This window comes from Micromonospora sp. NPDC005172, assembly GCF_040608555.1.
Lineage (GTDB): Bacteria > Actinomycetota > Actinomycetes > Mycobacteriales > Micromonosporaceae > Micromonospora.
Genome location: NZ_JBEXIL010000001.1, coordinates 246,978 through 304,508 on the forward strand (window position 1 = coordinate 246,978; position 57,531 = coordinate 304,508).

51 protein-coding genes (2 of these 51 running past the window's edge) are annotated in these 57,531 nt (G+C 70.6%); 20 read left to right on the plus strand and 31 right to left on the minus strand.

Translation table 11 applies throughout. The annotated features are described in order from the left end of the window. The 3 genes in view from ABZV06_RS00860 to ABZV06_RS00870 are tightly spaced (at most 3 nt apart) and all read right to left on the minus strand, a layout consistent with a single transcriptional unit that may run on beyond the window. Positions 1-330 carry the beginning of a class I SAM-dependent methyltransferase gene (locus ABZV06_RS00860; protein WP_355617510.1) on the minus strand. The gene continues 438 nt to the left of window position 1, outside the view, so the window shows 330 of its 768 coding nt (coding positions 1-330); it begins with the start codon at positions 328-330; its stop codon lies beyond the left edge, outside the window. A 3-nt stretch (positions 331-333) separates the two neighbouring features. After that, complete coding sequence (locus ABZV06_RS00865; protein WP_355236041.1) at positions 334-591, minus strand: ferredoxin; 258 nt, start codon at positions 589-591, stop codon at positions 334-336. Beyond that, positions 588-1,808: a cytochrome P450 gene (locus tag ABZV06_RS00870; RefSeq protein ID WP_355236038.1), complete on the minus strand. Its 1,221-nt coding sequence runs from the start codon at positions 1,806-1,808 to the stop codon at positions 588-590. Before ABZV06_RS00870 ends, ABZV06_RS00865 begins: the two co-directional genes overlap by 4 nt. A 132-nt stretch (positions 1,809-1,940) precedes the next feature. On the opposite strand from ABZV06_RS00870, the gene soxR reads away from it, so the two are divergent. Beyond that, positions 1,941-2,387, plus strand: coding sequence for a redox-sensitive transcriptional activator SoxR (gene soxR / locus ABZV06_RS00875; protein ID WP_355236350.1), 447 nt, complete (start codon positions 1,941-1,943; stop codon positions 2,385-2,387). Positions 2,388-2,417: 30 nt separating this feature from the next. On the opposite strand, the gene ABZV06_RS00880 is transcribed toward soxR, so the two are convergent. The 14 genes from ABZV06_RS00880 to ABZV06_RS00945 all read right to left on the minus strand — a co-directional run bounded on the left by ABZV06_RS00880 (position 2,418) and on the right by ABZV06_RS00945 (position 17,563). Beyond that, entirely contained in the window at positions 2,418-3,068 is a 651-nt protein-coding gene (locus ABZV06_RS00880; protein WP_355617513.1) for an antibiotic biosynthesis monooxygenase, read from the minus strand. Positions 3,069-3,079: 11 nt separating this feature from the next. Next, on the minus strand, positions 3,080-3,946 hold the full coding sequence (locus tag ABZV06_RS00885; RefSeq protein ID WP_355236032.1) for an NAD(P)H-binding protein: 867 nt from the start codon (positions 3,944-3,946) through the stop codon (positions 3,080-3,082). Then, positions 3,943-4,182, minus strand: a complete 240-nt coding sequence (locus tag ABZV06_RS00890; RefSeq protein WP_355617516.1) for an acyl-CoA carboxylase subunit epsilon — start codon at positions 4,180-4,182, stop codon at positions 3,943-3,945. Before ABZV06_RS00890 ends, ABZV06_RS00885 begins: the two co-directional genes overlap by 4 nt. Next, the gene (locus ABZV06_RS00895; protein ID WP_355236026.1) at positions 4,179-5,744 is read right to left on the minus strand and encodes an acyl-CoA carboxylase subunit beta; all 1,566 of its coding nucleotides are present in this window, start codon (positions 5,742-5,744) and stop codon (positions 4,179-4,181) included. Before ABZV06_RS00895 ends, ABZV06_RS00890 begins: the two co-directional genes overlap by 4 nt. Before the next feature lie 4 nt (positions 5,745-5,748). Then, complete coding sequence (locus ABZV06_RS00900) at positions 5,749-6,963, minus strand: MFS transporter (protein WP_355617519.1); 1,215 nt, start codon at positions 6,961-6,963, stop codon at positions 5,749-5,751. A 34-nt stretch (positions 6,964-6,997) separates the two neighbouring features. Then, positions 6,998-9,253 (minus strand): SDR family oxidoreductase, encoded by a 2,256-nt coding sequence (locus ABZV06_RS00905; protein WP_355617521.1) that lies wholly within the window; start codon positions 9,251-9,253, stop codon positions 6,998-7,000. A 2-nt stretch (positions 9,254-9,255) separates the two neighbouring features. Next, entirely contained in the window at positions 9,256-10,191 is a 936-nt protein-coding gene (locus tag ABZV06_RS00910; RefSeq protein WP_355236017.1) for an aromatase/cyclase, read from the minus strand. 15 nt (positions 10,192-10,206) lie between these two features. Further along, positions 10,207-10,989 (minus strand): 3-oxoacyl-ACP reductase FabG, encoded by a 783-nt coding sequence (gene fabG, locus ABZV06_RS00915; protein ID WP_355617524.1) that lies wholly within the window; start codon positions 10,987-10,989, stop codon positions 10,207-10,209. A 26-nt stretch (positions 10,990-11,015) separates the two neighbouring features. After that, complete coding sequence (locus ABZV06_RS00920) at positions 11,016-11,264, minus strand: acyl carrier protein (RefSeq protein WP_355236348.1); 249 nt, start codon at positions 11,262-11,264, stop codon at positions 11,016-11,018. A gap of 54 nt (positions 11,265-11,318) precedes the next feature. Next, positions 11,319-12,536 (minus strand): ketosynthase chain-length factor, encoded by a 1,218-nt coding sequence (locus ABZV06_RS00925; RefSeq protein WP_355236011.1) that lies wholly within the window; start codon positions 12,534-12,536, stop codon positions 11,319-11,321. Then, positions 12,533-13,804, minus strand: coding sequence for a beta-ketoacyl-[acyl-carrier-protein] synthase family protein (locus ABZV06_RS00930; RefSeq protein ID WP_355617527.1), 1,272 nt, complete (start codon positions 13,802-13,804; stop codon positions 12,533-12,535). The genes ABZV06_RS00925 and ABZV06_RS00930 overlap by 4 nt, the downstream gene beginning before the upstream one ends. After that, positions 13,801-14,130, minus strand: a complete 330-nt coding sequence (locus tag ABZV06_RS00935) for a TcmI family type II polyketide cyclase (RefSeq protein ID WP_355617530.1) — start codon at positions 14,128-14,130, stop codon at positions 13,801-13,803. The genes ABZV06_RS00930 and ABZV06_RS00935 overlap by 4 nt, the downstream gene beginning before the upstream one ends. A gap of 47 nt (positions 14,131-14,177) precedes the next feature. Beyond that, on the minus strand, positions 14,178-15,641 hold the full coding sequence (locus ABZV06_RS00940) for an FAD-dependent monooxygenase (protein ID WP_355617533.1): 1,464 nt from the start codon (positions 15,639-15,641) through the stop codon (positions 14,178-14,180). A gap of 158 nt (positions 15,642-15,799) precedes the next feature. Then, entirely contained in the window at positions 15,800-17,563 is a 1,764-nt protein-coding gene (locus tag ABZV06_RS00945; protein ID WP_355617658.1) for a biotin carboxylase N-terminal domain-containing protein, read from the minus strand. A 253-nt stretch (positions 17,564-17,816) separates the two neighbouring features. Here ABZV06_RS00945 and ABZV06_RS00950 point away from each other — a divergent pair, with 253 nt between their 5' ends. Then, positions 17,817-18,491, plus strand: coding sequence for a response regulator transcription factor (locus tag ABZV06_RS00950; protein ID WP_355235999.1), 675 nt, complete (start codon positions 17,817-17,819; stop codon positions 18,489-18,491). Between the two features lie 53 nt (positions 18,492-18,544). Here the strand turns inward: ABZV06_RS00950 and ABZV06_RS00955 are convergent, their stop codons facing one another. Further along, positions 18,545-19,858, minus strand: a complete 1,314-nt coding sequence (locus tag ABZV06_RS00955; protein ID WP_355235996.1) for a M48 family metallopeptidase — start codon at positions 19,856-19,858, stop codon at positions 18,545-18,547. Between the two features lie 74 nt (positions 19,859-19,932). Between ABZV06_RS00955 and ABZV06_RS00960 the strand changes: the two genes are divergently transcribed. Continuing rightward, positions 19,933-20,142, plus strand: a complete 210-nt coding sequence (locus ABZV06_RS00960) for a hypothetical protein (protein WP_355235993.1) — start codon at positions 19,933-19,935, stop codon at positions 20,140-20,142. A gap of 116 nt (positions 20,143-20,258) precedes the next feature. Continuing rightward, positions 20,259-20,501 (plus strand): potassium transporter TrkA, encoded by a 243-nt coding sequence (locus ABZV06_RS00965; protein WP_355617536.1) that lies wholly within the window; start codon positions 20,259-20,261, stop codon positions 20,499-20,501. A 51-nt stretch (positions 20,502-20,552) separates the two neighbouring features. Here ABZV06_RS00965 and ABZV06_RS00970 read toward each other — a convergent pair whose 3' ends face one another. The 3 genes from ABZV06_RS00970 to ABZV06_RS00980 all read right to left on the minus strand — a co-directional run bounded on the left by ABZV06_RS00970 (position 20,553) and on the right by ABZV06_RS00980 (position 22,673). Next, positions 20,553-20,882 (minus strand): TraR/DksA C4-type zinc finger protein, encoded by a 330-nt coding sequence (locus tag ABZV06_RS00970; protein WP_355235988.1) that lies wholly within the window; start codon positions 20,880-20,882, stop codon positions 20,553-20,555. 337 nt (positions 20,883-21,219) lie between these two features. Then, on the minus strand, positions 21,220-21,447 hold the full coding sequence (locus tag ABZV06_RS00975) for a ferredoxin (RefSeq protein WP_355235985.1): 228 nt from the start codon (positions 21,445-21,447) through the stop codon (positions 21,220-21,222). Continuing rightward, positions 21,444-22,673 carry a cytochrome P450 gene (locus ABZV06_RS00980; protein WP_355235982.1) on the minus strand — a complete coding sequence of 410 codons (1,230 nt, stop codon included), beginning with the start codon at positions 22,671-22,673 and terminating at the stop codon, positions 21,444-21,446. Before ABZV06_RS00980 ends, ABZV06_RS00975 begins: the two co-directional genes overlap by 4 nt. 242 nt (positions 22,674-22,915) lie before the next feature. Here ABZV06_RS00980 and ABZV06_RS00985 point away from each other — a divergent pair, with 242 nt between their 5' ends. Continuing rightward, the gene (locus ABZV06_RS00985; protein ID WP_355617539.1) at positions 22,916-31,249 is read left to right on the plus strand and encodes a hypothetical protein; all 8,334 of its coding nucleotides are present in this window, start codon (positions 22,916-22,918) and stop codon (positions 31,247-31,249) included. A 233-nt stretch (positions 31,250-31,482) separates the two neighbouring features. On the opposite strand, the gene ABZV06_RS00990 is transcribed toward ABZV06_RS00985, so the two are convergent. The 5 genes from ABZV06_RS00990 to ABZV06_RS01010 all read right to left on the minus strand — a co-directional run bounded on the left by ABZV06_RS00990 (position 31,483) and on the right by ABZV06_RS01010 (position 36,151). Then, entirely contained in the window at positions 31,483-32,601 is a 1,119-nt protein-coding gene (locus tag ABZV06_RS00990) for a transporter substrate-binding domain-containing protein (RefSeq protein WP_355235976.1), read from the minus strand. A gap of 307 nt (positions 32,602-32,908) precedes the next feature. Beyond that, positions 32,909-33,787: a PhzF family phenazine biosynthesis isomerase gene (locus tag ABZV06_RS00995; RefSeq protein ID WP_355617542.1), complete on the minus strand. Its 879-nt coding sequence runs from the start codon at positions 33,785-33,787 to the stop codon at positions 32,909-32,911. Between the two features lie 121 nt (positions 33,788-33,908). Next, complete coding sequence (locus tag ABZV06_RS01000; protein ID WP_355235970.1) at positions 33,909-34,730, minus strand: alpha/beta hydrolase; 822 nt, start codon at positions 34,728-34,730, stop codon at positions 33,909-33,911. A 19-nt stretch (positions 34,731-34,749) separates the two neighbouring features. Continuing rightward, positions 34,750-35,319 (minus strand): DJ-1/PfpI family protein, encoded by a 570-nt coding sequence (locus ABZV06_RS01005; RefSeq protein WP_355235967.1) that lies wholly within the window; start codon positions 35,317-35,319, stop codon positions 34,750-34,752. An 88-nt stretch (positions 35,320-35,407) separates the two neighbouring features. After that, positions 35,408-36,151 carry a GntR family transcriptional regulator gene (locus ABZV06_RS01010; RefSeq protein ID WP_355235964.1) on the minus strand — a complete coding sequence of 248 codons (744 nt, stop codon included), beginning with the start codon at positions 36,149-36,151 and terminating at the stop codon, positions 35,408-35,410. Positions 36,152-36,488: 337 nt separating this feature from the next. Here ABZV06_RS01010 and ABZV06_RS01015 point away from each other — a divergent pair, with 337 nt between their 5' ends. From ABZV06_RS01015 to ABZV06_RS01045, 7 genes are all read left to right on the plus strand, one after another. Then, entirely contained in the window at positions 36,489-37,844 is a 1,356-nt protein-coding gene (locus ABZV06_RS01015) for an extracellular solute-binding protein (protein WP_355617545.1), read from the plus strand. Between the two features lie 101 nt (positions 37,845-37,945). Then, positions 37,946-38,791, plus strand: a complete 846-nt coding sequence (locus tag ABZV06_RS01020) for a sugar ABC transporter permease (RefSeq protein ID WP_355235958.1) — start codon at positions 37,946-37,948, stop codon at positions 38,789-38,791. Next, on the plus strand, positions 38,791-39,702 hold the full coding sequence (locus ABZV06_RS01025; protein WP_355235955.1) for a carbohydrate ABC transporter permease: 912 nt from the start codon (positions 38,791-38,793) through the stop codon (positions 39,700-39,702). The genes ABZV06_RS01020 and ABZV06_RS01025 overlap by 1 nt, the downstream gene beginning before the upstream one ends. Then, positions 39,702-40,769 carry an ATP-binding cassette domain-containing protein gene (locus ABZV06_RS01030; RefSeq protein WP_355235952.1) on the plus strand — a complete coding sequence of 356 codons (1,068 nt, stop codon included), beginning with the start codon at positions 39,702-39,704 and terminating at the stop codon, positions 40,767-40,769. The genes ABZV06_RS01025 and ABZV06_RS01030 overlap by 1 nt, the downstream gene beginning before the upstream one ends. Then, entirely contained in the window at positions 40,769-41,845 is a 1,077-nt protein-coding gene (locus ABZV06_RS01035) for an ABC transporter ATP-binding protein (RefSeq protein WP_355617548.1), read from the plus strand. The genes ABZV06_RS01030 and ABZV06_RS01035 overlap by 1 nt, the downstream gene beginning before the upstream one ends. A 37-nt stretch (positions 41,846-41,882) precedes the next feature. Further along, complete coding sequence (locus ABZV06_RS01040; protein ID WP_355617551.1) at positions 41,883-43,343, plus strand: NAD-dependent succinate-semialdehyde dehydrogenase; 1,461 nt, start codon at positions 41,883-41,885, stop codon at positions 43,341-43,343. A 63-nt stretch (positions 43,344-43,406) separates the two neighbouring features. After that, on the plus strand, positions 43,407-44,624 hold the full coding sequence (locus ABZV06_RS01045; protein WP_355617554.1) for an iron-containing alcohol dehydrogenase: 1,218 nt from the start codon (positions 43,407-43,409) through the stop codon (positions 44,622-44,624). Between the two features lie 83 nt (positions 44,625-44,707). On the opposite strand, the gene ABZV06_RS01050 is transcribed toward ABZV06_RS01045, so the two are convergent. Continuing rightward, on the minus strand, positions 44,708-45,253 hold the full coding sequence (locus ABZV06_RS01050; protein WP_355617556.1) for a nuclear transport factor 2 family protein: 546 nt from the start codon (positions 45,251-45,253) through the stop codon (positions 44,708-44,710). Here ABZV06_RS01050 and ABZV06_RS01055 point away from each other — a divergent pair. Both ABZV06_RS01055 and ABZV06_RS01060 read left to right on the plus strand, forming a co-directional pair. Further along, on the plus strand, positions 45,242-46,462 hold the full coding sequence (locus ABZV06_RS01055) for an MFS transporter (protein WP_355617559.1): 1,221 nt from the start codon (positions 45,242-45,244) through the stop codon (positions 46,460-46,462). The two genes, ABZV06_RS01050 and ABZV06_RS01055, sit on opposite strands and share 12 nt — an antisense overlap. 381 nt (positions 46,463-46,843) lie before the next feature. After that, positions 46,844-49,951, plus strand: coding sequence for a hypothetical protein (locus ABZV06_RS01060; protein ID WP_355617561.1), 3,108 nt, complete (start codon positions 46,844-46,846; stop codon positions 49,949-49,951). A 29-nt stretch (positions 49,952-49,980) separates the two neighbouring features. Here ABZV06_RS01060 and ABZV06_RS01065 read toward each other — a convergent pair whose 3' ends face one another. Together ABZV06_RS01065 and ABZV06_RS01070 are read right to left on the minus strand one after the other, a co-directional pair. Then, entirely contained in the window at positions 49,981-50,433 is a 453-nt protein-coding gene (locus tag ABZV06_RS01065; RefSeq protein ID WP_355235932.1) for a hypothetical protein, read from the minus strand. Then, positions 50,430-50,831 carry a DUF6069 family protein gene (locus ABZV06_RS01070; protein WP_355617564.1) on the minus strand — a complete coding sequence of 134 codons (402 nt, stop codon included), beginning with the start codon at positions 50,829-50,831 and terminating at the stop codon, positions 50,430-50,432. The genes ABZV06_RS01065 and ABZV06_RS01070 overlap by 4 nt, the downstream gene beginning before the upstream one ends. 131 nt (positions 50,832-50,962) lie before the next feature. Between ABZV06_RS01070 and ABZV06_RS01075 the strand changes: the two genes are divergently transcribed. Together ABZV06_RS01075 and ABZV06_RS01080 are read left to right on the plus strand one after the other, a co-directional pair. Continuing rightward, a complete protein-coding gene (locus ABZV06_RS01075; RefSeq protein ID WP_355617567.1) occupies positions 50,963-52,123 on the plus strand; it encodes a histidine kinase in 1,161 nt (386 codons plus the stop codon). After that, a complete protein-coding gene (locus tag ABZV06_RS01080) occupies positions 52,111-52,776 on the plus strand; it encodes a response regulator transcription factor (RefSeq protein ID WP_355617570.1) in 666 nt (221 codons plus the stop codon). Before ABZV06_RS01075 ends, ABZV06_RS01080 begins: the two co-directional genes overlap by 13 nt. Here ABZV06_RS01080 and ABZV06_RS01085 read toward each other — a convergent pair. Next, entirely contained in the window at positions 52,755-53,009 is a 255-nt protein-coding gene (locus ABZV06_RS01085) for a hypothetical protein (RefSeq protein ID WP_355617573.1), read from the minus strand. The genes ABZV06_RS01080 and ABZV06_RS01085 overlap by 22 nt on opposite strands. A gap of 890 nt (positions 53,010-53,899) precedes the next feature. On the opposite strand from ABZV06_RS01085, the gene ABZV06_RS01090 reads away from it, so the two are divergent. The 4 genes from ABZV06_RS01090 (at position 53,900) to ABZV06_RS01105 (ending at position 56,667) form a co-directional block, all read left to right on the plus strand. Beyond that, positions 53,900-54,343, plus strand: coding sequence for an ABC transporter permease (locus tag ABZV06_RS01090; protein ID WP_355617576.1), 444 nt, complete (start codon positions 53,900-53,902; stop codon positions 54,341-54,343). A 115-nt stretch (positions 54,344-54,458) separates the two neighbouring features. Continuing rightward, positions 54,459-55,166 carry an SDR family oxidoreductase gene (locus tag ABZV06_RS01095; RefSeq protein WP_355235916.1) on the plus strand — a complete coding sequence of 236 codons (708 nt, stop codon included), beginning with the start codon at positions 54,459-54,461 and terminating at the stop codon, positions 55,164-55,166. A gap of 200 nt (positions 55,167-55,366) precedes the next feature. Further along, a complete protein-coding gene (locus ABZV06_RS01100; RefSeq protein WP_355235913.1) occupies positions 55,367-55,921 on the plus strand; it encodes a DM13 domain-containing protein in 555 nt (184 codons plus the stop codon). A gap of 374 nt (positions 55,922-56,295) precedes the next feature. Next, complete coding sequence (locus tag ABZV06_RS01105; protein ID WP_355617578.1) at positions 56,296-56,667, plus strand: OsmC family protein; 372 nt, start codon at positions 56,296-56,298, stop codon at positions 56,665-56,667. Between the two features lie 107 nt (positions 56,668-56,774). Here ABZV06_RS01105 and ABZV06_RS01110 read toward each other — a convergent pair whose 3' ends face one another. After that, positions 56,775-57,531, minus strand: the 3' portion of a protein-coding gene (locus ABZV06_RS01110) for a hypothetical protein (RefSeq protein ID WP_355617580.1). 620 nt of this gene lie beyond the right edge of the window; the window shows 757 of its 1,377 coding nt (coding positions 621-1,377); its start codon lies beyond the right edge, outside the window; its stop codon occupies positions 56,775-56,777.

Sequence of the window (57,531 nt, forward strand, 5' to 3'; positions counted from 1 at the left end):
GACCGAGAACACCCCGCGGGCCAGGATGAAGTCGAACGATCCGGGCGCGAACTGCTCGGTCTCGATGTCGCCCTGCCGCACCGTCACCCCGACGCGCACGTCGTCGAGGCCATCGGTGTTGACGTCGACGGCGAGCACCGATCCCTGCGGAACCCGCGCGGCGAGCCATTTCGTCATCGAGCCGGCGCCGGCGCCGATGTCGAGGCAGCGGGCGCCGGGCCCGAGCGGCAACCGGCCGATCAACTCGGTCGTCAGGGGGTCGTAGTTACGCTCCCACAACGCCGCGAGGATGGCCTCGGCCTCCTGCGCCGTCGGTTGGGTCAACGTCATGGCTCACCTCTCCGGTCGGCCCGATCCGCCGGTGGCTGGCCCGACGGTGAGCTCGACGGCTCCCATCGGGCAGCAGTCCGCGACAGAACGGGCGGTTTCGAGTTCTTCCGGGCCGGTCAACCGGGCCTCGACGGCCACGGCATGACCGGCCGCAGTCAGCCGGAACAGCGCCGGCGACATCGCCTGGCACAGCCCGGTGCCGCGGCACAGCCGCGGGTTCACGTGCACGGTGGCTTCGGTCTCCCGGTCGCCGGAGATCACCGTTGCGTGCCCGTCGTCCGTACCGGCAGCGTGACCAGGCGGCGCATCGCCCAGTTCTCGATGTAGCGCAGGTCCTGCCGGGCAACGGCGAGGTCCAGCTGGGGGAACCGGCGGAACAGCGCCGGGATGGCGATCCGTCCCTCCAGCCGGGCCAGCGCCGCACCGAGGCAGTTGTGCAGGCCGTGGCCGAGCCCGACGTGGCGCAGCCGGGTCCGGGTCAGATCGAGACGGTCCGGCTCGTCGAACTGGCGTGGGTCGCGGTTGGCCGACAGGAGGGCGGCGATCACCGGAGCGCCGGCCGGCAGCACCGTGCCCGCGAACGTGAGCTCCTCGGTCGTGACCCGGAACAGCGCCGTGCTGAGCGCGCCCTCGTACCGGAGCAGTTCCTCGACCGCCGATTCCTCGATGCCGGGCCGCTCGACCAGCAGGTCGCGCTGGTCCGGGTGGTCGAGCAGGGCGAGTGCCGCGTTGCCGACGAAGGCCCGGATGGTGTCGCTGCCGGCCAGGATCATGGCCGCGACGGTGGCGACGAGTTCCTCCTCGGAGAGCTGGTCCCCGTCCTCGCGCGCCTGCAGCAGCGCCGTGGTCAGGTCGTCGTCCGGCCGCCGGCGCTTCTCGGCGACCAGGTCGGCGGCGTAGTCACAGATCCGGGCGAAGCCCTCGGCGACCTGGGCCATCTGCGCGTCGTCGGACGGGAACGCCTGGGCGAGCGCCTGCACGAGTTGCTCGTGGCGGTCGATGCGCAGGCCCAGGATCTCGCCCATCACGGCGGACGAGACCGGCCCGGCGTAGTGCTCCATCACGTCGAACGAGCCGCGCGCCTCGCAACGGTCGAGCGCCGCCGCCACAGCCTTCTCGACAACGGTCTGCCACTGGGCGATCCGACTCGGCGTGAACGCGCTCATCACCAACCGCCGCAGGCGGGTGTGTGCCGGCGGGTCGACCACCGTGACCGCCTTCTCGAGCACACTGCCGGCCCCGCTGACCAGGCCCGCCGCCTGGAACTCCGGGTTGCCCCAGGTGCCGCCCTCGGAGCTGAACCGCTGGTCGGCCAGGAGCGTCCGCACGTCGTCGAAGCGGGTCACGATCCAGGTACGCACGCCGCCGACCGGGAACGCGAATTCGTGCACCGGCGAGGTGTCGCGCAGCCATCCGAGCGTCGGATAGGGGTCTTGGAAATACGTCGCACTGAACAGCGGAGCAGGCAAGGTATCCATTGTTTACGTCCCTCCGGAACCATTCGGACCGAGTCTGGTTGTCGACTCCGGCACCAGCAACGGCACCCGTGCCAGAGCCACGTCAAGAAATGCAAAGAATCGACAGGGCATACGCTGGCGGGCATGACGCAGATGTCCCCCATCGCCAAGGAGCTGACGGTCGGCGAGCTGGCCCGGCGCAGTGGCGTCTCCACCTCGGCCCTGCGCTTCTACGAACGCGAGGGGCTGATCCGCAGCCGTCGCACCCCGGGCAATCAGCGTCGCTACTCGCGCGACACGCTGCGCCGGGTGGCGTTCATCCGGGTGTCCCAGCGGGTCGGCATCCCGCTCACCGAGATCGCCGAGGCGCTGAGCATCCTGCCGACGGACCGGGCGCCCAGTCAGGAGCAGTGGGTGCAGTTGTCGGAGGAGTGGCGGACCGACCTCGACCGGCGCATCGCCCAGCTACTCAAACTGCGCGACGAGTTGATCGACTGCATCGGCTGCGGCTGCCTGACCCTGGAGAGGTGCGTCCTGGTCAACCCGTACGACGTGCTGGGCCGGCAGGGTGCCGGCCCGCGCCGCCTGCAGATCGAGTGAGGCGCTCCTCTACCGGTGGAGCCCTCGCGGTCACCGTTGCGGGCTGATGTGGTGCCCCACCACCTCGTGCTCCACGGTGCACACGAAGTACTGCGGGGGTGCCAGCTCCAGCCGCGCGACCTCGGCCTGACCAGCACTGATGCGCGGATCGGCCATCCACGCCTCGTACGCGCTGCGCCCGGTCCACGCCGGATAGTTGACGAACGTCCGGCCGTCGGCGCTGAGGCAGACGTCGGCGGCGATGAACCCGGGATGATCGCGCTTCCACTGCCCGGAACGGTGCAGCAGGCCGAGCACCGCCGCCGCCGGTTCGGGGCCGGCGAAGTGTCGGATCGCGACCGCCGCCACCCGTGGGGGCTGGCCGACGGCTGGACCCTGGATTCCGCCGGCCGCGATGCCGGTCACGGTGACGGCCGTACGCACCGCCGCATGCCGGTACGGGGGGCCCGGCTCTCCGACCGCGGCGTGATCGGGACACCAGAGGCGGTAGTTCCGCTCACTGGTCCACCGGGTGTGGTGCACCAACGTCGAGCCGTCGAGGGTCAGATGCACCCGGGAGAGCAGGAATCCGGGGGTGGTCCGCGCGCGGGCGTCCACGACGGCGGCCAGCGCGGCAACGACCTCCCCGGCGTCCGCCGGCTCGGCGAGGCGGAAGATGTCGAAGGCGGCGAAGTGTCCCATGTCCGCCCCGCTCAGCGGAACGCCGCAGCGTGCTCGTGCGCCCACTGGCGGAACGTCCGGGCGGGCTGCCCGGTCACCTCCGCCACCACGGTGGACCCGACCTCCGACTCCTTGGTCAGCATCGCGAAGTAGTCGAGGGCGCCGTCGGCGTACGACGGGGGCCAGCCGGTCGCCACCATCTGCCGCCGGGCCTCCTCGGCGTGTACGTCCTGCCACTGGAGCGGGCGACCGACGACCTCACCGATGATCTCGACCTGCTCGCGTTGGGTCAGCACCTCCGGGCCGGACACCAGATATCTACGGTGCTCGTGCCCGTCGTCGAGCAGCGCCCGTACCCCGACCGCAGCCAGGTCGGCCTCGTGCACGGAGGTGCGGGCGGCGTCCCCGTACGGGAAGCGGACCACCCGCCCGTCGCCGCGGATCTGCGCCGCGAAGCCCAGGGCGTTGGCCATGAAGCCGGTCGTGCGCAGAAAGGTCCAGGTCAGCGTGCTCTGCTCGAGGAGGTGCTCCAGGTAGGCGTGGCAGTTGTTGTCGACCGGCTCCAGTCCGATGTGGACGCCGACCGAGGAGACCACCACGACCCGGTCGACCTGCTGCTCCATCTTCTTCAGCACCGCCGGGGCGGTGGCGGTGCTGAGCGAGAAGAACGGCCACATCCAGAAGACGCCGTCCACCCCGTCCAGGGCCGCGTCGAGGCTGTCCGGGTCCGCCAGGTCGCCGGTGCACAGCTGCACGCCAGCGGGGAGGCGATCCACGTTCGGGTCGTCGGCGAGCACCAGCGCCCGCACCCGGGCGCCGGCCGCCAGCAACTGACTGACGGCGTGTGGGCCGACGTTGCCGGTCGCCCCCGTCACCAGCACGGTCCGTTGATCGTTCATCGCAGTTCTCCTTCTCGGTCCGAGGCCCGTGCGGCGGTGCGCCAGCTCCGCGGGCAGTACTGTTCCGCGATCAGCCCGTGCCGGTGCCAGCCCGCGGTCCGGTCACGGGACGCCGGGGCGGGAGCCGGGGAGGCGACGCGACGCGTCAGCAGGACCGCGACCACGGCGGCCAGTTCCTGCGGGCTCGGCTGTCCCCGCTCGACACGGACGTGGGTGGGGGTGCTTCCGGTGCTCATTGCGGCGGGTTGCCGTGCTTGCGCGACGGCCGGTCGCGGTGCTTGTCGCGCAGCATGGCCAACGCGCGGACGACGGTCTGCCGGGTCTGGCGCGGGTCGATCACGTCGTCGACCAGCCCGCGCTCGGCCGCGTAGTAGGGGTGCATGAGCTGGGTCCGGTACTCCTTGACCCTCTGCTGTCGTACCGCCTCCGGGTCGTCGGCGGCCTGGATCTCGCGCCGGAAGATAACGTTGGCCGCCCCCTCGGCGCCCATCACCGCGATCTCGTTGCCGGGCCAGGCGAAGGCGAGGTCAGCGCCGAGCGAGCGTGAGTCCATGACGATGTAGGCACCGCCGTACGCCTTGCGCAGCACGATCGAGATGCGCGGCACGGTGGCGTTGCAGTACGCGTACAGCAGCTTCGCCCCGTGCCGGATGATGCCGTCGTGCTCCTGGTCCACACCGGGCAGGAAGCCGGGCACGTCGACAAGAGTCACCAGCGGGATGTTGAACGCGTCGCAGAACTGCACGAACCGCGCCGCCTTCTCACTGGCATGGATGTCGAGCACGCCGGCGAGCACGGCCGGCTGGTTGGCGACGACGCCGGCGACCTCGCCGCCGAACCGCGTCAGCGCACACACGACGTTGCCGGCGAAGTCGGGATGCACCTCGAAGTACTCGCCGTCGTCGGCGATCTCCTCGATCACGGACCGGATGTCGTAACCGCGGCTGGGATCCTCGGGCACCAGGTCGAGCAGGCCGTCGTTGGGACGATCCCCGGGATCGTCGCAGGGCACCGCCGGTGCGAGCACGCGATTGTTGGACGGCAGCAGCGACAACAGATACCGGGTGTCCGCCAGGCAGGCGCGCTCGTCGTCGTACGCCAGGTGAGCGACCCCTGACGACCCGGCGTGCACGTCGGCGCCGCCGAGGCCGTCGTGGGTGATGACCTCGCCGGTGACCGCCTGCACGACGTCGGGGCCGGTGATGAACATCTGCGCGGTGCCGCGCACCATGAGCACGAAGTCGGTGAGCGCCGGCGAGTAGGCCGCCCCGCCCGCGCACGGCCCCAGCATGACGCTGAGCTGCGGGATGACGCCCGAAGCCCGGGTGTTGCGCTCGAAGATGCCGCCGTACCCAGCCAGCGCCGCGACCCCTTCCTGGATGCGGGCGCCGGCGCCGTCGTTGAGCGACACCAACGGGGCGCCAGCCGCCAGGGCCATGTCCATGATCTTGTGGATCTTGGTTGCGTGCGCCTCGCCGAGGGCACCGCCGAAGATGCGGAAGTCGTGGGCGTAGACGAAGACCGTGCGTCCGTGCACGGTGCCCCAGCCGGTCACCACACCGTCGGTGTACGGGCGTTTGTCCTCCAGACCGAAGCCGGTGGCCCGGTGCCGGCGCAGCGCCTCCACCTCGTGGAACGACCCCGGGTCGAGCAGCAGGTCGATACGTTCGTACGCGGTCAGCTTGCCCTTGGCGTGCTGGCGTTCGGTGGCCGCCGGGTCGGGGCCACGGCGGATCTCGTCCTTCATCCGGGAGAGCTCGTCCGCGCCCGGACGAACCGGATCGGTGGCGGTTGTCATACGGCTAACTCCTGTGCTCGGTACGGATGGGGGTGGGCAGGGAGTATCCGGCGGCCCTGGCCGGTCGCAGCAGGCCCGTGACGGCAACCGCCACACCGAGCGCGCCGAGGGCGATCACGAGCCACAGCGCCTGCGGGGCGGACCAGCTCAGCAGGACGGCCACCGCCAACGGCACCACCACCGCGGCCGCCTGCACCGCGGTCTGGTACCGGCTCGTGGCCGCGGCGCGCTGCTCGGGCGGCACGGCGGTGGCCGTCTGCACGTTGAGGGCGGTGAAGCTCAGGGCGAACCCGATGCCCACGAGCAGCAGCGGGAGCAGCACCGCGGACGCGTCGACGGGCCCCGGCCGCAGGACCCGCCCGAACACCAGATAACCCAGACAGACGGTGACTGCCCCGGCCAGGATCGGCCAGCGGACACCGAACCGGCTGACCACCCGGCCCGAGAACGGTGCGGCCAGCGCGAGTGGCACGCTGACGGGCAGGAGCGCCACTGCCGTCCGCAGCGGCGACCAGCCCGCACTGCTCTGTAGCCACACCGTGGCCAGTAGCAGCAGACCCAGGTACGAGCCGTTGAGCGTGGCCGCCCCGGCCATCGCGCGCAGCAGCCCTGGCGCGGCGGCGACCGCACCCGCGCCGAGGCGTACCGGTGGGGGCGCGGCGACGTCCGGAAGGACGGCCAGCCCGAGCAGGAACAGCAGGAGCGCCGCCGGCGCCGGAGCGATGAGCGTCCAGCGCCAGTCCGCCGCGCCCACGGCCCCGGCCAACAGCAGCCCACCGGTGAAGCCGGTAGCGGCCACGATCGTGTAGACCGAGATCGCCCGGTCGCGCTCCCGGCCCGGCGGGAAGGCCGTGGCGATGATGGTGAGCCCTGCCGGTGCGGTCAGCGCCGCGCAGCACCCCTTGACCACGCGGGTGGCCACGATGAGCGGGAAGTCGGCGGACAGGCCACCGAGCACCGAGGCGGCGGCGAACAGCAACAGCGCGCCGAGGTACACCCGCCGTCGGCCGAACCGGTGCACGGCCCGGCCACCGAGCGGCAACAGCGCGGCGAAGCCGAGCGCGAACCCGGTGACCAGGGCCTGCACCTGCGTCACCGCCAGGTTCAGGGAGCGGCCGGCCGAGGGCAGCACCACGACCATCATCGACACCTCGAGAGAGTCGATGAGCATGGTGCCGGCCAGCACCAGCAGAAGAGCCCAGCGGGCAGCGGTTCGCATCGGAAGCTCCCGGAACGGAGGGCGGCGGGGCGGCTCAGCCGAGCAGCGTGCCCCCGGTCGCGTCGAGGAAGGCACCGGTCACCCAGCGGCCGTCCGGGGACGCCAGGAAGGCCACCACATCGGCCACGTCCTCCGGCTCGCCGACCCGTCGGAACGCCGACAGCTGCGCCATCTGCTCCACCGCCTCGGGGATGTCGAAAACCGGGTTGCCGTTGCGGGTGATGCCCGGCGCGACGCTGTTCACGGTGATGCCACGTGGTGCCAGGTGCTTCGCGAAGTGCAGGCTGAGCTGCTCGACCGCGCCCTTGGTCATCGCGTACGCGATCTCCGAGGGGTTGGCGACCCGGGTCAGCCCGGAGGAGATGTTGACGATGCGGCCACCGGCGGCGAGGTTGCGCAGGGCGCGCTGGATGAGGAAGAACGGCGCCTTGGCGTTGACCGCGAACAGCCTGTCGAACTGCTCGGACGTGGTCTCCTCGGGCGCCACCCCGCCCATCTGGCCGGCGTTGTTGACCAGGATGTCGAGTCGGGTGTCGCCGGTGCGCTCCTTGAGGCCTTCTTCCAGGGCGAGGAACAGCTCGTGGACGTCGCCGCTGACCCCGAGTTCGGCGCGGACAGCGAAAGCGCGACCGCCGTCCTTCTCGATGGTCGCGACGACCTCCTCGGCGGCGTCGGCGCGGGCGGTGTAGTGCACCGCGACGAGGGCCCCCTCGGCGGCCAGGCGCACCGCGATCGCGCGGCCGATACCCCGACTCGCACCGGTGACCAGGGCTGTCTTGCCAGCCAGTCGATCCATTGTGGTTCCTTTCGGGAGGTGATCGGGCGCGGACGGCCCGAACCAGCGTTCGAGGGCCTCGGTCAGCCCGGCGGTGCCGTCGGGTGCGGTCCAGGCAACGTGGCCGTCGGGCCGCACGAGCACCGGGTCCGGCAGACCAGGGGCCGCCTCGGTGGGGACCGCCTGGACGCGGTCCCGCCACCCGTGGACGGCCCGGACCAGACGGGTCTGTCGGTCGTCGTCGGACGCGGGGATCAGCAGCAGCCCTCGGCCGTCGCGCAGCAGTCGGGCCGAGGTGGTCGGGCCGGATGCGGTCCGCAGGGCGACGGGGGCCAGCCGGCCACCGAGCAGCGGTTGGTCATCCCTGTCAGCGCCGTAGCGCACGTCCAATCCGGAGATCGTGGCGGCCAGGTGCCGTCGGACCGGCTCGTAGGCAGCCAGCTCGGCGAGTACCTCCCGCACGGGCTCCACCTCGGGACCGCCGAGCAGCAGCGCCGCCTGCGCCTCGATGCCGGTGAGAACCCGGGCGGCGACCGCGTGCCGCTCGTCGTGGTAGGTCTCCAGCAGTCGCTCCGGGGCCCGGCCCCGCACCACCGCGGCCAGTTTCCAACCGAGGTTGACAGCGTCGTGCAGGCCCAGGTTCAACGCCTGTCCGCCGATCGGCATCTGCTGGTGGGCCGCGTCCCCGGCGAGCAGCACCCGGCCCCGCCGGTATCGGGCTGCCAACCGGCAGGCGTCACCGAAGGCGTTCACCCACAACGGCGTGCCACCGCTGATGTCCTCGCCGGTCACCGCCTGCCAGTCGGCACAGACCTCGGCGAAGTCGGGCGCGTCCCGCCGGCCGGTGTCCCGCCGGTCGAAGACGTGCACCATCACCCGGGTCACCCCGTCGCGGGAACGCGCCGCGATCGCCAGCCCGGCCGGGAGACGCTGGAACCGGCGGTTCGGGATGTCGATGCCGGCCACGTCGGCCCGGATCATCTCCCGCGCGGTGCCGTGACCAGGGAAGTCGATCCCGGCCAGGCGGCGGACGGTGCTGTCCTCACCGTCGCAGCCGACGACGTAACGGGCGCGCACGGTCGCGGTGCCGGCGGGACCGGTGACGACGGCCTCCACCGTGCCGGCCCGCTCGGTCAACCCGACGAGCTCGCGGCTCCGCGCGACGTGCGCGCCGAGGTCACCGGCCCACTCCCCGAGAATCGCCTCGGTCCGGGTCTGCGGCACCTTCCACTGCCCGGGGTACGGCGTGTCCAGGTCCAGGCTCAGCGGGATGCCACTGAGGTGGCCCATCACGTCGTTGGGCAACGTGCCGAAGCGGGCCAGCAGGCCCCGGTTGTCCAGCAGCTCCATCGTGCGGGCGTGCAGGGTCGAGGCCCGGGATTCGCTGGTCGGCGCGGGCAGCCGGTCGACGACCGCCACCTCGACGCCGGCGAGCCGCAGTTCCCCGGCCAGCATGAGCCCGACCGGGCCGGCGCCGACGACGAGCACCTCGCACTCCCGTCCGGGGGTGGCCATGGTCAGCGCTTCTTCTCGGCGTAATCCTTGGCGTGCCCCAGGGTCGCCCGGCTGTTCGCGCTCAGCGCCTCGCGGACGTACGTCCGGGCGTCGTCGACTGTCGCGTCCTCGCCCAGCACCCGGGCGATGGCGGCCGGGTTGAGGACGACCGTGTGCTGCGAGGTGGCGGTCACGCCCTGGTCGTCGTCGGTGAACGTCCACACGCCCGTGTGGAGGGTCATCAGCGCGGGCAGAGTCACCTGCTTGTAGGCGATCCGGTGGTACGGCAGCGTCACCCGGTACGACTTGGTGGTGTGCGTGGAGCCGTCCCGCGCCCGCGTGTCCATCTCGAGCACCTGCAGCCCGGGAGTGTCCTCGGTGAGCGTGACCCGGGCGACGTGCGGCAACCGCTGCTCCCACAACCCGGCCTCGTTGATGAAGTCGTAGACGTCCTTGGCCGAGCCGTCGACGCGGACCGTGTCCTCGAACGAGAACGACAGTCCGGCGTCGGCGACCGTCGCCTCGACGCTGGCCCGTAGCGCGGCCAGTTCGGAGCGCGAGTTGCGGTCCACGGCCTCGTCGATCCAGCGCAGCGAGTCCGGCTCGTCGTCGACCGCGCGGTAGTCGTGCAGCAGTCGGATGCGGCAGCGGGTGGTGGTCAGCGGCTCGATCTTCCAGGTGCCGCCCATGGCGGCCACCGGCGGCGCCGAGATTTCCTGGCGGAATCCGATCGTCAGCCGTTCGGGGTCCAGGGTCCGGCGCGAGGTCCAGGTCTTGGCGGTGTTGTTGGCGGTCGCCCAGATCCTGATCCGCTCCGCACCGTCGCCGGCCTCCACCTGCTCGGCGTAGATGGTCGGCGGGAAGAGCCGCGGCCAGTTCCCGACCTGGGCGATCAGGTCGTAGACGGTGGACGCCGGGGCCTCGGCGACGATCTCGTGCTCTACCTGACGGGTGGTCATGTCGTCCTCCGTGGCTCAGAAGTTGCCCAGGCCGCCGCAGACGTTCAGGGCCTGGGAGGTGATCGAGGAGGCGGTGTCCGAGACCAGGTATCCGACCAGCCCGGCGACCTCCTCGGGGGTGGAGTAGCGCCCGAGCGGGATCTTCGCCTCGAACCTGCTGAGGATCGCGTCCTCGGTGGTGTCGTACGCGGCCGCGTAGCCCTGGCGCACCCGTTGGGCCATCGGGGTCTCCACGTAGCCCGGGCAGACCGCGTTGACCGTGATGCCGGTAGGCGCCAGCTCGTTTCCCAGCGCCTTGGTGAACCCGACCACCCCGTGCTTGGACGCCGAGTACGGGGCGCCGAGCACCACGCCCTGCTTACCGGCGGTGGAGGCGATGTTGATGATGCGGCCCCACGACCGGTCGCGCAGACCCCCGGTGGTGAGGACCTCCCGGGTCATCCGGAAGACGCTGGTGAGGTTCGTCTCCACGACGTCCTTCCACAGCTCGTCGGTGATGTCGGCGGTGACACCGCCACCGCTGCGCCCGGCGTTGTTGACGAGCACGTCGACCGGGCCGAAGTGGGCGACCGCGGCCCGCACGAACGCCCCTACCGACTCCCCGGAGCGCACGTCCAGCGCGCTGCCGCCGACGGTGTGACCCTGCTCGGTCAGCTGCTTGACCGTGGTGGCGACGTTCTCCGCGTTGCGGGCGCCGAGGTAGACCCGGTGGCCCTGCGCGGCCAGGCTACGGGCGATCGCGAGGCCGATACCGCTTGTCGCGCCCGAGACGAGCACGACGCGCTGCTGCTGCGACATGGTGGTTCCTTTCGCGGGCGGGTGGGTCAGGCGAGCTGGGCGTTGACGACGTCGAGCAGCGCCCGTGGGGTCTCGGCCTCGACCACCACGGCGTCGTCGAGGGCGACGTGGTACTCGCGCTCGATGCGCCCGGCCGTCTCGAGCAGGGCGAGCGAGTCGTAGCCGAGCTCGATGAAGGTGTGGTCGAGGATCTCCGCGTCGAGGTCGGTGCCCTCGTCGGCGCCGGCCGCCTCGCGCAGGATGCGCCGCAGGTCGTCCAGATTGATCTGCAAGATGTCCTCCGTCGTGCGGGAGCTGGCCCGGCGGGCCGGCTCTGAGCGGGAAGAAGATCAGGAAGCGACGGCCCGGACGACCATCGCGGCGTTGAAGCCGCCGTGGCCGCGGGCGAGCACCAGGGCGGCACGCACCAGCGCCGGACGCGGTTCCCCGATGACCAGATCGAGCCGGTACTCCGTGGCCGGCGTGACGTTGATCGTGGGCGGAATCCGGCCCTCGGCGATGGCGAGCACGGCCGTCGCCAGGTCGAGCGGTGCCGCGCCGGAGTTGAGCCGCCCGGTCATGGTCTTGGGGACGGTGACCGGGACACCCCGGGGGCCGAAGACGGCGGTGATCGCGTCCGCCTCGGCGCGATCCTCGGCCGGCAGTCCGGAGGCGTCGGCGAAGACCACGTCGATGTCGGCGGGAGCGGCCCCGGCGTCGGCCAGGGCGAGGTCGATCGCGTGGCGCAGGTTCGGCCCGCGACCGCTGCCCGGCGGCGGATCGAGCGCGGCACCGTACCCGGCGATCTCGCCGTAGATCCGAGCACCGCGCCGCCGGGCCGCGCCGAGGTCCTCGAGAATCAGCACGGCACCACCCTCGCCGGGCACCTGCCCGCACGCGTCCGCGTCGAACGGCCGGTAGGCGCGGTCGGGATCAGGCTCGGTGCTCAGGCGGCCACCGGCGATCTGGGCCACCCACCCCCACGGGCACACCGAGGCGTCGATGCTGCCGGTGACCAGGACCGGGGTGCCGCGGCGAATCTGCCGGCGGGCGTGGGCCAGCGCGTCCAGCCCGCCCGCCTGGTCGCTCACGACCACGCCGCTGGGGCCCTTCATGCCGTTGCGGATCGAGATCTGGCCACTGTTGACGGCATAGAACCAGGCAAAGGACTGGTACGCGCTGACGTGCTGGCTGCCCTTGCTCCACAGCTTCCGCAGTTCGTTCTGACCGAACTCGAAGCCGCCGGCCGAGCTGGCCGTCACCACACCCATGTCATAGTCGTCGAACTCCTCCGGGCGGACGCCGGCGTCGGCGAGCGCCCAGTCCGTGGCGGTGAGGGCGATCCGGGTCATCCGGTCGGTCTGCGGCAGCAGCCGGCTGGGCAGGTGCTCCTCGGCGGTGTAGCCGGTGATCTGGCCGGCGAGCCGGGTCGGGTAGCGGCGTGCGTCGAACCGTTCGATGGTGCTGATCGCGTTCTCGCCCCGCAGGGTGGCGTCCCAGTGCCGCTCGGCGCCCAGACCGGTGGGCGCGGCGACGCCGAGGCCGGTGATCACCGCGGTCGCACTCATGCCCGCCCCCGATCCGGCCTGGTGAGCACCATCGCGGTCTGGAAGCCGCCGAAGCCGCTGCCGACGGTCAGGACGGTGTCGATGCGCTGGTCGCGGGCGGTCACGGGCACGTAGTCGAGGTCGCATTCCGGGTCGGGGGTGCGCAGGTTGGCCGTGGGCGGGACGACGCTGTGCTCCATGGCCAGGGCCGATGCGGCGATCTCGATGGAACCGATGGCGCCCAGCGAATGGCCGACCATCGACTTGATCGAGCTGACCGGCGTCCGGTACGCGTGGTCGCCCAGGCTGCACTTGAAGGCGGCAGTCTCGTGCCGGTCGTTCTGTTTGGTGCCGGAGCCGTGCGCGTTGACGTAGTCGACGGCAGTGGCGTCCAGCCGCGCCTCGTCGAGCGCCACCCGGATCGCCTCGGCCATCTCGGCGCCGTCGGGCCGCAGGCCGGTCATGTGGAACGCGTTGCACCGCGAGGCGTAGCCGGCGATCTCGGCGTAGAGGTGCGCCCGCCGTCGCCGGGCACTGCTCAGCTCCTCCAGTACGAAGATCGCCGAGCCCTCGCCGAGCACGAACCCGTTACGAGTGCCGTCGAACGGGCGGGACGCGTGCTCCGGGTCGTCGTTGCGCGGTGTCGTGGCTTTGATCGCGTCGAAGCAGGCGAGCGTGATCGGTGAGATCGGCGCATCGGTCGCCCCGGCGATCATGACGTCGGCGGAGCCCTCCCGGATCAACTCGACCGCGTAGGCGACCGCGTCCAGTCCGGACGTGCAGCCGGTGGACACCACCGTGCCCGGTCCCTCGGCGCCCACCGACCAGGCCACCTCGGCGGCGAACGAGCTGGGCACGAAGTAGTTGTAGAGGTGCGGCACCGCGTACTCGTGCTCGACGAGATCCAGCCGTCCGCCGTCGCTGACCACCCGGTACTCCTGGTCGAGTCCCATCGTGGCCCCGACCGCGCTGCCCACGGTGACGCCGATGCGGTGCGGGTCGAGTTCGGACAGTTCCAGCCCGCTGTCCGTGACGGCCTCCCGCGCGGCCACCACGGCCAGTTGGGCGGCGCGGTCCATGCGGCGGATCTGCTGCGGGCTCAGGCCGTGCGCCTCCGGATCGAAGTCGATCTCGGCCGCGACCCGGGACCGGAAGGGCGCCGGGTCGAAGGACGTGATGCCGCGGGTGGCCGTACGGCCCTCACTGAGCAGGCTCCAGAAGTTCTTCGCGCCGAGGCCACCGGGCGCGAGCACGCCGATGCCGGTGATCACCACACGCCGCTGGCTCATGCCGAGGCCTCCCACCGGTAGAAGCGCGTGGCCATCGCGTCGGCCGGCGAGCGCCAGGTGGCCGGGTCGAAGGCCTGGATGTACGGCTTGAGGTCGGTGCTGATCGCGACGAACCGGGGGTCCGTCTTGGCCTCCTCGATCCGCCGGTCGCCCTCCTCGGACGCGAAGTCCTGGAGGTGGAAGTAGAGCCCGCGGTAGGTGAACAGCTGCCGTCGCCGGGTACCCATCAGATGCGGCATCTCGGTGCGGTCGAACGCGCCGAGCGCCTCGGCGACGGCGTCGGAGCTGCCCGGGTCCATCCGGGCGACGATGAGCGTGCTGTACATGTCTCCTCCTGGCTGTTCCTGATGACTGCCGGCGATGCCGTGGCGGGTCATCGCGACGGGCCGAACCAGCGGTCCAGGGCCGCCGGCAGGTCACTGTGGCTGCCGGGCGCGGCCCAGGCGACGTAGCCGTCCGGCCGGACCAGCACCGCCGTACTGCCGGCGAGCCGCCGGATGTCGGCCTCCCCGGCAGGGGTCGCGGTGACGATGTCGACCCGGTCCCGCCAGCCTGCGGCCCGGCGGCGCAGAGCGGCGTTGTCCTCGGTGTCCAGCAGCACGCCCCGGCCTCCGTGCAACGCTGCGGTGCTGCTGGCCACGTCGCCGACGAGCGCCACGTGCGGCATCCGTGCGCCGAGCAACGGGTTGGTGCCGCCACCGACGTCGTACCGGATCTCGAGGCCGCTGACCATGCCGGCCAGATGCCGGCTGACCTCCGGGTACCTGATGAGCTCGGTGATGACATCGCGCAGCGGTTGGACCTCGGGGCCGCTGAGGAACAGCAGGCCCTGGGCCCTGGTGTTCATCAACAGCCGTCGACCCACCGGGTGCCGCTCGTCGTGGTAGGTGTCCAGCAGGCGTTCGGGCGCGCGGCCGCGGACCACCGCGGCCAGTTTCCAGCCCAGGTTCACCGTGTCCTGGATGCTGGCGTTCATACCCTGGCCACCAGCCGGCAGGTGGATGTGCGCGGCGTCGCCGGCCAGCAGGACCCGACCCTTGCGGTAACGCGTGACCTGCCTGGTGGCGTCGCCGAACGCGCTGACCCACACCGGTTCGCCGTGCGAGATGTCGTCGCCGGTCAGCCGTTTCCAGGCGGAGGCGACCTCGTCGTACTCGGGCGGGGCGGTACGCCGCTGCGGAGGCGCGCCGCGCTCGCAGACGATCAGCCGGGTGACGCCGCCGGGCAGCGGGCCGACCATCACCATCCCACCCGGGAGCGTCTCACCGATCATGCGCGGGGCAAGGTCGAGGCCCTTGACGTCCGCCAGGAACATCTCCATCGTGGCGGGCGTGCCGGGGAAGTCGAACCCGGCCGCCTTACGGACCGTGCTGCGGCCGCCGTCGCAGCCCACCAGGTAGCGCGCGCTCAGCCGCTGCTCCCCGTCGGGTCCGCGGACCTGGGCCGTCACCACGTCGCCCTCGTCGGCGATCGCGGTGACCTCCCAACCTCGGCGGATGTCCGCCCCGAGCCCGACGGCCCACTCATCGAGCACGCTCTCGGTGTGCGACTGCGGCACGGTCTTGGCAGCCTGGTGCGCGCCGTCGAGCAGCCCGAAGTCGATCGGCAGGCCGCCGAAGTGGCCCTGGTTGCTGATGTCGACGTCGCCGAAGCGGCTCAGCAGGCCGCGCTGGTCGAACACCTCCATCGTGCGTGCGGTGAACCCGAGCCCTCGGGACTCCCCGGTGCGCGCCGCGAGCCGTTCGAGGACGGTCACGGGGACCCCGGCCAGCCGCAGTTCCCCGGCCAGCATCAGCCCCGCGGGACCGGCACCCACGACAATTACTTCGGGATCCATGCATGCTCCCTCATCGGTTGATGAATATCGGGCAAGAATGGTGAGAGCGACTATTCGTGACGCCATTTCATCGTCGCCAGACCGACCGCGTGGGTCAACGGGAACATGTGCAGATAACTGCAAGGTCGCGTCGGCGAATGCAAACTGCCCCGGACCGCTCAGTCCACGACGCGGCAAATCGCGGCGCCGGTCGCGATCGCGTCCCCGACGGTGGCCCGCAGATCGCGTACGACCCCGGCCCGGTGCGCGGTCACCGGCTGTTCCATCTTCATCGCCTCGAGGACGACCAGTACCTCCCCCGGCGTGACGGCCTGGCCGTCGGCCACCGCGACCTTGACGACCGTGCCCTGCATGGGCGCGGTCACCGCGTCGCCGGACCCGGCCCGGCTCGCGGGGCGGTCCTGGCCTCGCCGCACCCGGACCGCCCCGGCCGCGACCGGCGCCGCGGCGCCGACCGGTGCCGCCGGCAGCGTCACCTCCAGCCGCCGGCCCTCCACCTCGACCACCACCGTCTCGCGGTCCGGCGGCTCGGCGGCCTCGACGCCGCCCGCGTACGGCGGGATGTCGTTCGCGAAATCCGTCTCGATCCACCGGGTGTGCACGGTGAACGGCCGGTCGGAGCCGGTCAGTTCGGGGGCGAAGGCCGGGTCGGCGACGACCCGACGATGGAACGGGATGACCGTGGGCAGGCCCGTCACCTCGAACTCGGCGAGCGCTCGCGCCGCCCGCTGCAGCACCTCGGCGCGCGTGCGCCCGGTGACGATCAGCTTGGCCAGCAGCGAGTCCCAGGCCGGCCCGATCACGGTGCCGGTCTCCACCCCGCTGTCCAGACGCACGCCGGGCCCGGAAGGCGGCGCGAACCGGGTGATCGTGCCCGGCGCGGGCAGGAAGTTGCGGCCCGCGTCCTCGCCGTTGATCCGGAACTCCATGGCGTGCCCGTGCGGGACCGGGTCGTCGTAGCCGAGGGTCTCCCCCTCGGCGATCCGCAGTTGCTCCCGGACCAGGTCGATGCCGGTCACCTCCTCGGTCACCGGATGCTCCACCTGCAGCCGTGTGTTGACCTCGAGGAACGAGACGGCGCCGTCGGCGCCGACGAGGAACTCCACGGTGCCCGCGCCGACGTAGCCGGCCTCGCGCAGGATCGCCTTCGACGACTCCCGGAGCTGCGTGACCTGCGCGTCGGAGAGGAACGGCGCCGGCGCCTCCTCGACCAGCTTCTGGTGCCGTCGCTGCAGCGAGCAGTCCCGGGTGGACACCACGACCACGCCGCCGTGCCGGTCGGCCAGACACTGGGTCTCCACGTGCCGGGGCCGGGGCAGATAACGTTCGACGAAGCACTCTCCGCGCCCGAACGCGACGACTGCCTCACGAACCGCCGACTCGTACAGCTCGGGTACCTCGTCCAGCGTGTGCGCCACCTTGAGGCCACGACCGCCGCCGCCGAAGGCCGCCTTCACCGCGATCGGCAGCCCGTGCTCGGTGGCGAACCGCAGCACGTCGTCGACGCCGGTCACCGGGCCTGGGGTGCCCGCCACCAGCGGGGCCCCGACCTGTTGCGCGACCTGCCGCGCGGTCACCTTGTCGCCGAGCCGGCGAATCGCCTCGGGCGGTGGGCCGATCCAGGTCAGCCCGGCGTCCACCACGGCCTGGGCGAAGTCCGCGTTCTCGGACAGGAACCCGTATCCGGGATGGACGGCGTCGGCGTCGCACTCCCGCGCGACGGCGAGGATCTTGTCGGCGTCGAGATAGGTGGTGGCCGGGACGTCCCCGCGCAGCACGTACGCCTCGTCGGCGCAGCGCACGTGCGGAGCGTCGCGGTCGGGGTCGGCGTAGACGGCGACCCCCGTACGGCCGGCGTCCCGGCAGGCCCGCAGCACCCGGACGGCGATCTCACCGCGATTCGCGACAAGAATCTTGCGCAGCATCGGCACAGTCCTTTCTCAGGGAATTCCGCGTCTCTGCATCGAGCAATTTACGGGCGCAGCCGAAGCGCGCATGATTGCGTCGGAAAGGGTTGGCGGTACTCTCCATAATGCTCACCCACGGGTAGCCCGTCAAGGCGGAGAAGTTCCGGCCCAAATCTGTGTCAGACCTTTGCAAAGTATGTGTTGGCCCGAAGCTGCGGTGACACTATTTCCCCGGAACGACACCGCACGACGAGGCAAGGGAGCGAGCATGCGGGTGCTTCTCGCCGAGCGGGCCGAGGCCCCCGGCATGGCCCACAGCCTGCGCCGGCAGGGGTATGACGTGCACCGCGTCACGACCGGCACCGAAACCGTACGAGATTCGCGCCGGGCCGACGTCGTCGTGCTCGACCTCGACCTGCCGGACCGGGACGGCCTGCGGCTGTGCGCGGACATCCGAGCCGCCAGCGATGTGCCCATGCTGGCGCTGAGCAGCGATCGCACCGAGGCCACCCGGGTCGGGGCGCTGCGGGCGGGCGCCGACGACTGCATCGACAAGCCGTACGGATTCCGCGAGCTGGTCGCGCGGGTGGAGGCCATCGTCCGCCGCGCCAGCGCCAGTATGAGCGGAGCCGGACCGGTTCCGCTCACCGTTCCCGATCAGCGGCTGCGTCTCGACCCGGTGACCCGGCAGGCACGCATCGGCGACCGCGACCTCGGTCTGACCGGCAAGGAGTTCGATCTGCTGCAACTTCTGGTCGCCCGGGCCGGCACGGTCGTTCCCCGCGACGAGATCATGGCCCGGGTCTGGGCCGACCCGTGGAACCGGCGCAGTCGCACGGTCGACACACACGTCGGCAGCCTCCGACGCAAACTCGGCCACGACGACTGGATCGTCACGATGCGCGGCGTCGGCTTCCGCTTCGCCGTGCTGCGGACCGGGTAGTTACGACAGGCTCGGCGCGGGCCGTCCGGGCCTGCCCTGGTGACGCGTGCTCGTCAGAACCGGTCCCGGGTGCCCAGCAGGACGTTGTGTGCGGTACGCCGCCAGGGCGCGAGTTCGGCGTCGACCTCCGGCCAACGGATGTCGTCGACACCGAGGGCCCCGTCAACCTCGGGCAGAGCCTCGATCAGCCGCATCCGCTGGTCTTCGCCGGGGTGGGTGCTCCACAGATCGGTGGTTCGCCGGCTGACCTGGCGGGCCAGCGGCACCTCAGGAGCCAGGCGCTGCTGGGCCTCGGCGGCCATGGCCTCCAGTTGCTCGGCGTCGATGCGCGGCGCGAGATGCCACAGGTCCTGCCAGATGCGGTCGGCGACCAGGACCGTCTCGCAGGACCGGAGGAAGGCCGCGCTGCCGGCGACGCGGCGGGCCACCAGATCGGCCCGATATTCGGCGCGGCGGCTGTCGGGCATCGCCACGCTGTCGACGAGCAGCTGCGCGGTCGCGCCGGCGACGTTCACCAGGGCGACGATCCCATGGACGATCATCCCGAAGAGGACGACGCCGGCGCCTCCCTCCACGGCCAGCGATTCGGTCGAGTGAATGGCCCGCCGCCACGGGTTCCGCCCGCCGGTCGCGGCTACCGCCCGGGCACCGAACGTTCTCGCCAGCAGGGTCCTGCGTACCCGCAGTGGATCGCCGTTGGCGAGGTGACCCAGTTCGTGGGCCAGAAGCGCAAGCCGGGCCGGCCGCGACAGCATCACCCACAGGGGAATCCCGATCACGAGCACCGACCGCTGGCGCCAGCCCAGCCGCGCCACACCGGCGTTGATGCCGAAGTCCGCACAGATCACGTCGGGAACCGGTGTGCCGGCGGCATCCGCGACCTCCCGGACCAGACGGTGCAACTGCGGGGCGTCGCCCTCGGCGATCACGCCGTGCCTGGGCACCCGCCCGAACGACGGCTTGACCAGCAGCAGGACGAGCACAGCGGGGACCGCCAGAGCCAGCCGCACCCCCGGCGGCAGGCCGCTCGCCACGACGAGCCAGACGAGGTAGCCCACCGCCGCCACGCCCAGCAGGCCCAGCGCCACGGAGACCGCCAACAGCCAGGCCTCACCCGGCGACGTCCCAGTCGGGCGCGCGTCCGGGTCGGCCAGCAGGTCCCGCTGCGTCGCCCGGTCCACCTCCAGCCCGCGCCGGAACCCCCACCGTCCGACAACCGTCGTGCCGCGCCACGGAGACAGGGCGGGGTCGTACACGTCCAGGTTCCAGAGACACGCAGGGCACCAGGCCTGCGTCAGCGCATCCAGCAGGACCAGCTCGCCAGCACAGGCCGGGCACCTGGTCGGCGTCGTCGTCGTGGTCGGCACGAGGGTGGAGTGTAGAGCGCCGTCGCTGGTTCACGGACGTGGTCCACACTCTGGGCGACGGCTATGGTTTGGGCATGCACGATCGACGCAGCCCTCGCCGCGTCGGCGAGCGGGCGCCGCTGCCGACGATGCTGCTGCTCGCCGTGCTCGTACTGGTGCTCTCGGCTACCCGGTCGATCGGGCTGTGCATCGTGTTCCGTTCCGCACGGCGGGCGACCCCCGGTTGTGTGCCCGCCTGGTCTGCGGATCGTGCTCCCCCGCGCCGTGCGCTGGGCCTCGCCTGATCCACTCGCCTCGGCACGCGCCGGTCCTTCTGGTGCCGCCCGGCCAGCCGCCATGGCCGGCCGCGCTGTCACCGTGCCCGCTGCGCGAATGTGCCGTCCTGCTCGCTGGAGTACCCATGATTGTCGAACTGACCCCGCTGCCCGGCATCGGGGTACGCCGCATGTTCACCACCGCCGACGGCCGCCGCGTGGGCGTGGTCACGCACCATCCGGGCGGCCGGCGAGATCTCGTGTACGAGTCACCTGACGACCCGGACGCCACCTGCTCCCTGACCCTGACCCGCTCCGAGGCCGTGACCCTTGCCGGATTCCTGGGAATCCTCGACGTCGTCACCGTGGCGGAGTCAGCTCCTGCGTGACGGCCCGGTGGGGCTGCCGTGCCCGGCGCGGCACGGCAGCCCCACCGCAGGTCAGCCGTTCTGCTTCGCTTGGCAGGACACGCAGTACTGCGCGTGCGGGAGGATTTCGAGCCGCTCAGCAGGGATGTTCTGGCGACACTTCGTGCAGGCACCGTAGGTGCCGTCGCTGATGCGGCTCAGCGCGGCGGTGATCTGCTCGATGTTGCGGCGGGTGGCCATCAGCAGTGCGGCCCGGTTGTGGGCCTCGCTCGGGTCGCCGGTGTCCGCGTTGAGCTCGGTCAGTTCCCGCAGCCGAGCCGTCTGCGTGGCAAAGTCTTCGGCCAGGGAGGCTCGTAGATCAGCCAGCCAGCCCTGGTTCACAGTTCGATGATCGACGCTCATGGTCTACCTCTGCCTTCGGGGAAAAAGAAAAGGGCCGAAGCTTGGAAGCTTCGCCCTGGCGGTCGTTTCGTGCTGCAACGATTCCGCGGGGGGCCTCGGCCGGTACGCGCCGGGCTCGACAGCCGGGACGTGGGCGTGATGTGCACCCGGACAACGGGCACCCGCAACCCCACCATCGGCAACGCCGCCGTCGCCTCGTGGGCAGCCGCGATTGCCGCCACACCGGTGACGGCAGGAGAGCGGAACGTCACGAGGGACATGTCCCCACCATAGGCGGCACCTGCGGCAATGCCAACGCCTGCGCCGAGGCCCCGCTCCTGCCACGATCGATCTCGGGTCACTCCCCCGGCGCGAGCAGCCGGTCGTCGGTGGCGTCGCGGACCGTGATCGCCTCCACCGGGCACGAGTCGGCCGCGTCGAGGACGACCTCGGCCGGGTCGACGACGTCGGCCAACGGCGCGGACAGGCCACCGACCAGGCGGAAGTACTCGGGCGCGGTACCGGCGCAGATGCTCGTGCCGATGCAGCGACCCGCGTCCACCCCGATCCGCCAGGCGGTGCTCACCACGCCACCGGCATGCCGAGCAGACCCCGCACCAACATGCCGCGCTTCCACTCCAGCTCGGCCTCCGGTACGGCGAGCCGCAGTCCGGGCAGACGGGTCACGAGGGTGGCGACGGCGACCTGCAACTCCATGCGGGCCAGCTGCGCGCCGACGCAGTGGTGTACGCCGTGCCCGAAGCCCAGGTGCGGATTGTGCTCGCGGCCGAAATCCAAGCGGTCCGGGTCGGCGAAGACGGTGCTGTCCCGATTCGCCGAGGACAGTGAGCCGAGAACCGGCTCACCGGCCTTGACCAGCACCCCGCCGACCTCGACGTCCTCCTTGGCGTACCGGGCGAAGGACGAACCGACACCGAGCGGCACGTACCGCAACAACTCCTCGACCGCGGCCGGGACCAGCGACGGATCGGCCCGCAGCCGAGCGAGCTGGTCCGGATTGTGCAGCAGGACGTAGACGAAGTTGGGGATCTGGGTCACCGTGGTCTCGTGGCCGGCCGCGAGCAGACCTCCGGCCAACTCCACCAGCTCGGTCTCGCTGAGCCGATCCTGATTCTCGTCGCGGGCCCGCACCAACGCTCCGAGCAGGTCGTCGATCCCCGGGTCGCGGCGGCGCTCGGCGACCAGACCACCGATGTAGCCCCAGAGACTGTTCAGGTATTCCTGGATCGTCTCCAAAGGCAGCGACGTGGTCGAGACGATCGCCTCCGACCAGGTGTGGAAACGGTCGCGGTCGGCGTACGGGACCCCGAGCAGCTCGCAGATCACCTGGATCGGCAGCGGCGTGGCGACGTGCTCCACCAGGTCGGCCGGTGGCCCGAGCTGGACCATGTCGTCCACCAGCGCGTTCGCGATCTCCTGCGCCCGGGGTCGTAGCGCCTCCACCCGACGCGCCGTGAACGCCTTCGCCACCAGTCGGCGCAGCCGGGTGTGGTCGGGCGGGTCCATGGTCAGCATGCCGCTGTACTGCTGGCGCTGGGTGAGCCTGGGCTCGTCGCGCTGGACGGCCGGGGCCCGGCCGAACCGCACGTCGCCGAGGACCGTACGGACGTCCTCGTACCGGGTCGCGAGCCACGCCTCCTCGCCGTAGGGGAGCTTGACCCGGGTCATCGGCTCTGTCTCGCGCAGCTCGCCGTAGGTGGGATCGACGACGAGGCGGTCGGGCACACTGAACGGGTACGCCCGCGCGGGCGGAACGGTTCGACTCTCGGTGGTCTGCGCGCTCTCGGTCATCCGGCTTCCCTTCGTCGAGGCGGCGCGATCCACAGGCCCGTGCCCGGTTCGTGGCGACGTCGGATCGCCGGCGTCCGGGGCCCGCTACCAGCACCTATTGACGCTCAGTAATTCAGCCATGTCGGATAGTAGCGATCGTCGTCGATGATCGCCAGGGCGGCCGCCTGGCCGGGTCCGCCTCGCCCGAACTCCGTCATGAGATCGAAAAGATGAGCCGTTAACCTCCCGGCCAGGAGGTGGTCGTGGCAGCTACAGGCATGGTGTGTCCCGAATTCAGCACCACCTGGGTCCCATCGGGCCAATACCTCAGCCTGGACTCCGGTCCGGTGCCGGACGAGGTCCTCGCCGCTGAGCGGCTGCCGGGTGTGCACCTGGTCCACGTGGCTCCGGACGTGCTCACGTCCCCCGCAGCGTTGGCCGCGCTGATGGCGCAGCCGCCAGCGGTCGTCGCGCAGATGGTGGAAGCGCCGTCGGCGGCGACCTCGGCCGGTCTGGACCTGGCCGGAGTGATCGCCCGTGCGGACGCGCTCGGTCTGCCCGTACGCCTGCCCGCCGCGGCGGTCGCCGGTAGCGACAGCGATCGGGTCGTTCGGATCGACGACCAGGGTCTCCGCGCCGCTCCGGGCACTGCGCAGTACGTCCTGGTGACACCGGCTCATCATCTCGCCACCGACCATTCGGCGGCCCGGCCGACGAACGTCGCCACGCCGTACCCCGTCGCGGCGGTCAGCACCGCTACGACCACCCATGACGATTCCGTGGCGCCGCCGTCGCCCGAGTGGTCCGACGCGCTGGCGGGCGTAGCCGCGACCCTCGCCTGGGAGGCGATCCGACCGACCACGCCGGGTGGGGGCCTCCCGGCTGCCTGGACGTCACTACACCCGTCCGACGACGGTCAACGTCCGCCAGCGCGGCGGCGGTACCGGGAGCGCAGGGCAGTTCGGATAGCCCGGACGGAGCTGACGCTCCTGCTCAACGCGCATCTGGAGACGTTGCAGGGTGTCGGCCTGGCCGGACCGGACACCGCAGGGAGGGTGGTCGAGGTCCCCGCCGGCTCGGTACCGCCATTGCTCCGGACACAAGCCCCGGAAGACCCGGCAGGTCTCTCCGAGCGCGGCTGGGAGATCCTGCGGTCCGCGGGAGTGGAGGCACTTGTCGCGCGGACGTCGACCCCGGGGCCGTCGGTGTCCCGGCTGGCACGATGGATAGCCACTGTGGAGCCCTCGGGAACACCATCGACGATGAGCGCCCCGGACCGCCTCGTCGCCGCCCTCGCCGTCTTCGCTGTCCTGCACGGTCGGGTCGCGAACGGGCCCATCCCCGCCGACTTCCTCGTTCGGCCCGATCCCGCCGGGCTGGCGACCGCGTTGGATGGCACGTTCACCCCGGTGGGCGACGCCGAGCTGATCTACCGGGCAGTCCACCGGGCGCCAGGATCGAGTGCCCTGTTTCGGGTGCCGGACGAGCCGGACCGGGTGTTCTGGCTGGTCACCGAGGACCGCGATGGCGTGGTCGTGCCCCGGTACGTCGACCCCGGCGTGGCCGGATCGATGCTCCGGCCCGCCGCTGCCCCGGGCGTGGGCGCGGACGCCTGGGCCCAGGCACTGGCCACGCCGGGCGCCCACGTGCTGCTGCTGGGTCCGGAGGGCCGGCCGACCACTTACGAGGCGCTGCTGACTGTCCCACCGACCGGGCGCGACGCGCTCGAGCCGGGCCGGCAGCCGGACCGGGGCCGCAGGCCCGCGCAGGCTCAACTCGATCCGGTCCGCACGAAACGACGACCGGCCACAATGGTTAGCACGCGTCCTGGTCTGCCGGCTCGCGCGTTCGCCGACGACATGCCGGCGCTGGGCCGCCCCCACCTCACACCGACACCGCCGACCCGAGCGCCGGCCGCCGTCGGCGAGGTCGCCACCCCGCCGGGCGACCTGGTCGGCGCGCAGGTGGGCACGGTCTCCGACGGCGCACCGCCCGGGCCCGACCCGATCTGGTCGTCGGTCGAGAAGGTCGACGCGGAGACGGCGGGCAGGGTCCGGAAGGTCGTCGCGCGCATCCCGCAGTTGCTCACCACCCCGGCCACGCCTGCCGACCCGGAGGCCTGGTCCACGGGACTGACGAGGGCGGCCACCGACGCGTTGACGAGACTCGGGCTGCGCGTGACGGAGAACGACCCGCTGCTGCGGGCATTGGGTGAGCAGCCGGCCACCTTCCTGCACTCCCACCGCGCGTTCGACCTCCAGGTCGCGGGGAGATCCTGGTGGCGCCGGAAGCAGTACCGAACGGTCTGGGTCGAGTTGGTGCCCACGCCGGTGATCACTGACGAGGTTCGTCGAGAGCAGGGCAACCAGATGACCCAGTCCCGCCGGGACCGGGTGACCAGCGACCGGAACCGGCAGTCTCGACAGCGTGGGCTGTGGCACGCGACGGTGCCGTTCGAGGTGGCGGGGGTTCCCGTGTCGCTGTCGGCCGGCGTCTTCGACGCCCGGCCCAGCCAGAGCGGCGGCACGTCGGGCACCGCTGTCGACTACCAGGTGGTGTACGGAGACTCCGAGGCCTACCTGACAGCCGCCGGAGTGACTCTCCGCCTGCGGCTGGATCAGCCGACCGCGACGCCGGTCGACGAGGATCTGGGGCCCCACTGGTTCCGGATCACCAGGAGATTCGCGCTGATGGAACTCGCGGATCAGGACGCCTCGACGCTCACCCTGGATGACGGGGGCCGGGCGTTGTTGTCGTCGAACCGGTTCCCGCTGCAGGTGGTGGGCGACGGCAACGCCGCCCAGCACGCGGTCGACCTGTTGCACGACGTACCGGTGGTCGAGCCGGGCAGCAGGACGCGGCAGGCGGTCCGCGACAAGTGGTCCCCGTCCGAACTGATCCGGCTGCTCATCGGCACCCGGGCACCGCAGACCGTGGCGAGCCGAGAGTGGATCGGTATGCCTGCCGCCGCCGCTGGCCTGGCCGCGAAGCCTCGCCTGACCTCGATGCGCCTGCTCGGCACACCGAACGGCGACGCCCGACTGCGACAACAGCCCACGTTCCTCGCCGAGTCCAACGGAACCAGCGAGACGACCTCCGGTCTACGCCTGCGGCCGGCGATCGGAATCCGGCTTCCCTTCACACGGGTGAACGTGGCGCCCGCGACGTTCACCCGTGCCAGCACCGCCACCACCGTCTCGTCGCTGATGACCAACGCCCGGGTGGGACAGGAACTCACGGTTCCGACGGTGTTGGTCGAGACCAGCTACGACATGACACTCTCCCGGGCCACGTACCGGGCTGGACTCCGCTTCTGGGTCACCCGTGGGAAGACGCCCCCGAGCCAGACGCTGACCGTCACAGCGCTCGAAGAGGTGCCCGCCGGCGTGTACCGGGCGGTTACCGCCGCAACGCCCACCCCCGTCACCGAGGGTATGGCGACAGCGGACCGCATGCCCGCGGCCGATCCGAGCGTCCTCGTGGGGGCGCAGCGACCGGACACACAGATGATCGCCCGGCTGCGGACCATGGTGGAGCGTAGCGAGATCCGGCACCTGCAGAAATACATGTGGGAGGGCGGCCGCCTACGGACCGGCCAAGCCACCATCTTCGGCGCCGAGATGATCGCAGACCGCGTCGGGGGGGAGGTACGGCGGATCCTCGCGCTGCCCGAGAACGCCGACGTACGCGCCGTGCTGCCGGACTGGAACGCGCCGCGAACCAAGAAGGCGATCATCCAGCAGGTGATGGACGCCCTGGTCAACGAGGAGAGCCTCGCCGTCGAAAGCGGATCGAGTCGCCTCGCCGCCGAATTCCTCAGCCTCACCGCCGGCCAGGTCGTGATTCGACTGGAGTTGCCGAAGAGCGGTCGGCGACTCAATCTGACCCTGATGATCCGGGCAGAACGGGTCCGGCCGGACGACGAGCCGGAATACCTCGGCGTGCGGGATGAGAACCGTACCGCCCAGGATCCTGCCGAGGAGCACCTCGACACGATCGTGGAGGAGTCGGCGGACGCGAAGATCGCAACGGAGACGCCCAAGCCGACTCCGCCGTCGCGGAGCGTGCTCCACCGGGCGCGCAAGCTTCCCCAGACCCCGGTGCGCCGACGTTACGCCATGGAGGCCGGAACCCGTGTCGTCACGGACATGTCCACGAGTCTCGGCCCGGACCTCGACGTCCGGGCCGCCCGGGTCGTCCACTCGGGTGTCCGCGCCCGATACGTGAGACGTCGCCGAACTCAACTGGGCAGCGGCAGCGAGGAGGTGTGGCTGGATCTGGGCGACAACGCGCAGGCCCTCTTCGCCGACGAACTCCGGTTCACCGTCGAGCTGCACGCGCTCGACGAGGCGACCGGCGCGCTCCGAAACCTGTGGCGCCGATCGAGGGACAGCACGCCCGGCACGCGGTCGCTGGTCCAGGGTGATCTGGGGACCTTCCAGCAGTGGCTGGCGTTCACCGTCTCCAAGGATCTGACGGTGGGCGTCGACCACGCCCACCTGGCCACGGAGCCTTCGCTACCGACGCCGGCGATCAGCGACCTCACGCTGACGCCGCAGGAGCTGGCCGGCCAGGTCGCCGAACTGCACGTGGATGGCCACCGCGTCCTCGACTGGGACAGCGTCTCCTACGTACACGGTTCCGAGGAACTGGTGCTGGCGATCCAGCAAGCCGTTGTGGAAGCTCGCCGGCTGATGGTCGAGGACGGCGCGTACGAGCGGGGCACCCGCGTAGGCGTCATCACGCCGGGCAGTCAGTCGCACCTGCAGCTGCATCGGCAGGTCAACCCGGACCGGTTGGCAGCCATCCTGCCCAGCATCTCCCGCCGGGCGATCCGTCTGCACGACCTCGGCGAGATCATCGGAAGCCCGACGGTCCACGGCGCGGTCTTTCTCCAGGCGGTCGTCGACCAGGCCCGCCCGGGTCCTCTGGGCGTGGTGAACCACGGTGGCGAGCACAGTGTCACCGGTCTGACCAGTGTCAGCGCGTCCCGTATGACAGGGGGTGAACTCGCCGCCTCCGCCGGCGTGGGCGGCAGTGGGGAGGTGGGCACCAGTTCCCTCGGAGGCCAGGCGGTCCGGCGAGTGACCAAGCGACGCACCCGCGCCAAGGCGGTGGCGTTCAGCGCCGGAGTGGAACGCGTCGACTCGTGGGACCCCGGGGCCGGATTGGCGGTGCCGCTGGTGGCGCGGGTCCGGTTCGTCGTGCATGCCGTGCTGATCAACCCGCAGGCAATCGGGCCGTCGAAGCGGTACGCGGCCAGCCGCCTGATCGTCGGCGGTGCCGCGCACGGCATGGTCATGGAGGACAACGCCCGACACAGCGGCGTTCTCGACCGGCCGCGAACGGCTACCGCCAGCGAACCGGCACTGCGGGCGCCGCTGTTGGCGAACAGCGAGTTCCAACCACCATTCACCCTGCCCGCGGGGCCACTTCCGGCGCCGCCCCGCAACCTCGGTGCGGGCCGGAACGTGGACCTCCCGCCGCTGGGCGCCACGATCATCAGATGGCTACGCGGGCTTCATCTCCCGCAGTTCGTCGAGTGGGGCGACGGGCTCCGGGTCATCCAGGACGACGAGGCCGGCCTGACGAACACCTCGGCGGTGTTGGACGAGACGAGCGTCGAATTCATGGCCGGCCACTGGGGAGCGGCCACCGACGGCTCCATCTCCGTCCTGCTCACCTACCCGGGCGTGGTCGGCCGCGACCACGTGCAGGTGCTGGTGCAGGTGCTGGCGTCGGATGACGACGGGTCGGTGACCGAGCCGTCGGTCCACCGGGTCCTGGCGAATCAGCGAAATCACGAGATGGACGTGGCCGGCGCCTACACGCACAGCAAGCTGTCCACCGTCGCCCACAGCCGAACCGGCCTGTACGGATTTCAGCCCGGGGGCCAGGGTGGAAGAGAGGGCGAGCGGAGCGGCACGGGCGACGTCGGCGGGTTGAGTGGTGCCTCGACCAGCGTGAACCAGATGGAGTCCCGCACCGACCAGCATCTGACCATCGTCGAACTGGTCGGTCCGTGGGCCGAGCTACGTCAACGGGTCACCATCGAGCTTCGCGCCTATCACGCCGGCAAGCAGTTGGGCGTACTACGGATCGGGCATGACCTGAAGGTCGAGAAGTTCGCCAGCCACCTGACAACGGTGGCCGCACCGCAGTGGCCGCTGCCGGATCCCACCATCGTGGCCCTGCCGCGCGCACCCGCACAGGCGGAACTGCTGCGCTGGCAGGCAGGGACGGCAGTGCTGATCCCCGGGGAACGCACCCCGATGACGCTTCCGGAGCAGTACCAGGTGGTCGATTTCCGCGGGGCGGCTCTGACTCAGGCCGCGGCGGCGCGGGCACTGCACCTCGCCGGCGCCCCCGGCCGGGTTACCAGGCTCGGTGGGAGCACCGCTCATCAGCTGGTCACCGCGCTCGGACAGACCGCGCTGTGGGGAATGACCCGTCGGCGGATCGCCAACCCCATCGAGATCCCGATCGAGGATCCGCACATCGCCGGGGGCCGCCTGACTCTCACGGTCTACAGCCGGGTGGGTCACGCCCGGCTCGCACACGTCGTCCCGCCGTACTACCGCGACGTACGACGCTTCCGGGTCAGCATGGACGGCGTCAGCGCCGCCACGAACCGGGTGGATTCCATCGCGGTCGCCGGAGCCGGCGCCCACCAGTTCGGCGCCGTGCAGGATGGCGCAGCCGAGGTCGGCACGAACACCCAGGACTCGGCGCCCAGACAGACGCCGACCGACAGGGAGCGGGTGGCCGAGGCGTTCGGAGCCGCCGACGTGCGGGATCCGACGTCGTACCGGATGGGCGGTGAGGCGGCGTGGTGGAGTGGCGGGCCGGCGGGGTCGTCTGCCGGCGCGGCGCACGGCGGCTCCAGCGAGACCGTCCTGTCGTACGGGCCTCCGCCGGGCGCGCTGATCGAGTGGACCGAGGAAATCGTCGTCGTGGCGAAGGTTCCGCACGCCTGGGGCGACAGCTACGCGGCGGTGAAGGTCACCCTGCCCGAGTCGACGCAGGTGCTGATGGATCTGCTGGACGCCGCCCGGCACCTCGGTGTCAGTGACGATGCCACGGTGCTGGCCCGGCTGTCCCAGGCGAACTCGGCCGCGCTCGCCGTGCATGAGGCGTTCCAGCAATGGCAGCAGGTCAGCCGTGAGCTGGAGTTGGAACGACTCGACCCGGAGGTGGAGCGGCGGCGCGACACCGGGCAGGTCGGGCCCGCGACGGTGCCCGCATGGCCCTCCGAGGAGGAGGTCGCGGACGCCCACAACACCACCGCTGGGGCCCGGTACGTGCGGGCCCAGCGCGAGTGGTACGAGCGGAAGCGGACGTTGGACACGATCGTGGCCGAGCTGGCCGAGTTGGTTCCCGACATGCTGCCGACGGTCGCTGGCGACGCGGGCGTCGACGCGGCCGCTGAGCAGGTCACCGACGCGACGGTGGCACAGCACGCGCTGGATGTCGTCGAGGCCGCCCCGCTCGCCGCGCCCCGGTGGTCGCTGCGGCTCCCCCACACCGTCGCCAGGCATGGCGACTTCTACGTCATCTCCGAGCACGGTGGGACGGCGTCACCATCGCTGCTCGCGGAACTGGAGGGCGCCGCCACCGGAGACCGCCCGGTGATTCTGCTGGACGGTCCACAGATCGGCCGGCCCGCGCTCGCCTCCGGGCTGGCCATCCTGAACAACCTCCTGGAGCAACTCGCCCAGCGTGACCTGCTACCGCTCGTGGTCACCCTCGCCTCGATCGACTCGGTGCTCGACGTGGTGGAGAGGTACGGCGCCGCGGTGCTGCACCCGACGCTGGATAAGACCGGCGACGTCGACGTTCATCTCGACTACCGGTGGAAGGCCACGACCGTACGGCCCGACGGCCAGACCGTCACGTCGGGTGAGATCTGGCCGGGTATTTCCGCCGCTGCCCTGGATGCCGCAGGCGCACTGGCCCGCCCCACGGACGCCGTCGCCCGGGTCGACGACGACCTCGGCGAGCTGATCTGGGCGGCCGATCTACGGGCGAGCCGCGACGTCTTCGGCCGGCTGCGGGAGCGCTGGTCGGCGGAGCAGATGGCCGCCAACCGCGCGCACGTCGAGCGGATGGTCCAACGGGTGCCTGATCAGCCGGCGCTGGGTGTGTTCGTTCCCGTCCTGGATCTCGGCGTTTCGGGTCACGCCGACATCGCCTTCGACTACGCCGCCGCCACCGAGGCGGATCGCCCAGCCACGTTGCTCGGCTCGGTAGGGCGGCTGGAGGCCGCGGGGCAGTTCGCGACGTCGGGCGATGGCGGCCTGAGCACCGGCCGGCTGACCGCGATGGTCACCGCGGTCGGCGGTGAACCGGACGCTGTGTCGGTGACCGTGCATCTGCTCGAACTGATCAACGACATCACAACCGGGCAGTTCGAAGACGCGCAGAAGTTCATCGAGACCAACAGGGGCAGAGTCAGCGTGGACCAGAAGGCTCAGTGGGTCAATGCCATCGCCGACCTGCAGCTCGTCCTGCCCGCACGTCACCTGCCGCACCTGAAGCTCCTGTCCGAGGCTGTCTACAACTGCCCTCCGCGGGGATCCGCCGTGCACGCTTCCTGAGCTCCGTGACCTGCCGTGCGTTCGCTGCCAAGCTCACGTCTGCCACGCGCTGGTCCGCTCGGGTACGGGCTGTGGACAGCGTTCGGTGACCTCGGTCCTGGCCGAGGAAGCACGACCGCAGTTGCCGGAACTCGTACGGATGCTCGATCGTGGTCGGCGGCGGAAAACTCCACGGGATCACGGCGTGCTCGCCTGACGTCGATCAGCGACGGCAGGCGCACGGCGGGGTGGTGCTACCGGTCCAGCCACGGTGCCGCCGGTTGACAGGGGTCGACGGCTTGCGGTCGGGACGACTCGGGCAGGCCCAGGGGTGCGAGGGTGGCTTTGAAGTTGTCCTGCCAGCTGTAATCCAGGTAGTCGGTGATCACCTTGCTGATTTCCCTGCAGAGCCGTGGCATGTTGTTCGGTATACCAACGGCGTATCTCTCCTGCCCGTACCCCAGGGAGATCGGTGGTTGCACGCCTACCGCTCGCGCGTATCCGGCGAGGACCGAACGGTCACCCGACACCGCATCAACCCTGGCGCTCGTGAATTTGCTGACACACTCGGCAATGGATTGCGCCTCGACCGGATTCCAGTTGATCTGCTCCAGCTTCCACAAGGTGGTCGAGCCCTTGATGGCACACACCTTGCCGATTGGAATTTCCGCGATGTTCTCGGCATCGCTCCGGCTCAGAAAGCCTTGAGTGTCGACGAAGTAGGGGCCGGCGAAGTCGATCGCCTGGGCCCGGGCCGGAGTCATGGAGAAATTGGAGATCACGAGCTTGACAGGCTCCTGGAGCGGACCCCGATCAGAAGCACGCCACTTCCCGCGTAGCGCGTTGATCCGGTTGTCCAGGGTGCCCAGGTCCACCCACGTGAGGTGAGCGTCCTCGAAATGCGACTGGATCTCGTTGGCCAGGGCGACATCGAACCCGGTCCGGGCGTTGCCTTCGGTGTGCCAGCCCTCGTACTGGAACGCGGTGTAACCGATGCGGACCTCACCGGACAGGTAGTCGAACGGGTCGGGCTCCCGTTGAAACCACCAGTACGCGGCACTGAGGACGAGGGCACCTGCGGTGAAGTAGACAGCGACCTTCATCCTCCACGACTTGCCACGTGGCCTGCGGAGGGCGGGGGTCTTGAAGGCGCCCCGATCGACCAGGATCGTCACCACGATCGCCGCGATGTTGATCGGAACGCTGATGATGGCCGCGGCATTTGCACCCCACGCCTCTTTCTGGAACAGCAACACGCAGATTCCCACCGAGGCGAGGGCGACGGGAAGCAGCCAGAAGAGTTGCCGGCTGAGCGAATGGCGTGCGGGAACGGGTTCGGTCGGGGCGCTGTTGTTCGTTGTCGTCTGGGTCATGATGATCATCCTCGTGCCGCTGGTGCACTACCCGGTCGAGTGGCCGCGATGCGTGTGGCCCCGTTCGGCAAACCGATGACGAACAGAATTCGCGTCCGCGTTTCCATGGGACGTGTCGGTCAGTGACAGCCCCGGTACGGCGAGTGAATTCTCGCATGACCGGATTTTGACGAACGAGATCGGTTATCCCAGCGAGAAGTCTGATAGGCGACTGATCTCGACCAACGAGGGCCACGCGCTTCACGGCGATAGAGCGTCCGGAAACGTCAGTAGTGGTATTCCCAGGAAAGATGCCGCCGATGGCTTCTCAGTGTGCTGCGCCGTTGGTACTGGATCGGATGGTGGCCATTCCGCCGACTCTGGCGGAGATGCCGTCCGTGGTGGCGGCGGCCGTGGCGAAGACCGACGAGGGACGACCGGCGGTGTGCCCCTGCACGACTTCGATGCCGCTGGGGCGGTTGGTCGCGACCAGGTGTGCGGCAAGGCAGCCGGTGCTGTTGGCGTTGACGACGTCCTCGCCGACTCCGATCGCTGGCGCGAACATGCGCGCGGCCGCAGCGTCGCCGGTCGGGGAAAGCGTGTAGACGAAGCAACCGAGGTAGCCGAGGCGACGGCACTCGGCGGCGAGTCGACCTGGGTCGGGCCGCATCGAGAGCAGGGTTGGCAGTGTCGTGACCGGCACGAGCAGGCGTGGTGTTCCCGGTGAGGCGACGCACGGGAAGTCGTCGGTGGATACGTCGTTCGATCTGATGCCGAGGGCGGCGAGGATGCGGCCGAGCCCTGCCGCAGTGCAGTCCCGGAGTTGCACCTCGCCCTGGTCGAACCAGACCTCGATACCGTCGTCGCGGTGGATCGCGGTGATGTCGAAGGTGCGGCCACCGGTCCGCTGACGGGCGTGGCGTTCTGCGGCCGGGCGGCGGTGCAGCAGGACCGCCTGCGCGGCGATGGTGCCGTGGCCGCAGTTGGTGAGCTCACCGCTGGCGGTGAAGAACCGCACCGTGGGCGTGGTTTCCGCCTCGGCGTCGACGAACGCCGCGTGCGAGGTGCCGGCTCGCCGGACGATCTCGCACCGGGCGCTGTCGCTGAGCGCACCGTCGTCGATCAGCACGGCGGTAGGGCTACCACCTCGCCCTCGGCGAGTGCAGGCGTCGACGATCGTCACGTCGTGGCCGATGCTTGCGGTCATCCCGGGCTCCCGCCTCGGCGGCCGGGTCGCCGTGCGGCCGACCTGCTGCGCAGCCCACCGCAGCGCTGCCTGGTCGTCGAGGACGCCGCAGCCGGAGTGGAGGCGCAACCTGACACAGCGATCAGTGGCTCTGGACCGGGTGGAGGAAGCACGACAGCAGATGCCGGAACTCGTGCGGGTGCTCGATCGCCGGTACGTGTCCACATCGGCCGAACACGTGCAGCCGGACGTCGGCCAGGTGTTCGAGCAGGGGCTGGGTCGCCGTACCGAGAGGCGTGACGCGGTCCTCGGCGCCATGCACGAGCAGCACGGGGGCGCGGATCGCCGCCAGCGTCTGCGCCGAGAGGGTGAGATCGTCGACCCAGCGCGCCCTGGGTGGAGGGAACAGTGCGGCGAATGCGGCCTCCCCCGCTCGCATCGCGGCCGCACGGGCCTCGACGGCCGCGTCGGTCACGAGCGCCTGGTCGCGGACGAGGCGACTCAGCATGTCTCGTGCCCCGAGCGGACCGGCGGGGGCGGCCCAGACCGCGTCGAGATCGGCAGACATCGGCGCTCCGGGGGCACCCATCGTCGAGACCGCCACGACACGGGTGACCTGCTCGGGGCGCGCGGCCGCCAACGCCAGCGCCACGGCACCGCCCATGGAGTGACCCACCACCGCGTAGGACTCGCTGCCGAGAGCATCCATCAGGCGCGCGGCCTGCTCCGTCCACAGCCGCAACCCACCCCTGGAGCCCGCCGGGACGGGCGTACGGCCGAAGCCCGCCTGGTCAGGAGCCACCAGGTGCCAGGACGCGCCCAGCGCCTGCGCCGTCGTCGCCCAGGCGCCGGACCCGGTCGTGCCGGGTCCGGAGCCGTGCAGCATCAGCACCGTGGGCCCGGCGCCGCTCTCCAGGACGTGTACGGGGGAACCGTCGACCGTGACGGTCCGAAGCGCTGTCACCGGGGCAGGCCAGGTGCACTCATGCCGATGCGGAGCTGACGGACTTCGTGAAGACCTCCATCATCGCCCTGCCGAACTGCGGCATGTCGGGCCACCCCCGGCAGGAGACGAGGTTGCCGTCCACGACGTCGGGTGCGTCGATGACCGTCGCGCCCGCGTTCTCCATGTCACCGGTGATGGGCGGGAAGCAGGCCGTCTTCCGACCCTTCAGCAGCCCGTACACCGCTGGCACCTGCGCGCCGTGGCACACCAGCGCGATGGGGAGGTTGCGCGCGAAGAAGTGCTCGGTGATGCGCCTGACGTCGGCGTCGACCCGGATCCACTCGGGGGCACGTCCCCCGGGGATGATGAGGGCGTCATAGCGCTCGACGTCGACCTCGGCCCAGGGCACGTCGACCGGCAGCTTCCGGCCGTTCTTCTCGACGTAGGCGTCGGAGTTGGGGTCGAACTCGTGGATGACCAGTTGCACGTCGCGCGTCGTCCGTGACGAGACGTCGACGTCCCAGCCGCCCTCCTGCACGCGGTAGTAGGGATACATGGTGTCGAGTTCCTCGGCGGCGTCGCCGGTCAGGAGCAGCGCTCTGGGCACCTGCTTCTCCTCGCGTATGGGGACGGGTGTGGTGGATCAGATACAATCCGATCTGATCGAGTTAGCATTCCTCGACCCAGCCCGCCCGTCAACCCTCCACATTGACTCCCTCCGCGTTCCTGACCTCGTCGAAGATCCGCCGGAAACGCTCGCCGGACCGCAGGATGTGCCGACGCATCGCGTAGGCCGCGCCGTCGGGGTCGCGTGCGGCGATCGCGGCCACGACCTCCTCGTGCTCGGCCATGGCCAGGTGGGTGACCTGGGTGTCGTGGTGGAGCCGGAAGAGGTGCACATGGCTGTGCAGTCGAGCGAGCGCTTCACGGATGACCTGGTTCTCCGCGCTCAGGGCGACGAGATCGTGGAAGGCGGCGTCGCGGAGCCCGAAGGCGCCATAGGCCAGCAGCCCGTTGCCCTCTTCCAGCTCCGCCATCTCCTCCAGCATCCGCCGCAGACCGGCCACCTGCTCGGAGGTTGCGCGCTCGGCGGATCTGCGCGCCGCTGCCGGCTCGAGGAGCAGGCGCACCTCGAGCATGTCCTCGAATCGCTGGCGGGTGATCTGGGGAGGGATGCGGTAGCCGGCATGCGGCACGCGCACGACCAGACCCTCGGCCTCCATGCGGTTGAGGGCGTCTCGGATCGGCGTCTGCGACACTCCCAGCTCCCGCGCCAGGACGTCGATCGTGACGCGCGAGCCGGGCTCGATCCGTAGTGACATCAGCTGTCCGAGCAGCGTGTCGTACACCTCGTCGGCAAGCCGGCCGCGAGATCTTCCCGGCGGCATCGCACCCGGCGTGGCCCTCCGGCCCCGCGCGATCATCGCATCGTCGTCCATCGTGACCTGACGTCCTCTCTTGCGCCTGCGGGAACCTGTTGACATCAGTCACAACGCTGCGGCATTCTGACGCCCCCACAGGATCGTATAGGAAAAGTGGCGGATGATCTTCATCCTCCACCATCGCGGAACGGCCGCCATCGCCACGTCGGTCATCCGGCTCCGCGACGGCCCGGCAACGCGCCTGGACAACCCAGCAACTGCTCGGCGAAGCACATAGCGAGGCCTAGAAGTCCCCACCCAGAGAGCAGGCGAGACGATGCGGATTCCGAAGCGAACAGGACGAACACCCACTCCCGGCCGGAAGGTGCGGCTGGCGACGGCTGCCCTGCTGCTCGTGGCCACGACCATGGCGGCCTGCGGCGACAGCAAGGACGACGACGAGAAGGCGAGCGCTCCCAAGGCGCCGGCGACCATCCCGAAACTCACCAAGGACCCGCTGACCCTCAGCTTCATCTGGTTCGACTGGCCGCCCGCCCACGCACTGGAGGACTTCGCGAACGCGGAGTACAAGAAGGAGCGGCCGAACGCGACCATCAAGGTCAACACCGTGCCGAACGCGAACTGGCACGACGCGATGTTCACCCAGTTCGCCGCCCGCAAGACCGACTTCGACATCGCGATCCTGGACTCGCAGCACATCGGCGAGGCCGTGACGAACGGCAACATCCTCGACATCACCGACTTCGTCAAGAACAACATCGAGGTCAACGCCTACAACCCGTACCTCCTGGCGGCCTACGGCCAGTTCCCCCAGGCGGAGACCGGCAAGCGCGACGAGAACGCCAGCCTGTACGGCCTGCCGCTGCTCGGCGACACCTGGACGATGATCTACCGCAAGGACCTGATCGGCGACAAGCCGCCGCAGACCTGGGACCAGATGATCGCGGCCGCCGCGAAGTGCCAGGCGGACAACCCCGGCGTCAGCGGACTGGCTTTCCACCAGGCCAACGGCTCCGACGCCGCGGCCGTCACCTACAACACGGTCAACGGCGTCTACGGCGGCAACCTCTGGGACGCCAAGAACCGCAAGATCGAGGGCATCCTCAACGACGCGGCGGGCCAGGAGGCGATGGACGTCCTGGTCAACAAGATGAAGCCGCTGACCGCCAAGGGCTCCGGCAACTGGTTCATCGACGAGGTGAACGCGGCCGTCGCCCAGGGCAAGGCGTGCATCGCGTTCAACTGGATCGCCGCGAGCGGCGGGCTGCTCGACCCGAAGCAGTCGACGCTCGGCACCACGCGGGCGCAGATTCTCGACAAGCTGGGCTTTGCCACCCTGCCCACCCAGAAGACCAACCTGGTCCCGCTCGGCGGCATGGGGATGCACGTGTCGGCCTACTCGTCCTCCGCCAACCAGGCCGAGGCCCTGAACTTCATGAAGTGGTTCGAGCGGGCCGACATCCAGAAGAAGTGGGCCGCGGCCGGCGGTGTGCCGTCGCGTACGGACGCCCTACAGTCGCCCGAGTTCCTCAACGCCGGGCCGTTCAACCAGGTGTACGCCGACTCGGTGCCGCGGATGCGGGACATGTGGAACGTGCCCGAGTACGCGCGCCTCGTCGACATCGAGAACACCAACGTGAACGCGGCCCTCAACGGCGCGAAGAAGCCGAAGGATGCGCTCGACGACATCGCCAAGGAGCAGCAGGGTGTGCTCGACTCGAGCGGCCGCAAGGGCGGCGGCGGACTGTGAGTGACGTCGCCCCTTCGACGACCGATCGCCCTGCGCAGGTGGCGTCCACGACGCCACCTGCGCGGGGTCGGTCCCGCCGGCTGAGCGACCGTTGGCTCGCCGTGACGTTCATATCCCCCGCGATGCTGCTGTTGCTGGCCATGTCGGTGTTCCCGTTGCTGTGGGCGTTGTACCTGTCCTTCACCGACTACTCGGCCACCCGCGGGGGGCCTGCCGACTTCATCGGGTTCGGCAACTACACCGCCATCCTGACGTCGGCCCAGGTCCACACGAGGGCCTTGACGACCTTGATCTACGTGGTCGGCGCGGTCGGCCTGCAGACCGTCCTCGGATTCGGCATCGCCTACCTGATCTCGCGGCGTACGCATGGGCGGGGAGTGCTGACCACGCTGTTCCTGGTGCCGATGATGCTGTCGCCGGTCGTGGTCGGGCTGTTCTGGCGATTCATGCTCGACGCGCAGTTCGGCGTGACCAACAGCATGCTCGGCTCGCTCGGCCTGGGGCAGGTGGAGTGGCTCACCCGACAGCGAACGGCACTGCTCTCCCTGATCGTCGTCGACACCTGGCAATGGACGCCGTTCATCATGCTCATCGCGCTCGCGGGCCTCACCGCCGTGCCCAAGTACCTGTACGAGGCCGCCTCGATCGACCGGGCGTCCGAGTGGTTCCGGTTCCGCACCATCACTCTTCCGCTGGTGTGGCCGCTGCTGCTCATCGCCGTGATGTTCCGGGCCATCGAGGCGTTCCGGCTGTTCGACCTCGTCTACATCCTGACCAACGGAGGGCCGGGCGTCTCCACCGAGACCTTGTCGTTCCACATCTACAAGGTCGCGTTCCTCGGCTTCAACACCGGAACCGCCTCGGCGTACGGAATCCTCATGGTCCTCGTCGTCATCGTCCTCACGCAGTTCTACCTGCGCTATCTGAACAAGCTCAAGGAGGGCTGATGGCCGTCTCCGTCGACGAGGCCGTATCGACGGGCCCCGCCCGGGGTCACACTCCCCCCGCGCGGCGCCTTGGCAGCCGGGGTCGCTCCGTGCTGGAGGTCGCGCTGTTGACCGCGCTGGCCGTCGTGATGCTCTTTCCGGTGCTCTGGATGATCGAGACGTCCATCAAGGAGAACCGGGACGTCTACGCCATCCCGGCCAAGTTCTTCGACTTCACGGTCACCCTGGATCACTACCGGGACGTGTTCGTCGACCCGGACGGCGGTCGCTCGGCCCTGTCCGTCTCGTTCCTCAACTCCGTCGTGGTCGCCGGGGTCTCCACGGTGCTGGCCACCGTGCTGGGTGTGCCGGCGGCCTGGGCCTACTCGCGCTTCGCCGTGAAGGCCAAGAAGGACCAGCTGTTCTTCATCCTGTCGACCCGCTTCATGCCGCCGGTCGTGGTCGTGATCCCGATCTTCCTCATGTACCGCCAGGTCGGGCTCATCGACAACAAGATCGGTCTGATCCTCATCTACACCGCGTTCAACGTGCCGTTCACGATCTGGATGATGAAGGGGTTCGTCGACGAGGTACCCGCGGAGTACGAGGATGCCGCCATGCTCGACGGCTACACCCGCTTGCAGTCGTTCTGGCGATTCACCCTTCCCCTGCTCGTACCCGGCATCGCCGCGACGGCGGTCTTCGCGCTCATCTTCTCGTGGAACGAGTTCGTGTTCGCCACCTTCCTCACCTCCAGCGACGACGTGCGGACGGCTCCACCCGCCATCGCCGGCCTCATCGGCGGCACCACGACGGACTGGGGGCTCGTCGCCGCCGCCTCGGTGGTGTTCGCCCTGCCGGTGCTCGTCTTCGCGTACCTGGTGCGCAAGCACCTCGTCGCCGGTGTGACGCTCGGGGCGGTGCGACGCTGATGGCGGGCATCGAGGTGACGGCCCTGCACAAGCGCTACCCGGACGGGACGGTCGCGGTCGACCACGTGGACCTGTCCATCGAGGACGGCGAGCTGTTCGTGATGCTCGGCCCCTCGGGCTGCGGCAAGACGACCACGCTGCGGGCCATCGCCGGCCTGGAGAGGCAGACGACCGGCGACATCCGGATCGGCGACACGCTGGTCAACGACCTGCCGCCCGCCGAGCGCGACATCGCCATGGTGTTCCAGTTCTACGCTCTCTATCCGCACCTCCGGACGCGCGACAACCTGGCGTTCCCACTGCGGGCCGAGGGGCTACCCAAGTCGGAGGTGCAGAAGCGGGTCGACGAGGCCGCCCGGCTGATGCGGCTCGGTCCGCTTCTGGACCGGCGACCGCGCCAACTGTCCGGCGGCGAGCAGCAGCGCGTCGCGCTTGCTCGCGCCCTGGTGCGACGACCGCGCGCGTTCCTCATGGACGAACCTCTCACCAATCTGGACGCCGAGCTGAGAGCCGACATGCGCACCGAGATCAAGCACCTGCAAGGGGAACTCGGCGCGACGATGGTCTACGTCACCCACGACCAGGTCGAGGCCATGTCACTCGGTCACCGGATCGCCATCCTCAACAAGGGCCGCGTGGAGCAGATCGGCACGCCACTGGAGGTCTACGACCGCCCGGCGAGTCTCTTCTGCGCCGCGTTCATCGGCTCCCCGCCGATGAACCTGATCGACGTGGAGGTGGCCGACGGCACGCTGCACAGTCAGGGCGGACTGGTCCTCACGCCGCCGCCGGGCCTGCCGCGTGACCGCCGCCTGGTCGCCGGCGTCCGGCCAGAGGCCCTGGAGGTCAGCGCGCCAGGGGCGGAGGGCTCGATCCCGGCCCGGGTGGTCTCGGTGGAGTGGCTGGGCGACGAGATCATCTACGTGGTCGACCACGGCGGCCAGCGCGACGTACGGGTCCGGATGCCACCGACTGTCCGTTTCGCCGCCGACGCGAAGGTCGGACTGCGGCACACCGGTGGAACCCCCGCTGTCTACGACGTGAGCACGGAAGAGCTGGTGGGCTGATGGGAACCCTGGCAGCGCAAGGGCTACGCAAGTCCTTCGGGAAGGTCCAAGCCCTGGACGGGGTGACCCTGGACGTGCCGGACGGCTCGTTCTTCGTCGTACTCGGGCCCTCCGGGGCGGGCAAGACGACGACCCTGCGAGCGATAGCGGGCCTGGAGAAGCTCGACGCCGGGTCGGTGCACCTGGACGGCAGGGACGCGACCGGCGACGCCCCGGCCGCACGCGACCTGGCCATGGTCTTCCAGAGCTACGCCCTCTACCCGCGGCACACCGCGTACGAGAACATCGCATCGCCGCTGCGGGCACGCCGCTGTTCGTCGAGCGAGATCGCCGCTGCCGTCGAGCAGATGTCGAGCCTGCTGCACATCGAACGTCTGCTGCAGCGTCGCCCGGCGCAGTTGTCGGGCGGTGAGATGCAGCGTGTCGCCCTGGCCCGGGCGCTGGTCCGTCGCCCGCGCGCGTTCCTCATGGACGAGCCGCTGACGAACCTCGACCTCAAGCTCCGCGTCGAGATGCGCACCGAACTCACCCGCATTCACCGGAGCCTCGGGGCAACCTTCGTCTACGTGACCAACGACCAGGTCGAGGCCCTGTCCATGGCCGACCAGGTGGCGGTCCTCAAGGAGGGGAAGGTGCAGCAGGTCGGCACGCCTACCGAGGTGTACGAGCGTCCCGCCAACCAGTGGGTCGCGGGATTCGTCGGGAGCCCGCCGATCAGCCTGCTCGCCTGTAAGGCCGAGGGAGACCGTCTGATCGGTACCGAGGGCTGGACGCTGCCGCGACCCCACTGGACCACGGCCGAGGACGGTCGGCCGCTGCTGCTGGGCCTGCGTGCGGAGGACCTGTCGGTCGAGCAGCGCGGGGACGCGTCGTTGTCGGGAGAGCTCTACGGGCTCGAGCCGCTCGGCGACCGAACGGTTGTCGACGTCCGGGTGGGGACGGCGATCCTCAAGGTCAAGGCACGGCCCACCGTCACGGGTACGCCGGGCGAACGCCTGCGTGTCACGGTCGACCTGGACCGTGCGCACCTGTTCGACGCGGACACCGGACTGTCGCTGTCCGCGGCGGGGCGGTAGTCGCGGCATCGCCAAGACGAGCACAGGAGGCGACGCAATGAACGACCCGATGAACGTCCTGGCCCCCGAGCACCGGCGGCTCCGGATCGGCGACGCCTGGGGCGACGCCGCGAGCGGAGCCACCTTCGCCGTCGAAGACCCGGCCACCGGCAAGACCATCGCCGAGGTGGCGGACGCCGACGTCGTCGACGGACTCGCCGCCCTGGACGCGGCGAGCACGGCCATGACGGAGTGGGCCGCGACCCCGCCACGGAAACGGTCGGAGTTGTTGACCGCGACGTACCGGGCGTTGACCGAGCGATCCGAGGAGGTCGCCCGGCTGATAACGCTCGAAATGGGCAAGCCGCTCGCCCAGGCTCGAGCCGAGGTGGCCTACGGCGCCGAATTCTTCCGTTGGTTCGCGGAGGAGGCGGTGCGCGTCGAGGGCCGGTACAACACCGCTCCCGGAGGTGGATACCGCATCCTCACCGTGCCGAAGCCGGTCGGACCGTGCGTCTTCGTGACGCCCTGGAACTTTCCGTTGGCCATGGGCGCCCGCAAGATCGCTCCCGCGCTAGCCGCAGGCTGCACGACGATCACCAAGCCAGCAGGCCAGACGCCACTCACCATGCTGCTCCTGGCCCGCATCATGGAGGAGGTAGGCGTTCCCCCGGGTGTCGTCAACGTCGTGACCACCAAGCGTTCCGGCACGGTCGTCTCCGCGCTGTTGGCCGACAGTCGGACCCGCAAGCTCTCGTTCACCGGGTCGACCGAGGTCGGACGCGTGCTGCTCCGGCAGGCCGCGGACAACGTACTGCGTACCTCGATGGAATTGGGTGGCAACGCGGCCCTGATCGTGTGCGCGGACGCCGACCTGGACGTCGCGCTCCACGGCGCGATGGTGGCCAAGATGCGCAACATCGGCGAGTCCTGCATCGCGGCCAACCGGATCTACGTCGAGGAGTCGGTGCGCGAGGAGTTCACGGCGCGTTTCGCCGAGCGGATGGGCGCGCTTGCCGTGGGCCACGGTCTCGACGACGGCGTCGACGTCGGGGCGTTGATCGACGACGCCTCGGTCACCACGATCGACGAGCTCGTCGCCGACGCGGTCGACCGCGGCGCCCGCGTCCTGGTGGGCGGTGAGCGTCCAGACGGGCCGGGCCACTTCTACCCGCCCACGGTCCTCGTCGACGTACCCGACGACGCGCGGATGCTCAAGACCGAGATCTTCGGTCCGGTGGCGCCGATCATGTCGTTCACGTCCGACGACGAGGTGCTGGCGAAGGCCAACGACACCGAGCACGGCCTGGTCGGGTACGTCTTCACCCGCGACCTCCAACGAGCCCTCCGGTTCGCCGAGGGCCTGCAGACCGGGATGCTCGGCATCAACCGTGGCCTGATATCGGACCCGTCAGCTCCGTTCGGAGGGGTCAAGCAGTCCGGGATCGGCAAGGAGGGGTCGCACGAGGGCATCCTCGAATACCTCGACCTCACCTACGCGGCGATCGACCTGCCGTGACCGGCCTGCCGCCCCGGGCTTGCGCCCCGTACATCGCCGTCGACGTTCTGGAGAGGCACCGACATGCTTGAGACCGTCCGCGGGCCACGCCAGCTGATAGTGGGCGAAGGGGTCGCACAGAACATCCCACGGGTGGTCGCCGAGAGTGGCTCGCGAGTCCTCATCGTGACCGACCAGGTTCTCCTGGGGCAGCCGGGCGTGGCCGACATCGTGGCCGCCGTGCGGGAGAAGGTCGCGGTCGTCGAGGTGTTCTCCGAGGCGACCTCGGACGTGCCGCTCTCCGATGTCGCCCGTGCCGTCTCGGCCGCCGCCGAGGTGGACGCCGACGTCATCCTCGCCATCGGGGGTGGCACGGTGATCGACCTGGCCAAGATCGTTGGCGTCATCCGACGGCACGGTGGGACGCCGCGCGACTTCTACGGCGAGTCGAAGGTGCCGGGGCCGACGCTTCCGCTCGTGGCGGTCCCGACGACGTCGGGCACCGGTTCCGAGCTCACGCCCGTCTCGGTGTTGACCGACCCGGACCGCGAGCTGAAGGTGGGGGTCTCCAGCGTCCACATCGTGCCCGACTTCGCCATCGTGGACCCCGAACTCACCTACACCTGCCCGGCGACCGTCACCGCCCACTCCGGCATCGACGCGTTCTGTCACGCCGTGGAGAGCTACACCGCGCGGTCCCGGCCCCACGGGCCGCGCGACCCGGTGGAGCAGGTGTTCCTCGGCCGCAACCCGATCACCGACCACTACGCGCTCCTGGCCGCGGAGCGGATCGCCCGCAGCCTGCGTCGCGCGGTCCGGGACGGAGACGACACGGACGCCCGCGCCGACATGTCCTACGGGTCGATGCTCGCCGGACTCGCCTTCTCCCACGCGGGCAACGCGGCCCCACACGCTCTCCAGTACCCCATCGGCGCAGCCACGCACACACCGCACGGTCTGGGCGTCGGGCTGCTACTCCCCTACGCTCTCGACGCGGCCAGGGATGCCATCAGCGACCGGTTGGCCATCCTCGCCGGGGTGTGCGGGCTCGACGTGACCGGCGCGTCCGACGCCGAGGCCGCGGACGCGTTCCTCAGCTGGCTCGACGGGCTCCTTGCCGACATCGGCATCCCTCCCACTCTGGCGGACATCGGCGTGGCTCGCGACGATCTGCCGCGCTTCGCGGAGATGGCCAGTGGCGTCACCCGCCTGATCCAGAACCACCCGGGCCCGACCGACACCGCCAGCCTGACCGCGATCCTGGAAGCGGCCTGGACCGGGGACCGGAGACGACTGTCCTGACTCCGAGCGGGGATCCGCCCCGAATGATCGTTCGTCCGACCATGCCTATGCTCGGTCGGCTCACGTCGGCGGGGGTCGAAGCGCTAGCCGGCGGTCGCCTCACGCTGGATCTGCTCGAACTGCGCGGCCATCGCGGCGGCCAGGGCCTGCGCGGCGGACAGCGGGCGAACCATCACCGTGAACTCGTCGATCAAGCCGCTCTCGTCCAGGTGCAGGAAGTCACAACCCTCGACGGCGACGTCGCCGATCCGCGCCTCGAAGACCAGCGCGTGATCACGACCGCCCTCGCCGCTCAGCTCACGGACGTACCGGAAGTCCTCGAACACCCGCAGCACACCCCGCAGGATCGCTGCGGTGATCGCCTTGCCCGGATAGGGCTTGAACGCCACCGGGCTCCGAAACAGCACGGTGTCGGCCAGGGTCGCCTCGATTGCATCGGCGTCGCCTGCCTCAACCGCCGCACGAAAATCGATCACCACCTCAGCGTACGGCTCCTTGGGCGTCGACCGGCCCGCCGCCCTCCTCAGGTCGATCCGCCGACGCCGCCACCGCGCCCGAGCGATGAGCAGCCAGCACGCCATGATCACGATCCCCGCCTGGGGTACTAGACTCGCCGGATGTCCGAGCACCGCCCCCTCCCACTGTGGGCGGGACGCACAGCGGCGCTGCTGGGCATCGTGCTCGTCGCACTCACCCTGCGCCAGGCTGTTGCGGCGATATCGCCGATCCTCGGCGACATCCGGGGGGACATCCCGATATCGGACATCGGCGTCGGGCTGCTCGGCACGTTGCCACCGATCCTGTTGGCGGCGTCCGGGTTCATCGCTCCGCGGGTCGCCCGCGGCTTCGGCCTCGACGGCGGCATCGTGCTCGCGCTGCTGCTCATGACCCTCGGCCATCTCGTGCGCGCGTTCGCCCCGGGCTTCGCGGTGCTGCTCGTCGGCAGTGTCGTCGCGCTCGCCGGTACGGGCATCGGCAACGTGCTGCTGCCGCCGATCGTGCGGCGCTACTTCCCCGACCGGGTGGCGCTGCTGACCGCCGTCTACGTCTGCATCGTGGGCGTGAGCACGGCCGTGCCCGCCGCTGCCGCCGCTCCGGTCGCCGAGCAGATCGGCTGGCGGTTCTCGCTCGGCATCTGGTCGGTCACCTCGGTGGTCGCGCTCGCTCCGTGGCTCGTCATCATCGCGCGGGAGCGCCGCCAGCGACTCTCGGATGCCGTCGCCGTCGAGTCCTCGCCTGCCGCCCTCGTCACGCGACTGTGGCGGTCACGCGTGGCCCTGTCGATCACCGTCGTGTTCTCAACCAGCACGATCTGCACCTACGCGGCCTTCGCCTGGCTGCCCGAGATCCTCGGCGACATCGCCGGCTCGACGCCGACCGAGGCCGGTGTGCTGCTCGCCGTCACCGGCATCGTCAGCGTGCCCGGCGCACTCGTCGCGCCCCTCCTCGTCGCGCGACTGCGCAACGTCGGCTGGCTGATCGCCGCCGGTATCGCGAGCTTCGTGCTCGGCTACCTCGGCCTGCTGCTCGCGCCCGCGACACTCACGCTGCTCTGGGTGCTGCTCATCGGCTCGGGGTCGATCCTGTTCCCGGCCTGCCTCGTGCTCATCAACGTCCGCACCCGAACGCAGGGCGGCACCGTCGCGCTGAGCGGCTTCGCCCAGGGGGTCGCGTACGCGTTCGGCGCACTCGGTCCGCTGCTGGTCGGTCTGCTGCACGACGTGAGCGACGGGTGGACCCTGCCGCTGCTGTTCCTGCTCGCCGTCGCCCTCGTGGCGGCCATCCCGGCGATCACGCTTGCGAGGCCCGCGTACGTCGAGGACGAGCTCGCCCGCTAGGCCGAGTGTCAAGGTCCTCGGTCGAGCCGAGGGGCGGACGGCGGACACCACAATGAGGGTGATGCCTGTGAGTCATCTTGATGACCCACAGGCATCACGCTCAATGGAGCGGGCGGCTCCGATCCGGCCGGACCACGGGCCCGCGAGCGGCGTTTCACCAGCGGCCGAAACGGCCGGTCCTCTCGGCCTCCGCAGGCCGGCCAGGGGCTTTTGACACAGGGCCTGGCGCACCGCTGGACGCGATCCTCGCCCGCGCCTTCCTCGCCGCCGCCCATGGCGGTCAGCCCGGCCCGGCCGGCCTGATCGCGCTGACCGTCGTCCAACTACGTCACCGGATCGCCGCTCCTCCGCCGAACGCGGGCGGGCTACTAGCATGCGGGCGTGGCTCATGTTGTCCAGGCCCGCAGGCCGTACCCGCTGCTTGTCGCCGCGGTGGTCCTGTTGGCCCTCGGCGCGGCAATGGCCTGGGCGGTCGGCGACACGCTGGGGTTGAGCCACGCCCCCGCCGTAGTCCCGCGCGAGGAGGCTGTCGCCGCGCCGACGCGGACGCCCGCGCCGCTCCCGCCGTTGGCGTCCCTCGTCGTGCCCGACGAGCCGCGCCTCACGAAGGCCGCGGCCGCCGTCGCCGACGCGGTCGTTCGCCGCGGCCTGCCCCGGCCGGCGCTCGTTCCGGCCGCACCGAACTCGGCCGGGTCCGCGACGGCCCCGCCGGGCACCGGCACGGCACGCCGCGCGGCCCCGGACCTGTCGGCGGTCCGCACGCTGCGGGCGAGCGTGCTGACCACCCTCGGCGGGACGCCCGAGTCGTACCGGCTCGACGTGCGCGACACCGAGCTGACCGTCCAGGGCGGCGACGTCGCGGGCGTGGCAGCCGGGATGTACCGGCTGGCCGACCGGATCAGCTCCGGTGCCGACGCGATCCCCGCAGCGGACGCGGGTCGGGTGGTCACCCCCCGGCTCGGGCTGCGGCTGACCGACGCCGGTTCGGTGGGGCGCGAGCCCGAACCGGCCGTCTTCGCCGCCGGCGACGACTACGGATTGAACACCGACGTGGTCGGGTCGGCGGTGCTGCCTCGCGCACCGTGGGTGGACGCGGGCGCGGTGGCCCGCATCGACGCACAGTTTCGGCAGTTCGTCGACCACTCGGTGGCACAGGGCTTCAACGGAGTCGTCGTACCCGGCTTCCTCGAGTACGTCACGTTCGCCGAGGTTGGTGACGGGCACGCGGTCTATCCACCCGGCGACCCGCACGTCGACCGCGCGCGGGCGCTGGTCGCGGCGTTCGGCCCCGTCTTCCGGTACGCCGAGGACATGGGCGTGCGGGTGTTCCTGCTGACCGACATGCTCGCGGTGTCGCCTCCACTGGAGGCGTACCTGACGCGGACGGTCGGCGGCCTCGACGTGGCCGACCCTCGACTGTGGTCGGTCTACCAGGCCGGCCTGGCCGAGCTGTTCGAGAGCATGCCGTTCGTCGACGGCCTGATGGTCCGCATCGGCGAGGGCGGCGAGGTGTACGCCGGGACCGGCTGGGACTACTCGTCGCGGCTCGCGGTCACCACGGAGGCGTCCGTGCGCGCGATGCTGCGGGCGCTGCTGGACACGGCGGGCACAGCCGGGAAGGACATCATCTTCCGCACCTGGACGGTGGGCGTCGGCGCCGTCGGCGATGTGCACACCAACCCGGATTCGTACGCGCGGGTCCTCGGCGGGCTCGACGACCCGCACCTGATCGTCTCCACCAAGTACACCCTGGGCGACTTCTACAGTCACCTACCGCTGAACACCACCCTGCTGGGCGGCCGACACCGCCGCATCGTCGAGTTCCAGGCCCGGCGCGAGTTCGAGGGGTTCGGCTCGTTGCCCAACGACCTCGGCCCGCTGCACCGCGAAGCGCTGCGCGCCTTCCTTGCCGCCAACCCGAACGTCGAGGGTGTCTGGAACTGGACCCAGGACGGCGGTCCACTGCGCGCCGGGCCCATGTCGCTGTACCTACGCACCGGGTTCTGGCAGCTCTACGACCTCAACACGTACGCCGTCGGCCGCCTGGCCTGGGACCCGCGGGCCGACCCGGCACAGGTCACGGCGGACTGGGCGTACCGCACGTTCTCCGGCGACCCGGCCACCGTCGCCGCGATCGGGCGGGCCATGGCGCTGTCCCGCCAAGCCGTCACGAAGGGCCTCTACATCGGTCCGTACGCGGACCGGTCGGTGCGGGCGCTCGGGCTGGAACCGCCGCCCATGATGTGGATCTTCGAGTGGGACATCCCTACCGGCGACTCGGCCGCGCTGGACAGCATCTACGCGGTGACCGGCGGCCGCGTCGACGAGGCGATCGAGGAGGGTACGCAGGCCGTCCTGCTGGCCCGGCAGATGCGGGATCTGGTCGCCGCAACCGAACCGGCGACCTGGCGGGACGCCGAACTGCGCGGACGCTTCACCGCGACGCTCGACTACCAGGTCGACCTGTTCGAGACGCTTGGCGCGTACCGGACCATGGTGCTGCGGCACGCGCAGTGGCTGGACACCGGTTCCCCGGCTGCCCGCCACGACTGGCGGATGGCGACGACGGCATACCACCATGCGCGCGACGCACACCGGCAGCGCTACGGCGCCGACCTGGACCTGCCCGCGTACAACTTCACCGCCGCGGACATCGGGGCGCGACGCGCCGACCGGGACCCGGCGATGGCTCGGGCGGCCCGGGCGCTGCTCGGGTCGATCCTGCTGGTGCTGCTGCTCGGCCTGCGCGGTCGCGGGTTCGGCGCGGCCGGCGCGCGCGGGTTGCTGCTCGGCGCGTTCCGGCCGTGGCGGGTCGCCACGCTGCCGACGCCCACGACACGGGCGGACCGGGTGGTGGTGTGGCTGGTCCCGACCGTGGTGCTGGTGGCGAGCCGGCTCGTGCTGACCTGGTTCGCCGCGCCGGCGCACCTGCTTGTCACCCTCGGCGGGTGGGCACTGTTCGCCCTCGTCGTACGCCTCGTCGTCGGCCGGCGGGACCCGTTCCACCTGTGGACCACGCTCGGCGGCGTCGCGCTGCTGCGCAGCGTGCTGCTGCTGGCGGCGCTCGCCGGGCGCGGACCAGGCGGATACTGGTTCGCCTTCTGGACGGTGCCCGGGCTGCGCGCCGCGTACGTCACCATCGCGTTCGCCGCGTTCTGCTGGCTGTTCGTGGTCAGCGCGGTGGTCCTGCGGGACCGGTACGGGCTGCGCGGTCGAAGCGCCGTCGGGCTGACCCTCACCGCCACGGGTGTGCCCCTCGGCGTGCTGTCCACCCTGGTCTCGGTGGTGGGCCTGGAACGAGCGCTGACGGTGTGGAACGACCAGCTCGCCCTGCTGCCCTGGGGCCTGTCCCGCATCCTCGGCATCACCGTCTACCTCGGCATCCCCACCCAACTCCCGGCGTACACCGCCGCCGCCGGAGCCGCCCTGGCCGCCGCCGGCCTACTCCTGTCACTCGGCCACCGTGGGATCGTGCGTCGTATCGTCTGAGCGCGCCCTCGCCGCCGGCGAGGTGGTCATCAACTCCCCCCGCTGACGGCCGCCATCATGATCAGGGTGCGCCGCCGCCGTCGACTCATCAGTGCGAAACAGGCGGTGAGCACCACCAGCTCCAGCTCGGCCCAGTCACCGGTGACCTCGACACGGATCGGCCCGCCGAATCGGCCGGGAAGGCGTACCGCGATGCGGTGTCCGTCGCGTACCAGCTCACCCCCACCGTGACCGGGCATCCAGCGGGCCACCCCGCCGGGCCCCGGCACGTGCGACCGGCCCGGGTCGAGCCGTACCGGCACGCCGTGCTCGCCCCGGGCGGTGAACCCGATGCGTCGGCGGCCGGTCGGTTCGACAGTCCAGCGCCCGGTGCCGGTGCGGATCTCACCGCACCGCCAGGTCCAGCCGGTACGCAGCGAGGCGTTCGCCGCAGAGTCGAGGACGAAGACCCCGTCCTGCTTGCGTACGGTCAGCGCGGTCATCGGTTCGCCCCCGCCGGGCGCGACCGGGGCAGGCCGAGGATGAGGATGAGGCCGACGCTCAGGTGCAGCAGCGCGAGGGTCGCCTTCGCTGCCGCACCGACACCACCGGTGGGGCCGACCACGAGCGACAGCAGCAGGACGGCCACCGCGATCGAGGTCCACCAGACCCGGGAGCGGTTGGTGGCGCGTTCCAGCGCCGCGAGCAGCGCCCAGCCGGCCAGTGCCGCCACCGCTGCGGCCACGACGACAGCGGCCACCGTGACCTGTCGGGTCGAGCTTCCGGAAGTGACCGCGACGTCGACGCCGGCCACCGAGTGCAGGAGCGCGAACTCGACCACCGCCACCACGATCGCGCTGGCCGTCACCGCGGCTCGGTTCACGAGAAGGTTGTTCGTCATGGCCTGAGTCTGCGGACTGGGCCGGGCCCGACGCGTCGTCCCAGACGCCGCGGCGGCTACGCCTCCCGGCGGCTCGGCGTACTACCAAAGGAGGTGGTCCGGCCCGCCACGAGCCCAGTAGCCTGCGCGATGTGGATGCCGCGACGTGCGAGGTCGAGCGGCCGCCGACGTGGCGTTCCGTCCCGGTGGCCGCGACGACCGTGGCGGTCGGCGTCCTCGTCGGGACCATGCTGTGGTCCGCCACCCGGTCCAGCTCCGCCGGCCTGGCCGGCGTCGACGTGGCGCTGGCGGTGGCCGCCCTGGCCCTCGTTCCGGTGGTCCTCCGCCGTCCGCAGGTCGGTGGCGTGCTGGCCGGCCTGCTCGTCGCGCTGTCCCCGGTGGCCACGCCGGTAGCCAGCTTCGCGGTGTTGTTCACCGCCCGCAACCGGCCGTTTCGGCACGCGGCGACGGTGGCGGCGGTCGGGGTCACGGGCGAGGCCGTGCAGGCGTTCTGGCGGCCGGTGCCCAGCCTGCCGTACGGGTGGCGGCTGGTGCTGATGACGATCGCCTACGCGGCCCTGCTCGGCTGGGGCACCTGGGCGCAGGCCCGCAACGCCCTGCTGGCGGCCCTGCGGGACCGGGCCCAGCGGGCCGAGCAGGAACAGGAACGGCGGGTCGGCGAGGCACGGGCCGCGGAGCGCAGCCGCATCGCACGGGAGATGCACGACGTGTTGGCCCACCGGCTGTCCCTGCTGGCAGCGGCCGCCGGCGCGATGGAGTACCGGCCGGACGCGCCGCCCGAACGGCTCAGCGCCGCCGCCGGGGTGATCCGGGCCAGCGCACACCACGCCCTCGACGAGCTGCGCGAGGTCATCACCCTGCTGCGCAGCGACGACGCCGAGTCCCCGACCGACACACCACCCGGGCAGACCCTCGCCGACCTGCCGCGTCTGGTCGACGAGGCGCGGGCCGCCGGGCAACAGATCGTGGTCGACGACCCGCTCGGGCCGCCGGTCGAGATCCCTGCCACGGTCGGCCGCACCGCGTACCGGATCGCGCAGGAGGCGTTGACGAACGCCCGCAAGCACGCGGCCGGCCAGCCGGTCCGGCTGGTGCTCGACGGCGCGCCCGGCACCGGCCTGAGCATCGCGGTGAGCAACCCGACCACGCCCGACAGTGGCGTCATCGGCGGTGCCGGCACCGGCCTCATCGGTCTCGCCGAACGCGCCGAGCTCACCGGCGGTCGGGTCACCCACCACATCGACGCCACGGGTCGGTTCCACCTCACCGCCTGGCTGCCATGGCCGACGTGACGGGCCCGATCCGGGTCGTCATCGTCGACGACGACCCTCTCGTACGGGGAATGCTCACGCTGATGCTCGACGGCGCCGACGGGATCGTCGTGGTGGGCGAGGCCGCCGACGGCGCCGCGGCGATCACGGCGGTGGACCGGCACCTGCCCGACGTGCTGCTGATGGACATCAGGATGCCCGGCGTCAACGGCATCACCGCCACCGAGCGTCTGCGCCGCCGCCGCCACCGGCCGCCCGAGATCATCGTGCTCACCACGTTCGACACCGACGAGCACGTGGTGCGGGCCCTCCGAGCGGGCGCGAGCGGCTTCCTGCTCAAGGACACCCCGCCCGAGCAGATCAGCCAGGCGGTACGCGCGGTCGCGGCCGGCAACCCGATGCTGTCCCCCGGCGTGACGCGTCGCCTCATGCAGCGGGTCGCCTCCGGGGCCGAGTCCCACGAGCGGGCGCACGATCGGCTGGCCCTGCTCACACCCCGCGAACGCGACGTCGTGCTGGCCATCGCGCAGGGCCGGTCAAACGCCGAAATCGCCAGCGAACTGCTGATGAGCGTGACGACGGTGAAGGCCCACGTCTCGCACATCCTGACCAAGCTGGATCTCGACAACCGTACCCAGATCGCCCTGCTCGCTCACGACGGCCGGCTCCTCTGATCCACCTCGCCGGCTCGCCGGCCTCGGCGGTGGTGCACGATCAGCGCGACCGCGCAGAGCGCCGCCACCAGACCGAACGCCGAGCTGACCCACGGGTTGACCGCCGCGGTCGACAGCACCATGTTGGCCGCCGCGCTGACGAAGAGCGCCAGCCAGAGCAGCGGGCGGAGCAGGTCACCCGGCTTCCTGGGCGCGGCGACCGGGGCATCGGTGATGCGGTACGGATCGGTCATGACTGCCTCCTTCGGCGAACGTTCCTCGACGCCGTCAACGCTAGGCAGGCGACGCGGCGGCGACGATGCCGCCAGCTCGACAACCCTGGTACAGCAGGCTGCACCTCCGCCGCTACCCCGGCCTCGCGGTGCTGGCTCTCGGTGCGCGCCGTCGGGTCGGGTTCTCTGTCGGAGGGCGGGCAGCGGTAGCGCCTGCTGTACCTGGATCCGCCAGCCCGCGGGATGGTTGCCGTTCGTGCAGGTCAATAGCGTTTCTGGTGCGCGCAGTTCTTGCCGATGACACCGAGAAAGGCCACCAGGATGCCGGACTATCCGGGACAGACCGATCAACCGGCGGTACGCGTCGAACACCTCACCCGCGTGTACGACGCCGGCCCCGCTCAGGTGACGGCGCTCGCCGACGTCGATGTCGGCTTCGACCGGGCTGCCGGCCGACGCGGCGCGGACGGTCCGCGAGTTGCCCGGGGTGCAGGCGGCCACCGGTGTGCACCGTACCCAGGTGGTGGTGCGGGCGCTGGACGGCATCGAGCCGATCAGCGCCCGGTCGGTCGACCCGGCGGGCATCACGTCGACGATGGACCTCGCCGTGCGCGAGGGTGACCTCGCCGACCTGCGCGCGGGCACGGTCGCCGTGTCCGCGCTGCAGGCGTCCTCGTCCGGCTGGGACATCGGCGACCAGGCCGAACTCTGGCTCGGCGACGGCACGCCTGTCACGTTGGACGTCGTCGCGATCTACGGCCGTGGCCTCGGCTTCGGCGACGTCACACTGGCTGCCGAGACGGTCGCCGGGCACACGGCGGGGAACACCGTCGACGAGGTCCTGGTCAGCGCCGGCCCGGAGGCCGACACCGTGTTGACCACCTGGTCGGCCGGGCAAACGGGGCGCCCAGGTGCTCGACGCCGCCACCCGTACGCGACTGGTCAGCACCGACCTGGCGCTCGGCGCCTGGCTGAACCGGCTGCTGATCGGCGTGATGGTGGGGTACGCGGCACTGGCGGCGGCCACCACGATGGTGATGGCCGCGCTGGCCCGCCGCCGCGAGTTGGCCTTGCTGCAACTGGTCGGAGTCACCCGCGGTCAGATTCGCGCGATGGTCCAGGCCGAACAGGCCGGGCTCCTCGGCACCGCCGTGCTGATCGGCACGACGATCGCGGTGCTGACCCTCAGCGCGATCGTCAACGGACTGACCGGCAGCCCGATCCCGTACGTCCCGCCGCTCGGTTGGGTGGCGGTGCTCGGGGGCACGACACTGCTGGCGTTGACAGCCACGGTCTGGCCCCTCCGACGGCTGCTCAACGCCCCTCCGATCGACGACATCGGTGTCAAGGAGTGAGCGTCGCGGTCGGGGCATCAGTGCGTCGGGCAATGCCTCCCCGCGGATGAGGTGGACGTGATCCACCTCGCAGCATTTGCCTCTAACGTCAACGTGAGGTTCTAGCGTGTTGGGTATGCGAATCAACGGCTCAACCGCTCTGGTGACCGGCGCCAACCGCGGCCTCGGCAAGGCCTTCGTCGAGGCACTCCTCGCCCGTGGCGCCACCGTCTATGCGACCGCCCGTCGCGTGGAAAGCATCGACATCCCCGGTGCCGTCCCCCTCCAGTTGGACATCACGGACCTGGCGTCCATCGAGGCAGCGGCGTCCCAGGTGGGCGACCTCGACATCCTCGTCAACAACGCCGGCACCTCCACACAAGCCCCGCTGCTCGGTCCCTCCACGGAGAACATCCGCAAAGACTTCGACACCAACTTCTGGGGCACCCTCAACGTCACCCGCGCCTTCGCGCCGAAGCTGGCCGGTGGCGCCATCCTCAACGTCATCTCGGCGCTGAGCTGGTACACCTTCTCTCCCGGCAGCAACGGCTACGCCGCCTCCAAGGCCGCAGAATGGTCCCTGACGAACGGCCTCCGACTCGAGCTGGCCGACCAGAAGACTCTGGTCACCGCCCTGGCGCTGGCGATCGCCGACACGGACATGATGGCCGGCATCGACATCCCCAAGCTCGCGCCCCACGAGGTGGTCACCCAGGCCCTCGACGGACTCGAAGCGGGCAGGATCGAAGTGATCGCCGACAAGCCCACCGCCAACGTCAAGGCCTCCCTCTCCGGCGACCCCGCCCTCTTCTACGCCGACATCACCGGCAACCTGTTCGGGTGATCTTGCCGGCAGGAGTGGGCGGCTTGACCAGAGGCGTACACCCGATGCCGCGGCCGGCTCCCCGGTGGAGCCGGCCGCCGCCTGAGCGCCGGCGGCCCGTGCGGTCGCCGCACCTCGTGGTCATGCCCCTCGCTCGCCGTAAGCAGTCGGTAATCCGGTCCTGCCTGGCGACAGCGAGGTCCTGCGGCTTGACTTGAACAGTGACTCGCCGTCTTCTCCGCACTCCCGTCACCTGGATCGTCGTGGCCACGTTCGGCATCGGTGTCGCAGGAGCCTTCTACTGGTTCCAGCCTTGGCGGTTGTTCACCGACACGGTCGTGGCGGACACCCTCTCCACCGTCCCGCAGCCGTCCCGATCCCCATCTCCATCCCCAGCTGCGGACATTCCGGCCTCGCCGACTGTCCTCGCCGAGGGTACGTTCGTCACACACGAGCACGACACCAGCGGCACGGTCCGGATGGTCCGCAACCCGGACGGCAGCCACCAGCTCGAAATCGAAGGGCTGGACACCAGCGACGGCCCTGACCTGCGGGTGTGGTTGTCCGATCAGCGGGTCCGTGCAGGCACCGCCGGCTGGCGGGTGTTCGACGACGGCCAGTACGCGGAATTGGGCAAGCTGAAAGGTAACCACGGCGATCAGGTGTACCGGTTGGCCGCTGGAGTCGATCCGACGGCGTTCCGCAGTGTCAGCATCTGGTGCAAGCGATTCGCTGTCTCGTTCGGCGCTGCGGAACTTGCCGCCGTCCCGTCCTAGGCGGACGCGGCTGGCCGCCCGCGGCACTGGCCCGATTCGCCGACGACCAGGATCCAGCGGTCCGACGACTCGTCTCCCGCGACCCACAGGCGGATCCGATCCTCGTCGACCGACTCACCCACGACCCCGACGCCGCGGTACGACACACGATGGCGGCATGCCCCCGACTACCGGTGGACCGAATCATCGAGCTGCTCGACCACACCGAGCTGGCCGAGTCCGCAGCGGCGAACGCGTCGCTGCCCGCGCACGTGATGCGAGACCGAATCGCCTCTTCGGCCCCCTGACGGTGATGACGCGGTAGCGGCGGACGACAATGCGCCGGTCGGTTCCGGCACAGCGGACAGGAGCAACCGGTGGAGCATTTCGCGGTCGTGGTCAGTGCCGGCTCGTTCAGATCAGTTGACGGTGGTGCGATCCGGTTCCCTCACCGCTGGACACCCGAGGGCGTCACGGTCGAGGCGGACTTCACCGGGGCTCACCTGTTGCACCTCGCTGCGGCTGGCTGCGTCCTGAACGACATATACCGGGAGGCAGGCGAACTCGGCATCCGGATCGACGGGGCACGCGTATCGGCCGAGGGAGGTTTCGACACGCAGACGTGGATATCGAGCGGCATCACCTACCACGTCGAGTTGAACTCCCCCGCGTCCAGCGACGAACTTGTCATGCTGCTGGATCGTGTCGACCATGTCGCCGAGATACCGCGGGCGATTCGAGCCGGAGCCACGGTACGAAGAAGCTGACTCGCCCTGTCGACTCCGGCGAGTGGGACGTCGAGGCCTGCGGTCGTAGACCCTTCCCCACGTCACGCGAGCGTGACGTGGGGAGAGGCCGGATCACCCAGGTGGGATCAGGTGGTGGGGCGGCACAGCGAGTTCAGGTTGGCACTACAGTCGGAAAGTTGCAGTGTGTCCACGTGCATGGTCAGGGTCGACGGTTGCGAACCACCGGCCGGTGCCACCACGGAGATCTGCACGCTGGCCGCGTTCGACGGTGCGACCGCCTCGTGGGACCACTCCCACCAGTTCGACGTCAGGGCAAACGGGCTGCTGGGCGACGTGGACAGCAGCGTGCCCGCGGAGTTGTACCACCGCATACGCAGCGCGGCGGTTCCGGAGTCGGCACGTAGCCGGACGAAGAACTTGTAGTTGTGCCCGGCCGTCACCGACGGCCTACGGCTCACGATGACCGACTTCTCGGCCGACTGCGGTGAGCTGACGAACTGCAACGAGCGACGGTTGTCGAAGTAGCGGGCGGAAACGCCGGCATACGAGCCCTGCGGTGTCACCGAGATGGCTGCCCCCGATCCGGAGGTGGCGAACCCGGTGGGGTTCGAGGTGCCCGGCGCCTGCGCCTCGATGGTCCGTTCCTGCGCGGTCAGCAGGTCGTTGTTGGCACCGACGTCGCAGCACACTGGCGAGGTGAGCAGCGGGTGAACCGCCGCATTGTTCGTCGTCGTCGACGGATAGTTGTCCACATAAAACCGCGCGCTGGTCTCGCTCGGGTCGTAGTTCTGGCGGTAGCCCATATCGAAGGCCCACCAGTCGCCAGCGCACATCATGATGTCGGGGCAGTACTGCTCGGCCTGCCAGTTTCCGTTGGAGTCC

What these genes read in the sequence shown, in the direction of transcription:
- ABZV06_RS00870 (WP_355236038.1), bottom strand. Translation starts at nt 1,808, where the DNA reads ATGGATACCTTGCCTGCTCCGCTGTTCAGTGCGACGTATTTCCAAGAC.
- soxR (WP_355236350.1), top strand. Translation starts at nt 1,941, where the DNA reads ATGTCCCCCATCGCCAAGGAGCTGACGGTCGGCGAGCTGGCCCGGCGC.
- ABZV06_RS00880 (WP_355617513.1), bottom strand. Translation starts at nt 3,068, where the DNA reads ATGGGACACTTCGCCGCCTTCGACATCTTCCGCCTCGCCGAGCCGGCG.
- ABZV06_RS00885 (WP_355236032.1), bottom strand. Translation starts at nt 3,946, where the DNA reads ATGAACGATCAACGGACCGTGCTGGTGACGGGGGCGACCGGCAACGTC.
- ABZV06_RS00890 (WP_355617516.1), bottom strand. Translation starts at nt 4,182, where the DNA reads ATGAGCACCGGAAGCACCCCCACCCACGTCCGTGTCGAGCGGGGACAG.
- ABZV06_RS00895 (WP_355236026.1), bottom strand. Translation starts at nt 5,744, where the DNA reads ATGACAACCGCCACCGATCCGGTTCGTCCGGGCGCGGACGAGCTCTCC.
- ABZV06_RS00900 (WP_355617519.1), bottom strand. Translation starts at nt 6,963, where the DNA reads ATGCGAACCGCTGCCCGCTGGGCTCTTCTGCTGGTGCTGGCCGGCACC.
- ABZV06_RS00905 (WP_355617521.1), bottom strand. Translation starts at nt 9,253, where the DNA reads ATGGCCACCCCCGGACGGGAGTGCGAGGTGCTCGTCGTCGGCGCCGGC.
- ABZV06_RS00910 (WP_355236017.1), bottom strand. Translation starts at nt 10,191, where the DNA reads ATGACCACCCGTCAGGTAGAGCACGAGATCGTCGCCGAGGCCCCGGCG.
- fabG (WP_355617524.1), bottom strand. Translation starts at nt 10,989, where the DNA reads ATGTCGCAGCAGCAGCGCGTCGTGCTCGTCTCGGGCGCGACAAGCGGT.
- ABZV06_RS00925 (WP_355236011.1), bottom strand. Translation starts at nt 12,536, where the DNA reads ATGAGTGCGACCGCGGTGATCACCGGCCTCGGCGTCGCCGCGCCCACC.
- ABZV06_RS00930 (WP_355617527.1), bottom strand. Translation starts at nt 13,804, where the DNA reads ATGAGCCAGCGGCGTGTGGTGATCACCGGCATCGGCGTGCTCGCGCCC.
- ABZV06_RS00935 (WP_355617530.1), bottom strand. Translation starts at nt 14,130, where the DNA reads ATGTACAGCACGCTCATCGTCGCCCGGATGGACCCGGGCAGCTCCGAC.
- ABZV06_RS00940 (WP_355617533.1), bottom strand. Translation starts at nt 15,641, where the DNA reads ATGGATCCCGAAGTAATTGTCGTGGGTGCCGGTCCCGCGGGGCTGATG.
- ABZV06_RS00950 (WP_355235999.1), top strand. Translation starts at nt 17,817, where the DNA reads ATGCGGGTGCTTCTCGCCGAGCGGGCCGAGGCCCCCGGCATGGCCCAC.
- ABZV06_RS00960 (WP_355235993.1), top strand. Translation starts at nt 19,933, where the DNA reads ATGCACGATCGACGCAGCCCTCGCCGCGTCGGCGAGCGGGCGCCGCTG.
- ABZV06_RS00965 (WP_355617536.1), top strand. Translation starts at nt 20,259, where the DNA reads ATGATTGTCGAACTGACCCCGCTGCCCGGCATCGGGGTACGCCGCATG.
- ABZV06_RS00970 (WP_355235988.1), bottom strand. Translation starts at nt 20,882, where the DNA reads ATGAGCGTCGATCATCGAACTGTGAACCAGGGCTGGCTGGCTGATCTA.
- ABZV06_RS00980 (WP_355235982.1), bottom strand. Translation starts at nt 22,673, where the DNA reads ATGACCGAGAGCGCGCAGACCACCGAGAGTCGAACCGTTCCGCCCGCG.
- ABZV06_RS00990 (WP_355235976.1), bottom strand. Translation starts at nt 32,601, where the DNA reads ATGACCCAGACGACAACGAACAACAGCGCCCCGACCGAACCCGTTCCC.
- ABZV06_RS00995 (WP_355617542.1), bottom strand. Translation starts at nt 33,787, where the DNA reads ATGACCGCAAGCATCGGCCACGACGTGACGATCGTCGACGCCTGCACT.
- ABZV06_RS01010 (WP_355235964.1), bottom strand. Translation starts at nt 36,151, where the DNA reads ATGGACGACGATGCGATGATCGCGCGGGGCCGGAGGGCCACGCCGGGT.
- ABZV06_RS01025 (WP_355235955.1), top strand. Translation starts at nt 38,791, where the DNA reads ATGGCCGTCTCCGTCGACGAGGCCGTATCGACGGGCCCCGCCCGGGGT.
- ABZV06_RS01030 (WP_355235952.1), top strand. Translation starts at nt 39,702, where the DNA reads ATGGCGGGCATCGAGGTGACGGCCCTGCACAAGCGCTACCCGGACGGG.
- ABZV06_RS01035 (WP_355617548.1), top strand. Translation starts at nt 40,769, where the DNA reads ATGGGAACCCTGGCAGCGCAAGGGCTACGCAAGTCCTTCGGGAAGGTC.
- ABZV06_RS01040 (WP_355617551.1), top strand. Translation starts at nt 41,883, where the DNA reads ATGAACGACCCGATGAACGTCCTGGCCCCCGAGCACCGGCGGCTCCGG.
- ABZV06_RS01045 (WP_355617554.1), top strand. Translation starts at nt 43,407, where the DNA reads ATGCTTGAGACCGTCCGCGGGCCACGCCAGCTGATAGTGGGCGAAGGG.
- ABZV06_RS01055 (WP_355617559.1), top strand. Translation starts at nt 45,242, where the DNA reads ATGTCCGAGCACCGCCCCCTCCCACTGTGGGCGGGACGCACAGCGGCG.
- ABZV06_RS01065 (WP_355235932.1), bottom strand. Translation starts at nt 50,433, where the DNA reads ATGACCGCGCTGACCGTACGCAAGCAGGACGGGGTCTTCGTCCTCGAC.
- ABZV06_RS01070 (WP_355617564.1), bottom strand. Translation starts at nt 50,831, where the DNA reads ATGACGAACAACCTTCTCGTGAACCGAGCCGCGGTGACGGCCAGCGCG.
- ABZV06_RS01080 (WP_355617570.1), top strand. Translation starts at nt 52,111, where the DNA reads ATGGCCGACGTGACGGGCCCGATCCGGGTCGTCATCGTCGACGACGAC.
- ABZV06_RS01085 (WP_355617573.1), bottom strand. Translation starts at nt 53,009, where the DNA reads ATGACCGATCCGTACCGCATCACCGATGCCCCGGTCGCCGCGCCCAGG.
- ABZV06_RS01095 (WP_355235916.1), top strand. Translation starts at nt 54,459, where the DNA reads ATGCGAATCAACGGCTCAACCGCTCTGGTGACCGGCGCCAACCGCGGC.